The 57,671-nt window shown below is 39.2% G+C and carries 51 protein-coding genes (1 of these 51 running past the window's edge); 31 read left to right on the top strand and 20 right to left on the bottom strand.

From position 1 onward, the window contains the following. The 7 genes from Q4D72_RS04675 to Q4D72_RS04645 form a co-directional block, all read left to right on the top strand. Positions 1-118, top strand: partial view of a type 1 glutamine amidotransferase domain-containing protein gene (locus Q4D72_RS04675; protein ID WP_303076375.1) — the 3' end only. It extends 575 nt beyond the left edge of the window; 118 of the gene's 693 nt are visible here — the last part of the coding sequence; its start codon lies beyond the left edge, outside the window; it ends in the stop codon at positions 116-118. 118 nt (positions 119-236) lie between these two features. Further along, positions 237-866 (top strand): DNA cytosine methyltransferase, encoded by a 630-nt coding sequence (locus tag Q4D72_RS04670; protein WP_303076374.1) that lies wholly within the window; start codon positions 237-239, stop codon positions 864-866. A gap of 4 nt (positions 867-870) precedes the next feature. Further along, positions 871-1,629: a DUF3883 domain-containing protein gene (locus tag Q4D72_RS04665; RefSeq protein ID WP_303076372.1), complete on the top strand. Its 759-nt coding sequence runs from the start codon at positions 871-873 to the stop codon at positions 1,627-1,629. Between the two features lie 331 nt (positions 1,630-1,960). Next, positions 1,961-2,341, top strand: coding sequence for a hypothetical protein (locus tag Q4D72_RS04660; protein WP_303076371.1), 381 nt, complete (start codon positions 1,961-1,963; stop codon positions 2,339-2,341). Between the two features lie 376 nt (positions 2,342-2,717). After that, complete coding sequence (locus Q4D72_RS04655; protein ID WP_303076370.1) at positions 2,718-3,086, top strand: VOC family protein; 369 nt, start codon at positions 2,718-2,720, stop codon at positions 3,084-3,086. Positions 3,087-3,089: 3 nt separating this feature from the next. Continuing rightward, positions 3,090-3,686, top strand: a complete 597-nt coding sequence (locus Q4D72_RS04650) for a DUF2461 domain-containing protein (protein ID WP_303076369.1) — start codon at positions 3,090-3,092, stop codon at positions 3,684-3,686. Positions 3,687-3,857: 171 nt separating this feature from the next. Next, positions 3,858-4,670, top strand: coding sequence for a helix-turn-helix transcriptional regulator (locus Q4D72_RS04645; protein ID WP_303076367.1), 813 nt, complete (start codon positions 3,858-3,860; stop codon positions 4,668-4,670). A 14-nt stretch (positions 4,671-4,684) separates the two neighbouring features. Here the strand turns inward: Q4D72_RS04645 and Q4D72_RS04640 are convergent, their stop codons facing one another. The 3 genes from Q4D72_RS04640 to Q4D72_RS04630 form a co-directional block, all read right to left on the bottom strand. Then, the gene (locus Q4D72_RS04640) at positions 4,685-5,251 is read right to left on the bottom strand and encodes a Crp/Fnr family transcriptional regulator (RefSeq protein WP_303076366.1); all 567 of its coding nucleotides are present in this window, start codon (positions 5,249-5,251) and stop codon (positions 4,685-4,687) included. A 13-nt stretch (positions 5,252-5,264) separates the two neighbouring features. Then, the gene (locus tag Q4D72_RS04635) at positions 5,265-5,618 is read right to left on the bottom strand and encodes a helix-turn-helix domain-containing protein (protein ID WP_303076364.1); all 354 of its coding nucleotides are present in this window, start codon (positions 5,616-5,618) and stop codon (positions 5,265-5,267) included. Between the two features lie 140 nt (positions 5,619-5,758). Beyond that, a complete protein-coding gene (locus tag Q4D72_RS04630; protein WP_303076363.1) occupies positions 5,759-5,956 on the bottom strand; it encodes a hypothetical protein in 198 nt (65 codons plus the stop codon). Positions 5,957-6,271: 315 nt separating this feature from the next. Here Q4D72_RS04630 and abc-f point away from each other — a divergent pair, with 315 nt between their 5' ends. The 3 genes from abc-f to Q4D72_RS04615 all read left to right on the top strand — a co-directional run bounded on the left by abc-f (position 6,272) and on the right by Q4D72_RS04615 (position 9,510). Then, on the top strand, positions 6,272-7,858 hold the full coding sequence (gene abc-f / locus Q4D72_RS04625) for a ribosomal protection-like ABC-F family protein (RefSeq protein ID WP_303076362.1): 1,587 nt from the start codon (positions 6,272-6,274) through the stop codon (positions 7,856-7,858). A 291-nt stretch (positions 7,859-8,149) separates the two neighbouring features. Further along, positions 8,150-8,554, top strand: a complete 405-nt coding sequence (locus tag Q4D72_RS04620) for a hypothetical protein (RefSeq protein WP_303076361.1) — start codon at positions 8,150-8,152, stop codon at positions 8,552-8,554. Positions 8,555-8,640: 86 nt separating this feature from the next. After that, entirely contained in the window at positions 8,641-9,510 is an 870-nt protein-coding gene (locus tag Q4D72_RS04615) for a pirin family protein (RefSeq protein WP_303076405.1), read from the top strand. A 69-nt stretch (positions 9,511-9,579) separates the two neighbouring features. Here Q4D72_RS04615 and hemC read toward each other — a convergent pair whose 3' ends face one another. Together hemC and hemA are read right to left on the bottom strand one after the other, a co-directional pair. Continuing rightward, positions 9,580-10,488 carry a hydroxymethylbilane synthase gene (gene hemC / locus Q4D72_RS04610; protein ID WP_303076403.1) on the bottom strand — a complete coding sequence of 303 codons (909 nt, stop codon included), beginning with the start codon at positions 10,486-10,488 and terminating at the stop codon, positions 9,580-9,582. A gap of 21 nt (positions 10,489-10,509) precedes the next feature. Further along, on the bottom strand, positions 10,510-11,763 hold the full coding sequence (gene hemA / locus Q4D72_RS04605; protein ID WP_303076360.1) for a glutamyl-tRNA reductase: 1,254 nt from the start codon (positions 11,761-11,763) through the stop codon (positions 10,510-10,512). 251 nt (positions 11,764-12,014) lie between these two features. Between hemA and Q4D72_RS04600 the strand changes: the two genes are divergently transcribed. Continuing rightward, a complete protein-coding gene (locus tag Q4D72_RS04600) occupies positions 12,015-12,914 on the top strand; it encodes an AraC family transcriptional regulator (protein WP_303076359.1) in 900 nt (299 codons plus the stop codon). A gap of 32 nt (positions 12,915-12,946) precedes the next feature. Here the strand turns inward: Q4D72_RS04600 and Q4D72_RS04595 are convergent, their stop codons facing one another. The 5 genes from Q4D72_RS04595 to hutH all read right to left on the bottom strand — a co-directional run bounded on the left by Q4D72_RS04595 (position 12,947) and on the right by hutH (position 20,270). Continuing rightward, a complete protein-coding gene (locus Q4D72_RS04595) occupies positions 12,947-14,134 on the bottom strand; it encodes an aspartate aminotransferase family protein (RefSeq protein ID WP_303076357.1) in 1,188 nt (395 codons plus the stop codon). 180 nt (positions 14,135-14,314) lie between these two features. Continuing rightward, on the bottom strand, positions 14,315-15,679 hold the full coding sequence (gene hemN, locus Q4D72_RS04590; protein ID WP_303076356.1) for an oxygen-independent coproporphyrinogen III oxidase: 1,365 nt from the start codon (positions 15,677-15,679) through the stop codon (positions 14,315-14,317). 319 nt (positions 15,680-15,998) lie between these two features. Then, positions 15,999-17,804, bottom strand: coding sequence for a hypothetical protein (locus Q4D72_RS04585; protein ID WP_303076355.1), 1,806 nt, complete (start codon positions 17,802-17,804; stop codon positions 15,999-16,001). A 197-nt stretch (positions 17,805-18,001) separates the two neighbouring features. After that, a complete protein-coding gene (fabG, locus tag Q4D72_RS04580; protein WP_303076354.1) occupies positions 18,002-18,739 on the bottom strand; it encodes a 3-oxoacyl-ACP reductase FabG in 738 nt (245 codons plus the stop codon). A gap of 4 nt (positions 18,740-18,743) precedes the next feature. After that, positions 18,744-20,270 carry a histidine ammonia-lyase gene (hutH, locus tag Q4D72_RS04575; protein WP_303076353.1) on the bottom strand — a complete coding sequence of 509 codons (1,527 nt, stop codon included), beginning with the start codon at positions 20,268-20,270 and terminating at the stop codon, positions 18,744-18,746. Positions 20,271-20,383: 113 nt separating this feature from the next. On the opposite strand from hutH, the gene Q4D72_RS04570 reads away from it, so the two are divergent. Further along, positions 20,384-21,625 carry an NAD(P)/FAD-dependent oxidoreductase gene (locus Q4D72_RS04570; RefSeq protein ID WP_303076352.1) on the top strand — a complete coding sequence of 414 codons (1,242 nt, stop codon included), beginning with the start codon at positions 20,384-20,386 and terminating at the stop codon, positions 21,623-21,625. Between the two features lie 284 nt (positions 21,626-21,909). Here Q4D72_RS04570 and Q4D72_RS04565 read toward each other — a convergent pair whose 3' ends face one another. Further along, a complete protein-coding gene (locus tag Q4D72_RS04565) occupies positions 21,910-22,095 on the bottom strand; it encodes a hypothetical protein (RefSeq protein ID WP_303076350.1) in 186 nt (61 codons plus the stop codon). A 101-nt stretch (positions 22,096-22,196) separates the two neighbouring features. Here Q4D72_RS04565 and rsfS point away from each other — a divergent pair, with 101 nt between their 5' ends. The 8 genes from rsfS (at position 22,197) to Q4D72_RS04525 (ending at position 31,108) form a co-directional block, all read left to right on the top strand. Continuing rightward, positions 22,197-22,574: a ribosome silencing factor gene (gene rsfS, locus Q4D72_RS04560; RefSeq protein ID WP_303076349.1), complete on the top strand. Its 378-nt coding sequence runs from the start codon at positions 22,197-22,199 to the stop codon at positions 22,572-22,574. Between the two features lies 1 nt (position 22,575). Then, the gene (ftsH, locus tag Q4D72_RS04555; protein WP_303076347.1) at positions 22,576-24,510 is read left to right on the top strand and encodes an ATP-dependent zinc metalloprotease FtsH; all 1,935 of its coding nucleotides are present in this window, start codon (positions 22,576-22,578) and stop codon (positions 24,508-24,510) included. Between the two features lie 145 nt (positions 24,511-24,655). Beyond that, the gene (locus Q4D72_RS04550) at positions 24,656-25,258 is read left to right on the top strand and encodes an LUD domain-containing protein (RefSeq protein ID WP_303076346.1); all 603 of its coding nucleotides are present in this window, start codon (positions 24,656-24,658) and stop codon (positions 25,256-25,258) included. Positions 25,259-25,277: 19 nt separating this feature from the next. Then, the gene (locus Q4D72_RS04545) at positions 25,278-26,102 is read left to right on the top strand and encodes a phosphatidate cytidylyltransferase (RefSeq protein ID WP_303076345.1); all 825 of its coding nucleotides are present in this window, start codon (positions 25,278-25,280) and stop codon (positions 26,100-26,102) included. A 42-nt stretch (positions 26,103-26,144) separates the two neighbouring features. Beyond that, entirely contained in the window at positions 26,145-26,936 is a 792-nt protein-coding gene (dapF, locus tag Q4D72_RS04540) for a diaminopimelate epimerase (protein WP_303076344.1), read from the top strand. Positions 26,937-26,968: 32 nt separating this feature from the next. Next, complete coding sequence (locus tag Q4D72_RS04535; protein WP_303076343.1) at positions 26,969-27,478, top strand: GNAT family N-acetyltransferase; 510 nt, start codon at positions 26,969-26,971, stop codon at positions 27,476-27,478. Between the two features lie 366 nt (positions 27,479-27,844). Next, positions 27,845-28,564 carry a PAS domain-containing protein gene (locus Q4D72_RS04530; RefSeq protein ID WP_303076342.1) on the top strand — a complete coding sequence of 240 codons (720 nt, stop codon included), beginning with the start codon at positions 27,845-27,847 and terminating at the stop codon, positions 28,562-28,564. A gap of 138 nt (positions 28,565-28,702) precedes the next feature. Further along, positions 28,703-31,108: a 3-hydroxyacyl-CoA dehydrogenase NAD-binding domain-containing protein gene (locus Q4D72_RS04525; RefSeq protein ID WP_303076341.1), complete on the top strand. Its 2,406-nt coding sequence runs from the start codon at positions 28,703-28,705 to the stop codon at positions 31,106-31,108. A 52-nt stretch (positions 31,109-31,160) separates the two neighbouring features. On the opposite strand, the gene cdd is transcribed toward Q4D72_RS04525, so the two are convergent. Continuing rightward, positions 31,161-31,652, bottom strand: coding sequence for a cytidine deaminase (gene cdd, locus Q4D72_RS04520; RefSeq protein ID WP_303076402.1), 492 nt, complete (start codon positions 31,650-31,652; stop codon positions 31,161-31,163). Positions 31,653-31,785: 133 nt separating this feature from the next. Here cdd and Q4D72_RS04515 point away from each other — a divergent pair, with 133 nt between their 5' ends. From Q4D72_RS04515 to Q4D72_RS04505, 3 genes are all read left to right on the top strand, one after another. Beyond that, positions 31,786-32,508 (top strand): copper homeostasis protein CutC, encoded by a 723-nt coding sequence (locus tag Q4D72_RS04515; protein WP_303076340.1) that lies wholly within the window; start codon positions 31,786-31,788, stop codon positions 32,506-32,508. A gap of 84 nt (positions 32,509-32,592) precedes the next feature. After that, positions 32,593-33,372: a glycoside hydrolase family 16 protein gene (locus Q4D72_RS04510; protein ID WP_303076339.1), complete on the top strand. Its 780-nt coding sequence runs from the start codon at positions 32,593-32,595 to the stop codon at positions 33,370-33,372. Positions 33,373-33,400: 28 nt separating this feature from the next. Then, positions 33,401-34,618, top strand: coding sequence for a metallophosphoesterase (locus Q4D72_RS04505; protein ID WP_303076338.1), 1,218 nt, complete (start codon positions 33,401-33,403; stop codon positions 34,616-34,618). Positions 34,619-34,668: 50 nt separating this feature from the next. Here the strand turns inward: Q4D72_RS04505 and dapA are convergent, their stop codons facing one another. Further along, the gene (gene dapA / locus Q4D72_RS04500; RefSeq protein ID WP_303076337.1) at positions 34,669-35,553 is read right to left on the bottom strand and encodes a 4-hydroxy-tetrahydrodipicolinate synthase; all 885 of its coding nucleotides are present in this window, start codon (positions 35,551-35,553) and stop codon (positions 34,669-34,671) included. A 17-nt stretch (positions 35,554-35,570) separates the two neighbouring features. After that, on the bottom strand, positions 35,571-36,116 hold the full coding sequence (locus Q4D72_RS04495) for a hypothetical protein (RefSeq protein ID WP_303076336.1): 546 nt from the start codon (positions 36,114-36,116) through the stop codon (positions 35,571-35,573). A 34-nt stretch (positions 36,117-36,150) separates the two neighbouring features. On the opposite strand from Q4D72_RS04495, the gene Q4D72_RS04490 reads away from it, so the two are divergent. Together Q4D72_RS04490 and Q4D72_RS04485 are read left to right on the top strand one after the other, a co-directional pair. Next, positions 36,151-36,933 (top strand): 5'-nucleotidase C-terminal domain-containing protein, encoded by a 783-nt coding sequence (locus Q4D72_RS04490; protein WP_303076335.1) that lies wholly within the window; start codon positions 36,151-36,153, stop codon positions 36,931-36,933. A gap of 26 nt (positions 36,934-36,959) precedes the next feature. Continuing rightward, positions 36,960-37,868: a bifunctional UDP-sugar hydrolase/5'-nucleotidase gene (locus Q4D72_RS04485; protein WP_303076334.1), complete on the top strand. Its 909-nt coding sequence runs from the start codon at positions 36,960-36,962 to the stop codon at positions 37,866-37,868. A gap of 3 nt (positions 37,869-37,871) precedes the next feature. Here Q4D72_RS04485 and tsaD read toward each other — a convergent pair whose 3' ends face one another. Beyond that, positions 37,872-38,897: a tRNA (adenosine(37)-N6)-threonylcarbamoyltransferase complex transferase subunit TsaD gene (tsaD, locus tag Q4D72_RS04480; protein ID WP_303076332.1), complete on the bottom strand. Its 1,026-nt coding sequence runs from the start codon at positions 38,895-38,897 to the stop codon at positions 37,872-37,874. 238 nt (positions 38,898-39,135) lie between these two features. On the opposite strand from tsaD, the gene Q4D72_RS04475 reads away from it, so the two are divergent. Next, positions 39,136-43,482, top strand: coding sequence for a translocation/assembly module TamB domain-containing protein (locus Q4D72_RS04475; protein ID WP_303076401.1), 4,347 nt, complete (start codon positions 39,136-39,138; stop codon positions 43,480-43,482). Between the two features lie 694 nt (positions 43,483-44,176). Here Q4D72_RS04475 and Q4D72_RS04470 read toward each other — a convergent pair. Beyond that, positions 44,177-46,423, bottom strand: a complete 2,247-nt coding sequence (locus Q4D72_RS04470; RefSeq protein ID WP_303076331.1) for an SUMF1/EgtB/PvdO family nonheme iron enzyme — start codon at positions 46,421-46,423, stop codon at positions 44,177-44,179. A 391-nt stretch (positions 46,424-46,814) separates the two neighbouring features. Between Q4D72_RS04470 and Q4D72_RS04465 the strand changes: the two genes are divergently transcribed. The 3 genes from Q4D72_RS04465 (at position 46,815) to Q4D72_RS04455 (ending at position 51,584) form a co-directional block, all read left to right on the top strand. Continuing rightward, complete coding sequence (locus Q4D72_RS04465; protein ID WP_303076330.1) at positions 46,815-49,142, top strand: family 20 glycosylhydrolase; 2,328 nt, start codon at positions 46,815-46,817, stop codon at positions 49,140-49,142. A gap of 66 nt (positions 49,143-49,208) precedes the next feature. Beyond that, the gene (pncA, locus tag Q4D72_RS04460) at positions 49,209-49,793 is read left to right on the top strand and encodes a bifunctional nicotinamidase/pyrazinamidase (protein ID WP_303076328.1); all 585 of its coding nucleotides are present in this window, start codon (positions 49,209-49,211) and stop codon (positions 49,791-49,793) included. Between the two features lie 12 nt (positions 49,794-49,805). Next, on the top strand, positions 49,806-51,584 hold the full coding sequence (locus Q4D72_RS04455; protein WP_303076327.1) for a M14 family metallopeptidase: 1,779 nt from the start codon (positions 49,806-49,808) through the stop codon (positions 51,582-51,584). Between the two features lie 117 nt (positions 51,585-51,701). On the opposite strand, the gene Q4D72_RS04450 is transcribed toward Q4D72_RS04455, so the two are convergent. Beyond that, positions 51,702-53,702, bottom strand: coding sequence for a hypothetical protein (locus tag Q4D72_RS04450; protein WP_303076326.1), 2,001 nt, complete (start codon positions 53,700-53,702; stop codon positions 51,702-51,704). Positions 53,703-53,891: 189 nt separating this feature from the next. Between Q4D72_RS04450 and Q4D72_RS04445 the strand changes: the two genes are divergently transcribed. Further along, positions 53,892-54,497, top strand: coding sequence for a SprT-like domain-containing protein (locus Q4D72_RS04445; protein WP_303076325.1), 606 nt, complete (start codon positions 53,892-53,894; stop codon positions 54,495-54,497). A gap of 5 nt (positions 54,498-54,502) precedes the next feature. Here the strand turns inward: Q4D72_RS04445 and Q4D72_RS04440 are convergent, their stop codons facing one another. Together Q4D72_RS04440 and Q4D72_RS04435 are read right to left on the bottom strand one after the other, a co-directional pair. Beyond that, a complete protein-coding gene (locus Q4D72_RS04440; protein WP_303076324.1) occupies positions 54,503-55,222 on the bottom strand; it encodes a phosphatidylcholine/phosphatidylserine synthase in 720 nt (239 codons plus the stop codon). A 94-nt stretch (positions 55,223-55,316) separates the two neighbouring features. Next, a complete protein-coding gene (locus tag Q4D72_RS04435) occupies positions 55,317-56,135 on the bottom strand; it encodes an FKBP-type peptidyl-prolyl cis-trans isomerase (protein ID WP_303076322.1) in 819 nt (272 codons plus the stop codon). Between the two features lie 84 nt (positions 56,136-56,219). Between Q4D72_RS04435 and Q4D72_RS04430 the strand changes: the two genes are divergently transcribed. After that, positions 56,220-56,612 (top strand): RNA-binding S4 domain-containing protein, encoded by a 393-nt coding sequence (locus Q4D72_RS04430; RefSeq protein ID WP_303076321.1) that lies wholly within the window; start codon positions 56,220-56,222, stop codon positions 56,610-56,612. A gap of 53 nt (positions 56,613-56,665) precedes the next feature. Here Q4D72_RS04430 and Q4D72_RS04425 read toward each other — a convergent pair whose 3' ends face one another. Then, positions 56,666-57,376, bottom strand: a complete 711-nt coding sequence (locus Q4D72_RS04425; RefSeq protein WP_303076319.1) for a DUF6261 family protein — start codon at positions 57,374-57,376, stop codon at positions 56,666-56,668. Positions 57,377-57,671: the final 295 nt, after the last annotated feature.

Here is a 57,671-nt window from a genome sequence, read left to right as displayed (position 1 = left end):
CAAAGCCTTTATTCCGATGACTTCCAAAGTGGTGGTTGATGGCAATTTGATTACGGGGCAAAATCCGTTTTCATCGAAAAAAATGGCAAAAGTAGTGGTTGAGGAAATGAAGAAATAAATTGTTTTTAGAACACAAAAATACTATTTTTTATGTTCCGTAGATTTATGTATGATACAAAAAACAGGAAATAAATTGTACTTTTGCATTTTGTAATTAAACACCAAGAAGAAAATCAGTGAGCAAAAAACTAACATTCATCGACCTATTTGCAGGGATTGGAGGGTTTCATTCGGCATTCCGAAATTTGGGAGCTGATTGTGTATTTTCCTCCGAATGGGATGCGAATGCCCAAAAAACTTATCAGGCAAATTATGGTGAAATTCCTTTTGGGGATATTACTTTGCAGGAAACGAAATCCTCTATTCCTCAGGGGTTTGAGGTGCTTTGTGCAGGTTTTCCGTGTCAGGCGTTTTCCATTGCAGGATACCAAAAAGGGGTTGACGACATCAGAGGTACTTTGTTTTTTGATATTGAACAAATAGCCGAGAAACATCGTCCGAAAGTTCTTTTTTTGGAAAATGTAAAAAATTTGGTAAGCCACGACAAAGGGAGAACTTTTAAGGTAATTACTTCCGTTTTGGAGGAAAAATTAGGTTATAAACTCTTTTATAAGGTTTTAAATACGATGGAATATGCCAATATTCCGCAAAATAGAGAGCGTATTTTTATCGTAGCTTTTGACCCAAAACAGGTAAAAAACTATGCTGATTTTCAGTTTCCAGAGAAAATAAACCTTACCAAAACCATTCACGATTTTTTGGAAGCAGGCAAACAAGATGATTATTTTTATTATCAAGTAGCGTAAAAATATGGCAAAGCACGAAAATTATGAAATATTGAATTTATTGGGCTACGGCTTGGCTAAATTTGATAATGAATTTATTGAGCAATTTGGTTTTAAAACCAAAAACGCTTTTTTTGAGTATTTTGTAACGCTTGGCGTTGTGGAAACAGGAAGTGTTGTCAAAAACAGAATGGATTTATTCGACCCTTTTTTCCCAAATAAAAGAAAGGGCTGGTGGCAAAAAGGCGATGCTTATATTCATAGAAAATTACTGATAGACAGTTTATTTGGAAATGAAAATGTGATTGAGTATGCAAATATTGTCAAGTTATTTCTAAAAGATAATTTTAATGCAAAAGAGATTTTTGTAGAGGTAAAACCCATCGTGAAATCAAGGTTTAAAAGGTTGCAAGAAACAGGATTGGAAGCAGAATTATATTTTATGAATAATTACAATTCCATTGATATTTTCAAAGGCGGGAACATTGAAGACGCACGGTTATATGGTGATGGCTATGATTTTCAAGTTAATGTAAATGAGAAATCTTTTTTAACTGAAATCAAGGGGATTAGAGCTAAAAAAGGAAAATTCCGATTAACGGAAAACGAATATCTAAAAGCCAAAGAATATGGAAAAGATTACATCATAACTTTGGTTTTGAACTTAGATGATTTACCCACTTTTTTACCGATAGATAATCCTTTAAAAAACTTAAAGTTTGAAGAAAAAATAATCCAATCAAAAGAGATTAAAGAATATCATTTAGTTTCTGCAATTTCTTAATTTTATTTCAATGAATGAATTTGAATTAGAGATAATTAGCGTTTTAAAACCTCCTATTCGTTTGGGATTTATGACTTCTTTGGAATGCCCGTGTTGTGAATTTCCGCTTGATGAAACTCTTGATTTAGACGCATTTGAGGTGGATAATGGAACAAAAATACATTGTGAAAATTGCAATACGATTATTAAATTTAAAATTGTGTTGAATGAGTAGTGAAACAAAGGAAGCAACACACCACGCCCTTTAAACGAGGTTTATATTCCCATTCCGAGAGAATTTCATCAAAAGCACCCAGATTTTTTCACTAAAAATATTTTTGAGTTTGAAAAAGTGCGTGAAAGCTACCAAGGAAGCAAAGAATACAAACCCGAAGTGCGTTTTCATCTGCAACTTCCTAACGGAAAACGCATTCCAGCATTGGTTACGCAAAGCAATATGAAAGGTTTGCAATCGGGAAGTAACACCGAAATTGACCCACAAACAGGCAAACGCTACGGACAATCGGCGTTGGGGCAATGGCTTTTGGTAGATGTTTTAGGCTTGAAAGACAGAAACTTAGTAACTCGCGAATGGCTGATGAAAAAAGGCACAGACTCTGTCCGTTTATGGCGAAACAAAGGCGATTATTCTACTATTTATATTGATTTTGCACCAGTTGGCTCGTTTGAAGCCTTTATGAATGATGAAGTAACCGAAATTTCGGAGGAGTAACGCAATAAAGCCTATGTCTCTATGCGGTTTATTTTTCTTCAACTTCTGAAAAAATTTTAACTTATTATCAAAAGTAGTGGTTGAGGAGATGAAGAAATAAATTGTTTCGGATATGTATTAAATCAAGATGATTTTCGGTACTAATTCCCCTTTTTAAGCAGTAAGATGATGTAAGTTTTAGGGAAAATTTTGCATATTTCCTTATATTTTAGCAGGCTTCCTTCTTCAAAGGAGAATTGTGGAAAGCTATAATTTAAAGTGAGTTAGTCATATTTACGATTTACATAACATTAAAAAACGCGTTTTGTCGTTTTTTTACAATTTTCGGATTTTGAGGAGCTTTACCTTTGCATTTTCAAAATTAAATCGTCAAAATATGCAAAATTTAGTGAATTTTATCGACATTCCTGCGGTGGATTTCCATCGTGCCGTAGCATTTTACCAAACCATTTTGGATTTGCCCATTCACGCCACCGAGGTTTTTGGTTCGCCAATGGGATTTTTCCCCAGCGATGGCAAAAACGCATCGGGGGCAATTGTACAAGGTGCTGATTACAAGCCTTCTACCGAAGGAGTTTTGGTTTATCTCAACGGCGGAAACGACCTGCAAACCGCTCTGAGCAAGGTAGAACCCAACGGCGGAAAAATCCTCGTTCCCAAGACTTTCATCAGCGAAGAAGTGGGATACATCGCCATTTTTATTGACACCGAAGGCAACAAAATGGCTTTACACTCAATGAATTAGCCAATGGAACAGGTTTTTGATTTTTTGAGAAAACTCCGCGAAAACAACCGTAGGGACTGGTTTCTATCGCACAAAAGCGATTATGAAAAAGCCCGTGAAACGGTTGTTTTCTTTACGGAGCAATTACTTGTGCAAATGGCTGATTTTGAGCCGAAAATGTTGCAAGTAGATGCCGAAAAATCGCTGTACCGCATTTATCGCGATACGCGTTTTTCAGCCGACAAATCGCCTTATAAAACGCATTTTGGTGTGCGGTTGGGCAACGGGAAAAAGCATTTTGAAGCAAGGTATTACCTTCATATTCAGCCGAATGAATGTTTTTTGGCGGGCGGAATTTATATGCCTGAAAAAGAGCGGTTGGAGTCCATTCGAAAGAAAATTTCTCGTCAATGTACTGATTTTCGTCAGGACAACAAACTCAAACGCCTGCCCTCAGGATTTGACAAAAACGACCCAATGGCGGACTATCTGAAACTCAAAAACTTCGTAGCGATTTGTCCCATTTCGGAAGCTGATTTTCTAACCGCTGATGCCCCCAGAAAATTCGCCCAAATTTACCAATCACTCAAACCTATCAACGATTTTTTGGAGGGAGACTGAAAGGAGCGGAAATATTTCGTTCCTTTTTTTATTTTCCTAATTTTGAACTACATAGCTCTTAATTTTTTTTCATTACGATTTACAAAAAATTTATATCTATATGGTTTTGAAATCCTTTTTTTGTATTTTCTCCCCAAAAAGCACCAAATTTTGTATTTTTGCAAAAAAACAATGAATTCCCAGATAATCACACCACATATTGATTTACAGGATTTTGTGAAGAGTTTTTGGGTTTTGGAAAGTGCCAAAAACCATACGCCCAAACGAAATACCATCGTTCCTGACGGCTGTATGAAAATGATTTTTCACTATGGGGACGCGTATCGACATCATTCGGCTGAGAGAAGTTTTTTGTTGCCTAAGTCATTCATTGTAGGGCAATTAACCAAACCTTTTGAGGTAAAACCTACTGGCGAAACAGGTACGCTGCTCGTCTGTTTTTACCCCAACGGACTTTTTCCTTTCGCGGATTTCGATTTTAAAAAAATTGAAAATTCCACCGTTGAATTGAGTCAAGTATTTGGAAATGAAGGAGAAACACTCGCCCTAAAAGTGTTGAACGCAATCACCAACACCGAACGGATTAAAATCATAGAAATTTTTCTGCGGAATCGTTTAACGGATTTTAACACTCAAAATGCCATTGTAAAATCCACGATACATTCCATCTTAAAAGCTGATAAACAGCAATCTATCGCCGAAATTTCGCAAGGAAACAACATCAATCAGCGGTGGCTGGAACGCAAATTTTTGTCGGCAGTGGGATTACGCCCCAAGCAATTAACAAAAATCGTTCGGTTGCAAAAAACGCTTAAAACCTTGTTAAACAGCAGGGTAACCTCGCTCACGGCTTTGGCTCACGAAAACGATTATTACGACCAATCGCATTTTATCAAAGATTTTAAGGAGTTTACTGGCTTCACGCCCAAAGAGTTCGACAAAGAGCCCCTAAAAATGTCGCTGATTTTTGATAAAAATAATTGAAAATCAGCGTTTTGTTACTTTTTCCGAATGCGACTTAAAGTGGCATCGGCAATTCCCAGAAAACTGGCGATGTATTTCAGCGGAATATCATAAACGGATTTGGGTTTTTCAGCAATGAGTTTCCGGTAGCGTTGTTCGGCACTAAGAGTCTTAAAATCAAGCATTCGGGTTTCCGAAAGGAAGAGTTCGCGCGTCATCCAGTAGCGTCCCCATTCGCGAAAGGCGGGCATCGAGTGGTATAGTTCCTGCACCGTATCCCAATGGAAACTCCATATTTTACAGTCGGTTACGGTCTCCAAGAACTCGGGTGAGGGCATTCGTCCGAAGAAAGAAAGCGTTTCGATGGCAAGTTCGTTTTCAAAGAAAAGTCGTGTGGTGATTTCGTTATTGTCCGAATCAAAAGTGTAGGCACGCACCACACCCGCCTCAATGATGTAATTTTCGTTGGAAACATCGCCTCGTTTGAGTAAAATAGTGCCTTTGGGCAACTCTTGATAACGGTGTTTTTGGGCGAGTATGTCCATTTCTTCATCAGAAAGCTCCGACGGCTGATAAAATGTTGAAAATAGGTTTTTGTTCATAATTTATTGGTTTTCAGGTTTTTATTTTGCACGACTCCACGAGTTTTTCGCGGTGTTTTTTGCCCCATTCTTGCAGGGCGGTGAGCATCGGTTTGAGGTCTTTTCCGTAAGGGGTGAGGCTGTATTCCACCGTAACGGGAACGGTAGGGAATACCTCTCGATGTATTAGTCCGTTCATTTCCAAATCTTTAAGGGCATTGGAAAGGGCTTTTGGCGAAATGCCTTTCAACTCGTTTTCAAGCTCTTTAAAACGTTTTTTGGTGTTGCAAAGGCTGTAAATTATCGGAAATTTCCACTTTCCGCCGATGACCTCAATCGCGTCCAAAACCGATTGTACTTCCGAATATTGATTTTTTGTTTGTTCCATCGTTCTAAAAATTAGGGCAAAAATACGGATTTTTTGCAGGTAAATGGAATGGTCAAACTTAATAATTTGTCTTTTTATTTCTGTAAAATTTTCATCGGAACTGAAATACAGCTATGAAAGGAAAAAGTATGCGTATTCATTTACAACCGATTCGAGCGGTTGATTAGCTGTCTCCATTCCTGTCCGTACCAATCGGTGATGGGAAGTCCGTTGATGGTGAGGAGCGGTCGTTTCTTCTCATCCTTGATGTTACGAATTTCGCTGTCCTCTTCCGTAAACTCTTTCTTGCACAACCCCGAATAGGCTTTAACCGTTCCTCGCTGGGGAGCGGACGGCAAGCGTGGGCGTGTATTTGCGAGGTTTGCCGTCCTTGTAACTGTTTTTGTTGATAAAATGAACTGGATTTTTTGTAACTTTGCAGAAAAATAAATTGAATAATTAATTGCCTGATATTAACGATAAATGTAGCTTTATTGCGTTTATTGGGGGGGGCGGCTATATTACGAACGACCGTACTAAAAGAAAAAAATCATATATTTGCAGGCACAAAACTTAAACAATACGAAATGTAAAATATAATTTTTTTTCAGACAAATCAGAACAACAACCGCAAATCGGTTGCTGTATTGTTTCATCTTTTAACGAAAGGAATTATGCTTACTTTACAAAACATTTCATATACACACCAAAACAAAGATTTACTGTTTAGCGACATCAATCTTGCAGTAAATAATCACGAAAAAACAGCGTTAATCGGCAACAACGGAGTAGGAAAATCTACTTTGCTCAAAATTATTGCAGGCGAACTTCAACCAACATACGGACAAATAATCGTTGAAACCGAGCCGTATTATGTTCCGCAAATTTTCGGACAATTCAATCATTTGAACATCGCACAGGTGTTACTAATTGAAGACAAATTGAACGCTTTGAAAGAAATTTTGAACGGAAACACAAGCGAAGAAAATTTCAATTTATTGAATGACGATTGGACAATAGAAGACCGTTGCAAAGAAGCATTGAACTATTGGCAATTAAACAATTTGGACTTATCGCAAAAAATGGAAACATTGAGTGGCGGACAAAAAACAAAAGTTTTTTTAGCGGGAATTTCCATTCATCAACCCGAATTGGTTTTATTGGACGAGCCAAGCAACCATTTGGACGTTTCGGGCAGACAACTTTTATACGATTTCATTCAAGCAACAAAAGGTTCCTTAATTGTTGTCAGTCACGACAGAAAATTGCTCAACCTTTTAGACACAGTTTGCGAATTGAGTAAACAAGGAATTAAAGTTTATGGCGGTAATTACGACTTTTACAAAGAGCAAAAGCAAATTGAAAATAACGCCTTAAGTCAAGACATTCAAAGCAAAGAAAAAGCATTGCGAAAAGCCAAAGAAAAAGAACGTGAAACAATAGAACGACAACAAAAATTAGATACAAGAGCACAAAAGGGATTAGGAAAAGCAGGACTTCCAAAGATTGTTTCTAATACTTTGAAAAATAGTGCAGAAAGAAGTACAGCTAAAATTGCAAGCGTTCACTCTGAAAAAATCGGTGGTATTTCACAAGACTTACAAGAACTTCGTTCTGCTCTGCCCGACATTGATAAAATGAAATTTGGTTTTGGCACTTCAGCATTACACAAAGGGAAAATTTTGTTTACGGCAAAAGACATCAATTTTGCTTACAACACGCAACCGCTTTGGAAAGACAATTTGAATTTTCAAATTACAAGTGGCGAACGAATTGCTTTAAAAGGACAAAATGGTTCGGGTAAAACAACTTTGATAAAACTCATCTTAGGCGACATTAAACCACAAACAGGAACAATTTACCGAGCAGACAACAAAGCTGTTTACATTGACCAAGACTATTCTTTGCTTGATAACAAACTGAAAGTTTACGAACAAGCCCAACAATTCAATGGTTCTTCATTACAAGAACACGAAATCAAAATCCGACTAAATCGCTTTTTGTTTACAAAAGACGATTGGGACAAATCTTGTAGTGCGTTGAGCGGTGGCGAGAGAATGCGTTTGTTACTTTGTTGCTTGACAATAAACAGTAAATCCCCTGATATTATTATCTTTGACGAACCGACAAACAATCTGGATATTCAGAATGTAGAGATTCTAAGGACAGCAATAAATGAATATCAAGGAACGCTGATTGTTGTTTCTCACGATGAAACATTTTTGGAACAGATAAACATTGAACGGACAATTGAACTCTGACAAAAATACAGCCGCTAACAAGGGTTTTGGCGTAATGGGGCTGACGTTCAAGCGGGAAAGTCCGCAGGAACTTTCCCGCCCGAACGCCAAGCTGTGAACCGTTAATGAATGAACTTATCTTTACAATCCCCCTTGGGCGCTCGGAGCGTTGTTTGCGTACATCATTAGTATTTGCTAAAAACCCATTGAACCTCAATAACTATATCAAAATATAGCAAGTTTAAAAAATACAATTGCTGAAAAAGGTATTGTTTATTGTCGTACCTTTGCATCAGAAAAAAAGGAGATAAAATGATGAAACGAAATGTTATTTTAGTGGTATCAAAAAACGATACACTGGTGCGAAAATTGATGAAAATTTACACTTCTGTAACTTTTGAATTTACAAACGACACCGAAGAAGCCATCGAAAAATTGAACCTCGTGGCGGTGGGAGCGGTTCTGGCTGATGCCTCACTCGAAACCGAAGAAATCGGAAAATTGCAAAAAATAGCTCAGATTTTGCATCAAGAAATGCTTTTTGAAACCGCTAACTTTGCCGATGAAACCGATTTGGAAACCAAAATCCAAACAATGCGAACCGAATTGTTCCGCCGAAGAATGGGAGCATACAATTTTGAGGACAATCCCAACTTGAACAATCCGTTTTTGAATTTGGACAAAACCAATGTTTTCAATCAAAAAAAAGAAAATTAATGAATTGGAAACACGGAATTTTAGCAAGTTTGGTGTTGCTTGTAACATCTTGTAAAACAGCGAATAACAAATTAAAAGAAAATAATATGAACACAAAAACAGTAGAAAAAATCGTTCGTCCGGGTACGCCTCATTTTGTGGGCGACGGATTTAGAGTACATAATTTCATTCCCGGAACTTCGTCAATGGAGCGTATGGATCCGTTTATTATGATGGACTACAATTCGCCTTACGTGTTTCCGCCGAGCGAAATTCCCAAAGGCGTTGATGTTCACCCACATAAGGGCTTTGAAACCGTAACCATCGCCTACAAAGGTAAGGTGGAACACGCCGACAGTTCGGGCGGAGGTGGTGTTATCGGCGAGGGCGATGTGCAGTGGATGACCGCAGGAAATGGCGTTTTGCACAAAGAATTTCACGAAACCGAATGGAGCAAAACAGGGGGCGAATTTCAAATGGTGCAGTTGTGGGTGAATCTTCCTGCCAAATACAAATCAACTCCTGCCAAATATCAAGCCTTGAAAAATGCTGATATTCCGAAAGTTAGCATAGCCAATGGCAAAGGAGAAATCTGTGTAATCGCCGGGGATTTCCAAGGACAAAAAGGAGCGGCTTCGACCTTTTCGCCTATCAATATGTACAATGTAACTTTGCAGAAAGATGCTGAAATTGAGCTTTCTTTCCCAAAAAATTATACCACCAATTTGATAACCATCAAAGGAAGCATCAAAATAAATGATGAAAATGATGTTCCGACCGACCATTTTGTGTTGTTCCGAAACGATGGCGAAAACTTTACGCTTAAAGCCCTGACCGATACTAAAATATTGGTTTTGAGTGGTGAACCGATTGGCGAGCCCATAGCGGCACACGGACCTTTCGTGATGAACACTCGCGAGGAACTAATCCAAGCCTTTAAGGATTTCCAAGACGGAAAATTCGGACAGTTAGAATAAAAAAGAAAACGAAAAAACTATTCTCATTTTGAGAATAGTTTTTTCTTATATAAATATGACTGAAAAATTTTACGATACGATTTTCTGCATTATTTCCTTCCCGCCATTGTTGAGTATCTTTTCGGCGCATTCTTTTCCAAAATTTTGAAAATCAGATTTTTTAATTGATTTTGCGATACTTACTTTTTCTTTTCCGTCTAACGAAAATAAAGCGCCTTCAAAATAAATTTCATCATTTTGGAATTGCGCCAATGCCCCAATCGGAGCGGTACAACCACCTTCCAGCACTTTTAGAAATTGCCGCTCGACGTGCGTACAAATCTCAGTTTCAGCGTGATTTAGTTTTTCAACGGCTTCACACGAAAAAGCATCTTTTTCATTAACCACCACAACCACAGCACCTTGTGCGGGTGCGGGAATCATCCAGTCCAGAACGATGTGATTATCAGGCTTTTTATTGATGCGTTCCAAGCCGGCAGCTGCAAAAATAGCTCCATTCCAGTTGTTGTCGCGTAGTTTTTGCAGACGCGAATTTACGTTTCCGCGTAGATTTTCAACCGTATGTGTGGGATATTTATGTAACCATTGTGCTTTGCGTCGTAAACTTCCGGTGGCGATGGTGGCAGCGTTTTGTAAAAAATCCAGATTTTCTTTGTATACAAGAATGTCTTGATAATCAGCACGTTGTAAAACGGCTTTTTGTACAATTCCTCTCGGGAGCGAGGTAGGCACATCTTTCATACTGTGAACGGCGATGTCTATTTTGCCCTCAATCATCGCAATATCAAGGGTTTTGGTGAAAATTCCGGTAATACCCATTTCATAAAGAGGTTGAGTCAGAATAAGGTCTCCTTCTGATTTAATCTTCACAATTTCAGTTTGATAGCCCAATGCTTCCAACTTATTTTTAACAGTATGAGCCTGCCATAGGGCAAGCTCACTATCACGAGTTCCGATACGAATTGATTTCATTGTCAATGGTTTCATTTAGGTTTTGAGTTAATTTTCAACAACTTCTAACTGAAAAACTTGTTGCATCCAATTGATACTCTCTTCCGAGGCTTGGGTTTCTTTCAGATGATTAACAAATTGCGTTGTGATTTTTTGGATGATGCGATTGCTGATAATTTCGGCTTGTTGCTCGTTAAAATTATCAATTTTTTTACGCTGAAAATCCAGTTCGGCAATTTTAAGGTGTTCCAATTTGGTTTTTAAGGCTTTAATGGTTGGTGCAAACTTGCGATTATCAAGCCATTGAAAAAAATCGGTTTTTGTTTCATCAATGATTTTTAAGGCTTCGGGGATAGCTTCTTTGCGGCGTTCAAGTGTTTCATCGGTAAGTTTTGAAAGCACGTCCATATGAATGAGATTTACCCCTGCCAGCTGATTTACGTTTTCATCTACGTTCTTAGGGACGGATAAATCCAAAATCAGTAAATTTTTATTTTCAGGTATAAGTGATTTGTTTACAGTGGGTTGTGGTGCTCCTGTTGCAACAACAAGCACATCGGCTTGGGCAATTTCCGTTTGTAAATCTTCGTAATTTTTTACCACCAAATTGAACTTACCGCCAATTTTTTCGGCTTTTTCCCGAGTGCGGTTTATGAGTGTAATGTGTTTATTTTCAGTATGTTTTATTAGGTTTTCACAGGTGTTTCGCCCTATTTTTCCTAAACCGAAAAGTAAGATGTTTTTTGCTGAAATATCAGCAACGTTTTGCAAAATGTATTGAACGGCAGCAAACGAAACTGAAGCGGCGCCAGCCGAAAGGTTGGTTTCGTTTTTGATGTGTTTGCTGGCATTTATAACGCTGTTAATCAGGCGTTCCATAAAGGCATTCGCCAACCCTTTTTTTCTTGAAAGCGAAAAACTTTGTTTTATTTGTCCGATAATTTCAAAATCGCCTAAAATTTGGCTGTCCAGCCCCGTGCCAACCTCAAAAAGATGGTTTACGGCATCTCGGTTCTTAAAAACATAGCCAATACGCTGAAAATCATCAACTGAACCGTTTGAAAATTCACACAATAGTTGAATAAGCTGAAAGGGATGCTCGGCATAACCGTACAATTCGGTGCGATTGCAGGTTGAAATTACCAGCAGTTCGTCGATGCTTTCAGCTTTTGCTCTATCCAATAGAAAATCTTTATTTTCAGCCGATAAACTAAACAGCCCGCGCATTGCGGCATCAGCTTTTTTGTAGCTCAGCCCAATGCAGTAAAAACTTCTATTTTTTGATAAATGGTATTGATTCATAGTGTTTTATAAGAAAAACGTATGATGCTAATTTTAAATAAGTTTCGTTGTTAGTAAAATCAGGTGATTGTCAAATCACTGTGCAAAAGTAAGCACTTCGGAAAATAAAAAATAACGCTGGAAGTACTTTTTTTGTCGCCCTGTATTGGGGATTCAATTTTTTATTTTATATTTGCAGTCAAATAATTAATTATCAGATATATATGTTATACTGTTGTATTGAAATATAGAATAAATCTAAATAAAATTATATGGAAAAATTAAAGCAATTATTTTTGAAAAATACCGCAGAAGGTACTTCGCACGTGCATATCATAAGTAGCGATATGATTTTTATCAGAACGGAAAATAATTCGGCTTTTGAGGAAGAATTTAAAAAAGAAATTAATCAGAATTTTATTCAAATTCACTTCACAATCAAAGGAATAGCACATTTTTTGTTCAACGAAGGGAGTTATAAAGTATCGCTTGCCAACCAGCGGATGTTGTTGCTTTACAATCCGCAAAAGGCATTGCCTTTGCATCAACTTACCACACCCAAATCGCAAGTGGTTTCACTGTTGATTTCCATTCAAAAATTTCACTCTCTTTTTTCAAGTGAAGCAGGGTATATTGATTTTTTGAGTTTGGAAAATAAAGACAAAAAATACTACAATGAAGATGGTATTTTATCAACAATGATGGTGGTCTTACATCAGATGTTAAATGCTGATTTTCAAGGTAATTTGCAATCACTTTACCTGAAATCCAAGGTTTATGAATTGTTGGTTTTGTATTTCAATCGTTCAAGTGGCGTAGATGCGGAACAATGTCCTTTTTTGGCTGATGAAGAAAGTGTTTCAAAAATTCATCAAGCCAAAGAAATCGTAATTAAACGAATGGCTGACCCACCCGGATTGCAAGAGCTTTCTAATGAAATAGGCTTGAATATCAAAAAGTTAAAAGAAGGTTTTAAGCAAATTTACGGTGATTCAGTCTATGCTTTTTTGTTTGATTATAAAATGGAAGTGGCTCGCAAAATGCTTGAAGGTAAAGAATTGAATATTAACGAAGTAAGTATGAGGGTTGGATACAGCACCCCGAGTCACTTCATTGCTGCTTTTAAGAAAAAATACGGCGTAACACCTAAAAAATACCTGATGAGTTTGTAAAAAATAAAGGGCAATGAAACTCGCCCTCTGTTTTATTTGAAATGGTTTAATGCCTCAATGATGATTTCGCATCCTGCTTTTATTTCCGCTTCGGTTATCGTTAGCGGAGGCGAAAGGCGTACGGCTCGGCTTTCAAAAAGTAACCAATAGACAATCAGTCCGTTATTTTGACAATAATGCACAACAAAATCAGCAATTTCAGCCGATTTTACAATGACAGCCAGCATCAATCCCTTTCCGTTAATGCTTTCAATAAGCGGGTGTTGTAGGAGTTTTCGGAATAATTTTTCTTTCTCCAAGGTTTGTTGCATCAAATCGGTAGTGAGTAGCGTTTTCAGTGTTGCCAGTGAAGCCGCTGCAATGACGGGATTTCCGCCAAAGGTAGTGATATGCCCCAGTTTTGGCGAATGTGAAAGCAATTTCATCAATTTATGTGACGAAACGAAAGCTCCCACGGGCATTCCGCTTGCCATTCCTTTTCCGATGGCGATGATGTCCGGAACAATACCATAATTCTGAAAACCAAATAGTTTTCCGGTTCTTCCAAAGCCCGGCTGAATTTCGTCGATGATGAGCAAAGCGCCTACTTCTTCACAGCGTTTTTTTACTTTTATGAGATAGTCGTTTTGTGGTTCAATAAAGCCCGCCCCTCCTTGAATACTTTCCAAAACTACGCCTGCGGTTCGTTCCGTAATTTTTTGAATATCAGCTTCATTGTTAAATTCGATAAAGTCCACATCGGGGATAAGCGGTCGGAAAGGTTGTTTGCGTTCCTCATAGCCCATCAAACTCATTGAGCCTTGTGTGTTACCGTGATAGGCATTTTTGGCGGCAATGAGTTGGGTACGTCCGGTGGCTCGTTTGACGAGTTTTACTGACCCTTCAATAGCTTCGGTTCCGGAATTTACCAAATAGGTAGTGTTCAGATTTTCAGGTAAATGCTCTGCCAAAAGTTTACAAAAATCCACGGCGGGTTTCTGTACATATTCGCCGTAAACCATCACGTGCATATAGGTTTTAGCTTGATTTTGAATAGCGTCAACTATACTTGGGTGACAATGACCTAAGGTACAAGCAGATACGCCCGCAACAAAATCAAGATATTTTTTACCGTTGGTGGTGTAAATGTAACTGCCTTGGGCGTGAGAGACTTCCAACAACATCGGGTAGGGCGAGGTTTGCGCCTGATATTTTAAAAAATCATTTTTTTGAGTGTTCATTTTTTTGTCTTTGAATTAGGTTATAAAAATTTTTGTATAAAATTCAGGGCAAAGATATGATTTTTTTACTCATTATTTAAAACAAAAAAGGGAACGTTTCACAACGTATCCCTTTTCTAATCACTAACTAAAAAACTCAATCACTATGATTTTATTTATAAACCATTTCTTTTGCGTAATTTATACGGTCATACTAAAAATTTTTGTATCCGGAATGTTGCGTTGCAATCGTAAATCGAATGCCATACACACGTTGCGCACGAACGTTTTTCCTGCTTCGGTAACGTGTATTTGGCGGTCGTTAATCGTAATCAGTCCGTCGTTTACCATTTCGCTAAGTTGTTTCTTTATGTTTTCTATTTCACCAAAATAGCTTGCCGAGTTGTCCCACGAGGTGGTGAAATGGCACATCAAATTCAAAATATGCCTACGGATTATTAAATCTTCCTCGTTTAAAATATGTCCCCGAAATACGGGAATTTCGTTTCTGGCAATTCGTTCATAATATGCATCTAAATCCTTTTCGTTTTGTGCAAATCCGTACCAACTATCACTGATGGCTGACATTCCTAAACCTATCATTACCTGTGTTTTAGAAGCTGTATAGCCCATAAAGTTGCGATGTAAATCATTGTTCTTAAAGGCTTGATACATCGTATCGGTAGGCAAAGCAAAATGGTCCATCCCGATTTCAACGTAACCGGCTTGCAACAAATGTTGCTTCCCGATTTCGTAAAGCTTGCGCTTTTCATCCCCTGACGGCAGGTTGCTTTCATCAAACCCGCGTTGTCCGTTGCCTTTAATCCACGGCACGTGAGCATAGCTGTAAAAAGCGATACGGTCGGGGCGCAATTGATTGCTTCGGTCAATGGTAAAAAGAACATCATCAACGGTTTGGAACGGAAGCCCGAAAACCAAATCGTGGCTGACGGAAGTGTATCCTATCGTCCGCGCTAATTCGGTAACTTTTTGCACGTTTTCAAATGGCTGAATCCGATTGATGGCTTGCTGTACTTTAAGCGAATAATCCTGAACGCCATAACTTACTCGCCTGAATCCCAAATCGAATAACACTTGCAAATGTTGCTCGGTGGTGTTGTTTGGGTGTCCTTCAAAACTGAATTCGTGTTGCGTGGCAATCTCAGCACCGTGAAAAATCCCCTCAATGAGCCGTTTCAATTCGGAAGGGGCAAAGAACGTTGGTGTGCCGCCTCCTAGATGAATTTCTTTAATAACGGGCTTCTGTTTCAGTGCATTAAGGTATAACTCCCATTCTTTCAGTACGGCATCAACATAAGGCACTTCCACTTGATGTCGTTTGGTAATGCGTTTATGACAACCGCAAAACGTACATAAACTTTCACAAAAAGGAAGGTGAATGTACAGGCTGATGCCTTCACTTTCATTACTTTCATTGAACGATTTTTGCAAGGTTTCCAGCCATTTATCGGTTGAAAACGATTGGGCGTCCCAGTACGGAACCGTTGGGTAACTTGTGTAACGCGGACCCGCAACGTTGTATTTTTGTATGAGCGATACTGCCATTGTTTTGCTTTAAAAAAGCCCCGCAAAGGTACGAAGGCTGTGGTTTATAAAAAATGATATTTGTCAGTCTGCCGTATTTAATTTGTAATTTGAGAAAACATCACTTGAAAAATAGGCGGTTGCAAAGATAAGTAATTCGTTTTAGATGGAAAAATATTTGTTTTTTGCGGTTGGATAAAGCCGTGCCATAAAAACAAAAAGAGGCAATTAGCCTCTTTTCGTGTTCGATTCACAAAAATTGCTTACTCAACGTCTGTTGCGTAAAAAACTCAACGGTGTGTAAGTCAAGATTGTGCGGAATTAAAGTAGTAGTATTGTTTTATTTTGAATAGGCTTTAAGTACAGTTAATCTGATAACACGCTTGTATTGTACTCCATTGGTACCAGCAATTTTTTCACCGAGATTTACGTAATTATTTTCTGCTTCCAGTTTGATTTTGTGTAATTTATAAACTTTGTCATCAGAGTTGGTTATATAGATATAATCAGCTATGCCATTTTTTAAATCCACACCCCAAACCGAAACTTCGTGACCACCAACGGTTAAAGTGACGGCTCCTTCATTTAAAAGCTCTACAATAAGTTTTGTAAATGACTTAATCCCATCTTTCGAATGCCAATAACTGTAACTGCTGTATTGCTGTATGTATGAATTATCTTTCCCGTAGGTAGAAAAGAAATCTTTTACTTCATTCCATTGTGAACTCTTCTTGAAAAAACCAACGTAATTAAGGTATTCAGGTTTTTTAAGATATTTCCTTATGTGGCTTGATAGGTCGGTTCCTACAAAGAAAAATTGCATACCGGGGGCGGCTACAGCCAAACTGTTTTGCCAGTATTTTTTGTATTCCTCGAAAATTGCCAATTCATACACCTTACCTTTCCCGAAAGGTGTCCCCGCCGGAATGGTATTTCCTTTGGCTTGGTAATCTTCCAACCACCACTGAATGGCATTGGAAGCCGCTGCTGCCCAGCAAAGTACGTCATCACCACCTCTGCCTTCGCTGTCGGGTTTTCCGAAGAACTTATTCACGTCGTGCCAACCCGATTCAATCGTTACGTTCGGAACAAAAATTCGTGCGTTGGGGTCAGTAACGGTCGCAGAACGTTCGGCTTTTACCGTAATTTGTTCCGTTTGTTGCTTTTCTTGTGAGGCAGAAGCCGTTTTTTCTCGGGCAAAAAATGTGTAACTACCTTCTCGACTTGTTTTAAACGTATATTTTGACATTTTTGTTTCGGAATTGAGCATTCCTAAACGGAAAATATCATAATTTGCCGTTACATCAACCCCGTTTTGAGTTACGAAGAACGCAATTTCATCAATATCATTAGCCGTAAAGGTCATTTTGCTTGTTGAAAGCACGGGTTTTGCACTTGCCGTGGGTGGTTTAGGCAGAGCAACTGCTTCAATCTGAATTTCAGTACTTGTGAATCCGTCTTTTTCTGCCATAAAAACGTACATTCCCGCATTGTTAGTCTTGAAAGTTGTACCGGAAAAGGTTACAAACGAAGCCGATGCAGGTTCTTTCACTTTAATTTTGTATCCGTTGCTTTGCTGTTCATCATCTTGGATAACAAAAAACGAAACGGTTTCAGAATTATCAGCCATAACCGAAATTTTATCGGTTCGTAACGTAAGTACGCTTGGGGTTACGTTCACTTGCAACGACTTGCTTTTTACACTGTTACCAAATTGAGCAAAAAACGTGTACGTTCCGGCATTTTTGGTAGAAAAACTTCGCTCTGAAAGTTCCACGACTTCCTTCGCTTGGTTAAAAGTGTAGAAAATTTTGGACTTTTCAACCGCTTCTTTGTTTTCCGACTTTACGGTGAAACTGACTTTGTCCGTTCCGTTGGAGCGTATTTGCTCTTTGTCGGCGGTGAGTTCTATTTTGGTTTCGACAGTTGGTTCTTCCTCTTTTTTGCTACACGAAAATAAGAAGAAAGAGGCCAGTAAAAACGCATATCCCGTTGCGGAAAAATTTTGAGTGATTTTGTAGTTATAAAGCATTGTTTTATTTAGTTTGTTTGTTTTTTGCTGAATTTCAACGATGTATCTGTTGTTTTTCTGTGAGAAGTTAATTGTACATCGGTAATCGGGGGCAAAGGTAGTAGTTTTTACCATACCCAAGTGCTAAAATTTTGTGAAAAATTCAGGTCGTAACTGCATAAAACAACTGCGGACAAACAACGCAACCTCCATTCCGCTTGTGAAAAAAGGGAACGAAACTCAGGAAAGGGTAGGGGATAACCAAAACGGAAGGAATTGCACACACCTTATAATATATGTGTACTAAACCTTCCGTTGGTTGTTTGGTGAGTTTATGAATAAATTCCTCCGTTGATGTTGATAACTTCGCCCGTGATGTAGCTTGCTTTTTTGGAAGCGAGGAAGTTTACCAGCTCGGCAACTTCTTCCGCCTCTCCGAAGCGCCCCATCGGAATGAGTGCGGAGGCTTCTTCCTCTTTAATGTCGGCGGTCATATCGGTGCGAATAAAGCCCGGCGCTACGGCATTAACGGTAATGTTGCGCTTGGCAATCTCTTGGGCAAGTGCTTTGGTGGCTGCTACCAAAGCGCCTTTGGCTGCCGAATAGTTCGCCTGCCCGGCTGTTCCTTTCACGCCCGAAACCGATGCAATGTTTACGATGCGTCCGTAGCGGTTGCGTAACATTTTCTGGATGAAGAAGTTTGTTACGTTGTAAAATCCGTTTAACGAGGTGTTGATAACGCCCGTCCAGTCCTCATAAGGCATCCACATAAAAAGCCCGTCGCGGGTAATGCCCGCATTGTTAATGATGACTTCGACCACCGCGTCGGGGTTTTGTCTCTCCCACGTTTGCAGGGCTTTAAGGGCTTGGTCATTATCTGCCACGTTAAACCGAATAAGTTCGGCGGTTTTGCCCAGCGTCTGCACCATTTCAAGGGTTTGCAAAGCGGCTTGCTCGTTTGATTGGTAGTTGATAAGCAGATGATAATCGGTTTCTTGGGCTAATTTTTGGCAGATGGCACGCCCGATTCCGCGTGAACCGCCTGTTATGATGGCACATTTCTTTTTCATAAAATTATTTGGTGTGTGATTGGGTCAAAAATTCTTTTACTTTTTGCTGATAGCCGTACGGCGTGATGTCGTCTTTAAAGAAAGGAACGATTTGGCGTACGGCTTTGTACCACGCTCGAGTAACGGACGAGAGTTTGTCTTCCACCGCGAGAATGTCAATGGCTTGGGTAATGGCAATGGCGTGAATGCTCATCACCTCAAAGGTGTTTTCAATTACTTTTCGGGTGATGGTGGCGGCGTTAGTACCCATACTGACAATGTCTTGATTGTCATTGTTGTTTGGGATTGAATGCACGTACATCGAGGTGGAAAGCGTTTGATTTTCAGCCGTTGTTGAGGTAGCAGTAAACTGAATGCCCTGCACCCCGAAGTTAAAGCCCAGTTTGCCGGCATTGACAAAAGGCGGTAACAATTCGTTGATTTTTGGGTTCAGCAAATAGTTCAGTTGGCGTTCAACGAGCATTGAGGTACGGGTGATGGCGAGTTTGAGTTTGTCCATCTCCAACGAAATGTAATCTCCGTGAAAGTTGCCCCCGTGATATACCATTTGTTTTTCTACATCAACAATCGGGTTGTCACTTGCCGAGTTAAACTCATTTTCAACCACTTCTTTGGTGTTTTCGATGGTGTCAAGCACAGCACCCAAAATTTGCGGTACGCACCGAAGGGAATAATATTCTTGTACCTTCTCTTTAAAAACGGACTCATTGCGCCCGCCGGCGTACAAATGTTCGTGTCGTTTTTTGGTAAGAAGGCTATCGGCAAGGTAAGCGCGCATTCTTTGGGCTATGGCTCGCTGCCCGTGATGCAGTTTCGCTCCGTTAAGTTCTTCTGAAAAATGGTCATCATACGTTTGCACGATTTCATTGATGGCAGTGGAGAATTTCACTGCCCAATCCAAAATAATTTCGGCATAATGCACATTTACAGCGCCCAATCCGGTCATTACCGATGTGCCGTTAATAAGCGAAAGCCCCTCGCGCAGGTGTATTTGTAGCGGCTCAATGCCTTCTTCTTTAAAAACCTCGGTGGTGGCTCGGCGCTTGCCGTTGTGGAAGACCTCGCCTTCGCCGATAAGCACCAAGGCAAGGTGTGCCAGTTGCACCAAATCACCGCTGGCTCCCACGCCTCCGTGTTTAAATATCAGCGGAGTGATGTTGCGGTTGATGAGCTCTTTCATTAGTTCCACTACCGAAAGATGCACGCCCGACTTACCCAACGAAAGCGTGTTGAGCCGGCTGAGAATGACCGCCTTGCAGGTTTCTTCATCGAAAGGCTCGCCCATACCGGAAGCGTGGCTTCGAATCAGGTTGTATTGCAGTTGCAACCGGTCAGCATCGTCAATGCGGTATTGCGCCATCGGTCCGAAGCCGGTATTTACGCCGTAAATTACCTTATTATCGGCAAAATTCTTTAAGAAATTATAACTTGCATTAATGGTTTGTTGTGTTTGCGGGTCTATTTCCACCTGTTTTCCTTCAAAAACGATGCGTGTAAAGTCATTGAAAGATAGTTTTTTATTACGAATCATTGTTTTGTTGATTAAATTCCGTACTTAATTATCTTCTGTTTAAAAAAGAATACTTACTTTTGTGTGCAAATATACTATATTTTTTGAGGGTGGAAAATAATAATATAAAACCTATGAAAAAACAACAAACAGATGTACTGATTATCGGTGCCGGACCTTCGGGATGCGTTTCGGCGGCGTATCTGCATACTAATGGTGTGCAGGTGAAAGTGGTTGAGAAAACAAAATTTCCGCGTTTGGTTATCGGGGAAAGCCTTATCCCGCGGGTGATGGATCACTTCGATGAAGCGGGGTTGCTACCCGCTTTAATGGCGATGAATTTCGAGAAAAAGCCCGGAGCGCGCTTTATCAGAGGAGAACAGGTGTGCCATTTTGATTTCAGCAAGAAGTTCACCAAAGGCTGGGACTGGACTTGGCAAGTGCCGCGAGCCGATTTTGACAATACCCTTGCCCAAGAGATTATCCGTAAAGGGGTTTCGTTGGATTTTGAAACCGAAGTGCTTGACGTGCAATTCGCTCCGCAGGGGCAAGTTGCCCAAGTGCGCAATAAAAACGGTGAGCAGTATGAAATTCACGCCAAGTATGTTATCGACGCCAGTGGTTACGGACGTGTATTGCCCCGTTTGCTTAACTTAAACAGCCCTTCAAAATTAGATGACCATTCCTCTATCTTCACGCATATCTATGAGGGGCAACGTCCTGAGGGGGTGGAAGGTACGCTAATCTCTTTTGATGTGCTGCAACGTGAGGTTTGGCTGTGGGTTATTCCTTTTTCAAACGGAAACACCAGCGTGGGCGTGGTAGGACCTACGAGTTATATCAATGGTTTGTCCCCGACGGGAAACACCGAAGAGGCGCTTCGTAAGGTTATCAGCTCGTCTGATTTTTACCGAAACCGATTTGAAAAAGCCGATTTTTTGTTCACGCCGCATAAAATCGAAAGTTATTCCTGTTCTGTGAAGCAATTGTACGGCGAGGGCTATGTACTGACGGGCAACAGCACCGAGTTTTTAGACCCCGTCTTTTCATCGGGCGTTGCTTTTGCCACCGAGTCGGGTATGCTGGCCGCCAAGTTGGTCAAACGCTACCTTGCCGGTGAGCCGGTGGATTGGGAGAAGGATTATGCCGCGTATATGATGAAAGGTATCAGCGTTTTTAAGTCGTATGTTAAGGAATGGTATACAGGTAATTTGCAAACGCTTTTTTTTCACCGCCCCGAAAACGAGCAGGTTAAGGAAAAGATTTGTTCCGTTTTGGCAGGCTATGTGTGGGACGATGAGAATCCGTTTGTCAGAAAACACAAAACCATTATTGCCGATATGGCGTATGCTATTGATAACAAGTTAGGAATGTAGTAAACGGATACGGTTTGTTCTGTTTTTAATACAAAATGATGTAAATGCCGAAGTTTTTTCATTATTTTGATGTCATATTTTTGTAAATCCGTATGTTTTTATGCTGTTTTGACCCCAAAACTGTATGAACTCTTACGGATTTACGCTTTTTTGGGGTCAAGAAAGTATCAATCCTTTGGTGTTTGCACTTTTTTGGGGTTACAAAAGAATAAATCGTTTGGGATTGGTGCTGTTGTAAGGGCGTGTGCAATACGCCTCTACGTAGATACGCAATAGATTGCTTATCAATGATGTAAATCCATTGGTTTTTGTGTTTTTTGTGTGCAGATAATTCGTAAGGACAAAAAATGGTTTACCCTACGTTGATGTTTGTATGCTATGGATTGTGGTGAGGTGTTTTGTTGTAAGGACGGATGCAATGCATCGTTGCGTAACCACGTATAACTGTGTATCTTCAACCAAAATTGCATTTTTTTTTCTTTTTTTCATCAAAATATATTTTTTAGTACTATCTTTGCCGTTCGTTGTGTAAAAAAGAAACTGGTTTAATAAAAAATATTTAATACAGAGGATGATATCAGATAAGGAAATTACTTCAAATCAATTAATTACCAATATTATATCAGGGATTGAAAAAGTAAAAGGAGATGACATAACCATAATGGATTTGCGTGGCATTGAAAATACGGTGTGTGATTATTTCATATTGTGTAACGGCTCGTCAAACACCCAAGTGAGTGCCATTGCCGGAGCGGTTCAAAAAACAGTGAGCCAGGCAGATGGCAACGTAAAACCTTGGCACGTTGAAGGTGAAAGTAATGCCGAATGGATTTTGATGGATTACGTGGATGTGGTGGTGCATATTTTTCAAAAAAGAATACGTGAACACTACGACATTGAAGGGTTGTGGGGAGACGCAAAAACAATAAATATAGAAACGAACTATTAATATGTCAGATAATAAAACAAATAAACCCCGATTTTCAGCATATTGGATTTACGCCATTTTAATCGCTGTAATTTTAGGATTTAATCTTTTCTCAGACGGAACTCTGTGGAACCAGCCTAAGGAAATTCCGCAGTCAAAATTTATGGAATATTTGCGTAATGGTGATATCAGTAAAACGGTGATTGTCAATCGAAAAGAAGCAAATGTTTACCTAACGCCTGATGCCCTAAATAAAGAAGAACACAAGGCAGTAAAACCCGGTGGCGGTATGTTGCAAAACGCCACTGCACAAACCGAAGTACCTCAATATCGTTTTGAATTGGGTGATTTGAGCAATTTTGAGAATAAATTTGACCAAATCGTACAAGAAAATAACCTGACTACTGAGCGCGAAAACAAAACGCAACAGAACTTTTTAGGCGATATTTTGACAACCTTTGCGCCGTTTATTTTGGTAATTGCCCTTTGGATTTTCATTATGCGCCGAATGGCGGGAGGTGCCGGTGGCGGGCAGTTGTTCAGCATCGGCAAGTCAAAAGCGCGTCTTTTTGATGAAAAGAAGGAAGTGCGCGTAACGTTTCAAGATGTTGCCGGTTTGGAAGGCGCTAAGGAAGAGGTGCAAGAGATTGTTGATTTCTTAAAAAATCCGGATAAATATACCTCATTAGGAGGGAAAATTCCGCGTGGGGCGCTGCTAGTTGGTCCACCCGGAACCGGAAAAACCTTGCTGGCAAAAGCCGTGGCGGGTGAGGCGCAAGTGCCTTTCTTCTCGCTTTCGGGTTCTGATTTTGTTGAAATGTTTGTTGGGGTAGGGGCTTCGCGCGTGCGTGATTTGTTCAAGCAAGCCAAAGAAAAATCGCCGGCAATTATTTTTATTGACGAAATTGATGCCATTGGACGTGCCAGAGGTAAAAATAATTTCACGGGCGCTAATGATGAAAGAGAAAATACATTAAATCAGTTGCTTACCGAAATGGATGGTTTTGGTACGCACACCAATGTTATTGTGTTGGCTGCCACAAACCGCGCCGATATTTTGGATAAAGCCTTGATGCGTGCCGGGCGTTTTGACCGTCAGATTTATGTGGAATTGCCTAATTTGAACGAGCGAAAGCAAATTTTTGAGGTGCATTTACGTCCCATTAAAACGGCTGAAACACTTGATATTGACTTTTTAGCCAAGCAAACTCCCGGATTTTCGGGTGCCGATATAGCCAATGTGTGTAACGAAGCAGCGCTTATTGCAGCCCGAAAAGGAAAAACATCGGTAAACAAACAAGATTTTTTAGATGCCGTTGACCGAATTATCGGCGGATTGGAAAAGAAAACCAAAATAATCACTGCCGAAGAACGTAAAGCCATTGCCTATCACGAAGCCGGACACGCAACGGTTAGTTGGCTTTTGGAGCACGCTGCCCCACTGGTAAAGGTAACCATTGTGCCACGTGGTCAGTCTCTTGGGGCGGCTTGGTATTTGCCCGAAGAGCGGCAAATTGTTCGAACCGAACAAATTCTTGATGAAATGTGTGCAGCCTTAGGAGGGCGTGCCGCCGAGAAAGTTATTTTCGATAAAATTTCAACCGGAGCTCTCAGTGACCTTGAAAAAGTTACCAAACAAGCCCGTGCGATGGTAACGGTTTATGGTTTGAATGACAAGGTCGGTAACCTGACTTATTATGATTCATCGGGGCAATCTGATTACGGATTTACCAAACCGTATAGTGAAATAACGGCTAATTTGATTGACCAAGAAATTTCAAAAATCATTGAAGGGCAATACCAACGCGCCATTCAAATTCTTATTGAAAATAAAGAAAAACTAATCGCTTTGGCAAATCTTTTATTGGAACGGGAAGTGATTTTTAAAGAGGATTTAGAAAATATTTTTGGCGAACGTAAGTTTAAAACAATTGAAGAGCAACTTGTTGAAAGTTAGTGTTTTAACGTTATTTTTGTTGAGCTGAAACGAATAAAACTAAAATAAAAATCATAAAAACTTGATTGTTTTTCAAAATTCAATCAAGTTTTTTTGTATCTTTACCCGTTGTTTGCATATAACTACTTAAAAATGTAGTAAATTAATGAATTTATTTAGAAAAATATTTAATAGCCGAAATACAGAAACAAAAAAAGAAAATTCTCCGCAAAATGTGGTTTCGTATGAGAATTTGCCCGCCGATGAGCAGTTTGCCATCCGGTTTAATGAAAACGGAGGGAAATTCATTTATTGCACTTCCGATGTTGAGGTACAGGCTGTTTTTCGCAATATTTTGAAAGAAATTGGGATTTATGTGAAAATGAATGTTTCAAACGACGCATTGCGAACGATGTTTGAAGAACACGAGTCGCTTTTTACGTCTGATTATGAAATATCAAATGTGTATTTAACTGATTGTGAGTATTTAATAACGTCACTTGGGGGTATAATGCTTTCATCGAATCAGTTGCGACAAAAAAGAACTGATGAACTTCCCGAAACTTTTATTGTTTTTGCCAAAACCAGTCAAATGGTAAAAGATATAACCGAAGGGATGCAGGGGATTAATTCCAAATATCCGCCCAGACGCAAACCAACGGGCTTGGTAACGCTTCGTAGTTTTAAAGAGAATCGCAGTAAAAACGATATTATGAACTACGGCGGAACCTACAAAAAAACCTATTTGATTTTGTTGGAAGATTTATAAATCTGAAAATTAATAAGCTGTGAATGAATTGTTTAAGCGAGCCTTAACGGGTTTTATTTATATTTTTCTGTTGCTCTCGGCAATTATGTTAGATGCGGGGGCGTTTGATTTCTTATTCTTAACCTTCGGAATTATCTGTTTGTTTGAGTTTAAGAGACTTATAAGGCTTAGAGGCTTGCACGTATTCATCATTTTTTTATTTTTATGGTGGCTGTTTATCCATTTACGTGTAAGTATTTTTTCGGTTTATATTTTCCTTTTATTTACCATACTCACCAATGTTTATCTGCTGTTACTGCTTTTTTATGAAAGAACACCGTTAAAACTTCGTGACAACAATTATAAGCTGATAATCAGTTTGTTATATATAGGAGGGGGCTGTGTTTTTATTCCGTTGATTTACAAAAATGAATATTTACTTTCGTATTCGTTATTTGATGCACAACTTACGATGATTGGCATTTTATGTGTCATTTGGGCAAGTGACAGTTTTGCGTATTTAGCCGGAAAATCGTTCGGAAAGCATAAATTATTTGAACGCATTTCACCTAAAAAGACGATTGAAGGTTTTATCGGCGGATTGGTAGGAGCCATCATTACGGCAGTTGTTATCTCGCTGTATAGCAGTAAAGAAGCGTGGGAATGGATTGTTTTGGCAGCAGTTTTGGTCTTTACCGGAACTGTTGGCGACTTGGTTGAATCGGGCTTTAAGCGTGCTGCCAAAGTGAAAGATAGTGGTACTATTTTGCCCGGACACGGTGGCTTGCTTGATCGTTTGGATAGTCTTCTATTTGCGTCGCCTTTTGCCTTTTTGGTATTACAGCTTTTAGAATATTTAAAATAATTTTAACTTTTATATTCTTGAAAAAGAATATTATTTTCAAAAATGAATATCCACTTTTATAAATATCAAGGAACCGGAAATGATTTTGTGATGATTGATAATCGTACCGGTTTTTTTCCAAAAAATGATAAAAAGTTAGTTGAATTTTTGTGTCATCGGAGGTTTGGGATTGGTGCTGACGGACTTATTTTGTTAGAAAATGCTGAAAATTACGATTTTAAGATGGTGTATTACAATTCCGATGGCAATGAAAGTTCAATGTGCGGCAATGGGGGGCGATGCACGGTAGCTTTTGCCAAACAGTTGAAAATCATCACCGATAAGGCTTTTTTTATAGCGACTGATGGGAAGCATTCTGCTCAAATTGATGGTAATGAGCAAGTTAAGTTGCAAATGAAAGACGTGACTGATATTCGTGTAGAAGATGGTTATTCCTTTTTGGATACGGGGTCACCCCATCACGTTCAAATGGTTGAAAATGTTGATACTGTTGATGTTAAATCCGAAGGAGCTAAAATCAGATACGGAGTGCTTTACAGCAATCAAGGAGGAAGCAACGTCAATTTTGTAACGCAATTTGATGAAAAAACGTTTCGGGTTCGCACCTATGAACGCGGTGTGGAAGATGAAACTTATTCTTGCGGAACGGGAGTTACGGCAGTGGCTATTTCAATGTTTCATCAAAATAAAACGCTTGATAATGAGGTTTTTATCAAGACGCTTGGCGGAGATTTAAAAGTTCTTTTTGAAAAAGAAGCGAATCATTATAAAAATGTGTACCTTTGCGGAAGTGCAACTTTTGTTTTTGAAGGAAATATTTCTGTAAATATTTAAAAAAATAAATAGTTACACTTTTTAGTTGGGTTATGGAAATTAAAAATTGCAAACTTAGGGCATTGGAGCCTGAGGATATTGATTTTTTGTATGTGCTTGAAAATGATGAAGATTTATGGGAAGTAAGCCAAACTCAGATTCCTTTTTCAAAGCATTTGTTACGAAATTATATAGAAAACGCATCTCAGGATATTTATCAGGCAAAACAATTTCGGTATGTGATTTATTTAGATGATAATCAGTTGGTTGGTTGCATTGATTTGTATGATTTTGACCCTAAAAATAAACGGGCTTGTGTGGGCATTGCCATTTTGCATCCGTATCGAAAGCAGGGATATGCCCAAAAAGCGTTAGAAAATTTGATAAGCCACAGCAAAAAAAACTTGGATTTATATCAATTAATTGCCTACATTTCAGAAGATAATTTGGCAAGTAAACGTTTATTTAATAAATTGAATTTCAGAACATACGGACTTAAAAAAGATTGGATATTTTCACAAGGAACCTTTAAAGATGTTTATATTTATCAAAAGATACTTTGATTTTTTAGAATGGCAATTGTTTTTATAGTTTTTTTTTGTGATTTATTTCTAAAATTATGTTAAATAAATTGAGAATTTTAGCAAAAAAATAAGATATAAAACTTAGTATAAACTTCTTTTTTTTCTAACTTTGCAGGGTGGATGCTGATAACTGAATTAAAGTAAATAAATACTTCTAAATCAGTGAAAAAGCTTTTTTTAAGAAAGCTGTTGCCTTATTGTGCAACAGTAGGTTTACGCTTTCTGGAAAAAGTAGGTTTTTACGCTTGCTTTATTTTATTGAAAGTGAGTTGTTTAGAAAAGTATTTTCGTTTGAAAAACTTTTTGTCAAGTAAGGTTTATTTTTAATGAGTAAGAGAATTTAAGATGACAAAACCTAATCCCATTAACAAAGAAGTACTTTGGGACAAAACAAAGATAATAATCAGTGAAACAGATAGTTTTGGCACAATAACAAGCGTGAATAGCGTGTTTTCGGACGTTTCCGGATATACGATTGATGAGCTTGTTGGGCAGCCTCATAGTATAATTCGTCATCCCGATATGCCGAAAATTATTTTCAAAATGTTGTGGGAGAACCTCAAACAGGGAAATAATTTCATCGGAATTGTCAAAAACTTGGCAAAATCAGGTAGATATTATTGGGTTGTTACTGATTTTGAAATACATAGAGATGAAACGGGGAATATTTTCGGTTATGTAGGCAAACGGAAAGCGGTTCCGCAGAGTGTGGTGGACAATTACGTGGCACCTTTTTATGAAACCTTGTTGAAACTTGAAAAAATAGGAGGCATTGAGTTGAGTCATCGTTTCTTTAAAAATTATTTAGTAAAGCAAGGAAAAGATTATATTGACTTCATTATCAGTATTCTATCAGAAGCAGAAAGTGATTTGCTTGCAGCCGGATTAGCAGTTTCTCCGTCATTGTCAAACGGACACGAGCAGCACGAAGTGCCTGATTCCATTTATCACGTGAATAATGCGATGAACGAAAAACGCAAAAGTTTCTTTGAAAAATTATTCGCCACTGAAACCAACAATTCATCAGATGAAATTCGGAAAAATTTCTTTGAACGATTGTTTTAAGGAAAATTAAAAATAGTAAAAGATACATCAAAAGATGTATCTTTTTTGTTTTCTTTCTCGCATAACATACTTTTATAAGTTTTTTTTGTTCAGACCGGTACAATAGTTTAAAGCTATGTGATTAAAAATAAATGAATTATGAAACGAAGAATTAAAAAAGTTGCGGTTATCGGCTCGGGGATTATGGGAGGCGCTATCGCTTGTCATTTTGCTAATATTGGCGTGAAGGTCATTTTGTTGGACATCCTTCCGAAAGAGCTTACCGAAAATGAACTCAAAAAAGGCTGGTCGCTCGCCGATAAACAAGTGAGAAACAGAATTGTAAATGACAATTTGGCAAAAATCTTAAAATCAAAACCTTCGCCTATTTATCATCAAAATTTTGCCAATCACATCAAAACCGGAAATTTAAAAGATGATATTGCACAAATCAAAGACGCCGATTGGATAATCGAAGCCGTTATAGAGCGGTTGGAGGTTAAAAAAGCCATATTTGAAAAAATCGACCAATACAGAACGTCAGGAACGCTCGTAACTTCCAATACCTCAGGGATTCCCGTTGCGTTTATGAGCGAAGGACGAAGCGATGATTTTAAAAAACACTTCGCCATCACGCATTTTTTTAATCCACCGCGTTACTTGCAACTTTTTGAGGTGATTCCAAATGTGGATTGCAAACCTGAAGTGATTGATTTTCTTATATCTTACGGAGAAAAATTTTTAGGAAAAACTCCCGTTTTAGCCAAAGATACGCCGGCTTTCATCGGAAACCGAATCGGAATTTTTGGAATAATGCATATTTTTCACACAATGAAATCCTTAGGATTGAGCGTTTCGCAAGTGGATAAACTAACGGGCATTGTGATTGGTCGCCCAAAATCGGCAACTTTCCGCACGGCTGATTTAGTAGGTTTGGATACTTTGGTACACGTAGCTAACGGATTGGCTCAAAATTGCCCGAATGATGAGGCGAAAAATACATTCATTCTCCCTGATTTTATCCAAAAGATGATGGAAAATCAGTATTTAGGCGAGAAAACCAAGCAGGGATTTTACAAAAAAACGGCTTCCGATGACGGAAAAAGTGAAATTTTGGAGCTAAATCTGGATACAATGGAGTATGAAACGCCGAAAAAAGTGTCATTTCCTACTTTGGAAATCACAAAATCCATTGAAAATGTACTTGAACGCTTGCCGATTTTGATAAAAGGCACAGATAAAGCAGGTGAATTTTACAGAAAAACGTTTGCCGCTTTGTTTGCTTACGTTCAAAATCGCATTCCTGAAATTTCCGATGAGCTTTATCGGATTGACGATGCGATGAAAGCAGGTTTCGGCTGGCAGAACGGTCCGTTTGAAATTTGGGAGGCTATTGGCGTGCAAGAAGGTGTTGCGTTGATGCAATCCGAAGGGTATCAGCCTGCCTTGTGGGTTACTGAAATGCTAGCTTCGGGTAATGAATCTTTTCATAAGTTAAAAGACGGATTATCATATTATTATGATGTTTCAGCAAAAAAATATGTAAAAAAATCAGAACAAGAAGGATTTATTATTTTGGAGAATATTCGTCCGTCAAAAACGATTTGGCAAAATGCCGAATCCCGAATTTTAGATTTGGGTGACGGGATTTTAAATCTGGAATTTCATTCAAAAATGAACACCATCGGGGGCGGTGTACTTCAAGGAATCAATAAAACCATTGATTTGGCAGAAAAATATTATGAAGGCTTAGTTGTTGGTAATCAGGGAGCTAACTTTTCAGTAGGAGCCAATATCGAAACCATTTTGATGATGGCAACTGAACAAAAGTATGACGAATTGTATATGACAATCAAGTACTTTCAAGACACGATGATGCGTATGCGATATTCGTCCGTGCCAACCGTCGCCGCACCACACGGAATGACGTTGGGCGGCGGTTGTGAACTTTGTCTGCACGCCGATAAAGTGGTGGCAGCAGCCGAAACGTATATCGGTTTGGTGGAATTGGGCGTAGGTGTAATTCCCGGAGGCGGTGGAACTAAGGAACTGACAATGAGGGCTTCTGATTCTTTACGGAAGAATGATGTAGCACTGAATCGTTTGCAGGAATATTTCTTGACAATCGCGATGGCAAAAGTTTCAACTTCGGCGTATGAAGCCTTCGATTGGGATATTTTGCAAAAAGGGAAAGATGTGGTGATTATGAGCAAGATACGACAAATTGCCGAAGCCAAAAAACAAGCCTTGCTCCTTGCCGAAGCCGGTTACACACAACCTTTACAACGTTCTGATATTAAGGTTTTTGGAAGGCAGTTACTTGCAACGCTTTTGGTTGGAACGGATTCAATGCGAGAAGGAAATTACATTTCGGAATACGACAAAAAAATAGCCGACAAACTGGCTTATGTAATGGCGGGTGGCGACCTTTCCGAGCCTACTTTCGTTTCGGAACAATATTTGTTGGAACTGGAAAGAGAAGCCTTTTTGTCACTCTGTACCGAACGTAAAACCTTGGAACGTATTGAATATATGTTACAAAACGGGAAACCGCTCCGCAATTAATAAAAAGTTGATAATAAACGAATAGTTTTAAATTATCTCGTTTTTTTATTCATCACAAAAGACTTCCGTCAAACAGAAAAGGAAGTAAATCTTTGATGGAATACACCTGAATTATTTTTCCGCAAGCTCCCATAAAATAGATGCTAATAGGTTGGTTCTGACGTATTTCATATTCCGAAAGTGACTGCCGACAAGCTCCGCAGGGCGAAACGGGTTGTTCTGTGGGTTCGGTGGCAGTTCCTGTTAGGGCAATGGCTTCGATAATTTCGTTTGGGAAGCGGGCTGAGGCTTGGTAAATCGCCACACGTTCAGCACATAAGCCCGACGGATAAGCCGCATTTTCCTGATTGGAACCAATGCAAATTTCTCCGTTTTGCAACCGAACGGCGGCTCCCACCTTAAATCCCGAATAAGGGGCGTAGGCATTCTCCCGAGCTTTGATTGCTTCACTCATTAATTTTTGCATCGCATTGGGCAGTTCATCAATGCTGTTGAAAATGGTGTATTTTACGGTTAATTGACGTTCCATTTTTGTTAAAAGAATATTAAGTTTTACGCTTACAGCAACAAATATAAGAAAATAATCATTTATTAATCGTATTTTTGCGTTCAAAATTGAAAAAAGATAATTTTTTCATCATTTTTTTATTCATTCATTTAATAAAATACGATTGATTATGATTTTTGAAATTTGTGCAAGTTCTTTTGAATCAGCTAAAAACGCACAATTGGCTGGGGCAAGCCGCATTGAATTATGTAGCGAATTGGGTGTTGGCGGTATCACGCCAAGTTACGGACTTATAAAAAAAGTAATGGACGAACTTTCTATTGAAAATTGCGTGCTAATTCGTCCGCGAAGTGGAAATTTTACATATACCGATGCCGAATTTGACGTGATGCTTCGCGATATTGCTTTTTGCAGAGAATTGGGTTGTAAAGGCGTGGTTACAGGCGTTTTAAATGCAGATAATACGATTGATGAAGAGCGAACTAAGCGGCTTATTGAGGCGGCGGGCGAGATTGATTTTATTTATCACCGAGCGTTTGATTGCGTTCCCGATTCGTTGGAAGCTCTTGAAATTTTGAAAAAATTGGGCGTAAAACGCATTTTAACTTCCGGTGGAAAAAAATCGGCGGTGGAAGGATTGGATTTACTAAAATGCTTAAATTCAGTTGCTGACGGAAAAATTACGATTATGCCCGGCGGTGGAATCAATCCGCAAACGATTGTGAAAATCAAAGAAGCCGGATTTAGCGAGGTTCATTTTTCCGGAACGATTTTTGAGAAATCTGCAAGCGAGATGCCTTTTTCGTTCAATACGGCTGCTTTTCTGGACGAGTCGGTTCGCCCAATTTCAAGTGTGGAGCAAATTAAGTTGATTATGAATGCTTTAAGGTAAAATGATTTTTATTTATTAAAGTTTGAACGGTATCAACTTAATTCAAAATTCCGAATCCAAAAATCAAATTTTTCCCTGTTTATTATGAAGAACATAGTAATTGCTTTTTGTGTTTTTATTGTTGTAATTTCTTGTAAGTCAGTTGTTAATTCTGAAACTAAAAAAGAGAAATGGCGATTGGTTTGGGAAGATGATTTCAATCGAGATGATATTTTTAGTACGGGGATTTGGTCAAAAATTTCGCGGGGAAAATCTGATTGGAATAATACGATGAGTCAACACGAATCTCTTTTTGAGATAAAAGACGGAAATTTGATTCTGATTGGCAAGACAAATGACATTGATCCGAAAGATAGCTCGGCTTTTGTAACGGGAGGTGTTTTTACCAAAGGCGGAAAATATTTTGATTACGGAAAAATTGAGATTTGTTGTAAACTTGAAGTTGCACAAGGTGCGTGGCCTGCTATTTGGATGCTTCCAAAAGAAGAAAAATGGCCTGATGGAGGAGAAATTGACATTATGGAACGGCTTAATTTTGATGATTTTGTGTATCAAACAGTGCATAGCCGATACACACAGACTCATAAGGAATTTCCTAAACATTATACTACATTTCCGATAAAATCAGATGATTATAATGCATATGCTGTGGAAATTCAGCCTGATGAATTGCGTTTTTACGTCAATAATCAATTTACGTTTTCATATCCTCGCATTGAAGGAAAGCCGGAACAATTTCCGTTCGGGAAGCCATTTTACTTGCTGATTGATATGCAGTTAGGGGGTTCGTGGGTTGGTGAAGTTACTGATTTTCAAGAGCCTGTTCGTATGTATGTTGATTGGGTCAGATATTACCAAAAATAATAATTTTTAACTATATTTCACTGAAAATATGTATGTTTTTTTAATTTTATTTATAATTGTTTATTTTTTGCTGACGTTTTACGCCGTTCAAGTGCTCAAAACGCTAAAAGTTTCTAAAATAGGCTGTTATGTTTTTGGAGGAATTTCAGTATTGCTTGTCGCAAATGTATTTTTGCAATGGCTTTTTCGCACCAAAGCGGTTTGGACGGTTTTTCAACAATATTCAATGGGCGCTTTGCTGGTGTGGAGCGTGATTTTACTAATAATGTCCATCGGGTTGTTTTTGGAAGATATTGTAAGAATTTTTTCGGTTTTATTTCGTGGTAAAAGTGTTGAAAATAAAGGGTTTATAAGCAGAAAAAAAACGGTGAGTTTATTGACGCTCATTGTAGCTTTTGTTCCGCTGGCATTGGCTGCTTATGGTGCAACCAAAGGAAAATTCCATTACAAAGTTTGGAAATATACGCTTTACTATGAAGATTTACCCGAAGCCTTTGATGGTTACACGATTACGCAATTGTCTGATATTCATAGCGGAAGTCTGGATAATAAAGAAAAAGTCCGGCGGGGGATTGACTTGGTAAATCAGCAAGGGAGCGATGCCATTATGATTACGGGCGACATTGTTAATAATCTGGCAGAGGAATTGCTTCCGTGGAAGGACGTTTTCAAACAATTGAAAGCCAAAGACGGCGTATTTTCCGTTTTAGGAAATCACGATTACGGAGATTATTCTACTTGGGAAACACCCGAGGCAAAAATGCAAAACCTTGAAAAACTGAAAGATATACAACGAGAAATGGGTTTTGATTTGATTTTGAATGACCATCGTTATATTGAAAAAAACGGAGAACGAATTGCCATTATCGGAGTTGAAAACTGGGGCTATGGGCGATTTTCAAAATACGGCGATTTGAAAAAAGCAATGCAGAATGTTGCCAATGAGGATTTTAAAATTTTACTAAGCCACGACCCGACACATTGGGAATACGAAGTGTTGCCTCAAAATAAAAATATACAATTAACACTTAGCGGGCATACGCACGGAATGCAGTTAGGTATTGAAATAGAGGGACTTATAAAATGGAGTCCATCAGAGTGGAAGTATAAATATTGGGGTGGAATGTACAACGAAAAAGGTAAAAACTTGAATGTCAATCGCGGATTTGGCTATCACGCTTTTCCGGGAAGAATCGGGATTTGGCCTGAAATTACGGTGATTCAATTGAAAAAGAAGCGGAACTAACTAAAAAAAGTAGCGATTTTGAAATCTCAAAATCGCTACTTTTTAATTTATTATAATTTGCTAATTGTTTGTAATTCAGCTTTTATTTCGGTTTTTAAGGAATTGGAGGCTTCAACCAAAGGCAAACGAACGTGAGGTTGGCATAATCCTTTTTCTGCCAGTATAGCCTTGATTCCCATCGGATTACCTTCTTTGAAAGCCAAATGTGTTTGTTTTATTAATTGATAATGAATGCTACGGGCTTTTTCAACTTCGCCTCTAAGTCCGAGTCGTACCATTTCGGAAAATTCTTCCGGAAAGGCAATCCCGATTACGGAAATCACGCCCGAACTACCCATCAAAACGGAAGGCAATGTGGTGAAATCATCACCTGAAATAAGGAGAAATTCCTCTGGTTTGTCTTTTATTATGCTCATATTCAGCATCAAATCGCCCGATGCTTCTTTGATAGCCACGATGTTATCAAACTTCTTTGCCAATTGGTTTGTAGTTTCGGCTGTCATTGAAATTCCGGTACGTCCCGGAACGTTGTACAAAATCACGGGAAGCGGAGCGTTTTTGGCAATTTCCGAAAAGTGAGCATACAATCCGTTTTGTGAGGGCTTATTATAATAAGGTGTAACCGATAAAATTGCCGAAAATTCGGATAAGTCAGTGGTATTTATTTCATCTATAATATTTTGCGTGTTGTTCCCACCAATTCCGATAACGAGCGGAACCCGTTTTTTATTCGCTTCGATGATGGTTTCGCAAACCAATTTTTTTTCATCTTTGGTTAGAGTAGGAGCTTCGCTGGTTGTTCCCAAAACAACGATGTACTCCACACCGCCGTCAATTACATAATTCACCAAACGGCTCAATGATTTTGTATCTACTTTATTATCAGCTGTAAATGGCGTAATCATTGCCACGCCTGTTCCTTTTAGTTGTTTCATACGTTTTATTTTTTAGTTTATTTTACGATGGTTGCCAAAACCTTTTTTACCTCGGTGGTGAAAACCGATTTGTCATCCAGTTTGCAATTGATAATTACGTCATTAAACTGATTTTCAATGCCTTCGAAACCAATACGCAATTTGGCTTTAACTGAGGATGAAAGCAAAAGTAAAGGCAATTTCGGTTGGTTGAAGTAATTTATCAAAATGTCATATTCCTGTTCTGAAAGTCTGTCGGCGTGATAGTTACGCACTTTTCCCCGCCAGTTAATTTCCTTGTCAATCAAAAAAGGAACGCCATTGGTGTGAGTTTCTTCCGATTGACGTTTGTACCCTAAAAAAATGTAATTTTCGGGGCGAATGTTGTAAAATTTGACCAAATCAAGCAACGGGTCAATATCTTTAACCTCGTTCATATCAACAAGGCAAGCCACTTTTGTAATGCCTGCACAAAGCCTTGAAGAATAGGATTCTAAGGTTTTTAAATTCTTTTGAATTTGATTTTTTAGGAAATAATTTTTTAGAAATTCCAAAATTGTTTTACTTTTACGGTCTGTTTGCAAAGGTACAGATAAATTTTAAAAAAGATTACTTATTATGAAGAATTTTAATTTGCGATTAGCTCATTTTTTTGTTTTAATTGTAACAATTTGTTTGATTTTTTCGTGTAAATCATCGGTTCGTAAACTTGCTTCAATTGAAGGGAAAAATATTGAAGTTTCGCCTGAAATGAATGAAGTTGTTGATATTGATGCGTTTATAAGTCCTTACAGAAAGCACGTACAGCAAGAAATGGCGTTGGTTTTGGCGCAGAATCCCGTGCTTTTGCAAAAAGACGGAAACCAAGCCAATACGGCACTTGGAAATTTATTTGCCGAAGCGTCGTTTGAAATTGTAAATCCTATTTTTTTGAAAAAAACAGGGAAACAAATTGATTTTGTGCTACTTAATTCAGGAGGAATACGCTCGGATTTGTTAGCCGGAGACGTAACCGTCGGGACGGCTTACAACTTGATGCCTTTTGAGAATAAAATGGTGGTTTTGGAAATGAAAGGCAATAAAATCAATGAGTTAGCTGATTATTTGGCAAAAGCGAAAAAACCGCATCCGCTTTCACATCAAATTGAATTACAAATAACTGAAAATGCTGAAATTAAAAAGTTTTTACTTCATAATCAGCCTATTAATCCGGAAGCGACTTATTTCGTAGCCACTTCTGATTATTTGATGAATGGCGGTGACGGAATGGTCTTTTTCCAAAATCCTGTTCAAATTCACGAAACAGATTATTTGATTCGCAATATTTTAATTGATTATTTCAAAAAAATAAAAGTTGTGCAAACAAAACAAGACAATCGTTTTATTATACTGAAAGATTAACGTATTTCCGCTTAAAAAAGAAAATTATGCAACGAAGAACATTTATAAAACGCGTAGGTGCCACGTCATTATTTTTAGGTTTTGGAGGACTATCATTGTCAATGAAGCCTGATAATATGAAGAAAATCACTATTTTACATACTAATGACACTCACAGTCACATTGACCCGATGCCTCAAAATGATGCCCGAAACCCGAACCGTGGGGGTGTAGCTCGGCGTGCTTATTTGATACAGCAAATTCGCAATGAAAATCCCAATACGCTTTTGTTTGATGCTGGCGATATTTTTCAAGGAACACCTTATTTTAATTTTTACGGAGGCGAACTGGAATTCAAACTAATGTCAATGCTCAAATACGATGCCGCAACGCTTGGTAATCACGATTTTGACAACGGTCTTGAAGGGCTTTACGCGCAACTTCCGCACGCAAAATTTGATTTTTTGGTGTCCAATTACGATTTTAAAAATACGCTATTAGACGGACATACAAAACCTTACAAAATTTACGAACTTGACGGCGTCCGCATTGGGGTTTTTGGCTTGGGTATCGAACTCGAAGGTTTGGTGAATAAGAAAAACTACAAGGAGACGGTTTATTTAAATCCGCTTGAAATTGCCCAAGATATGGAACGCAAATTGCGCCACGACGAAAAGTGTGATTTGGTAATTTGCCTGTCGCATTTGGGATATGAATACCGTAGCGATAAACTTATTTCGGATTTGATAATTGCACGGCAAACAGCTGATATTGATTTGATTATAGGCGGACATACGCACACATTTCTGCCTAAACCAACCTTGGTTACCAATCAAAAAGGAAACACGACTTTGGTGAATCAGGTGGGGTGTTTTGGTATAAATTTAGGTCGGATTGACTTTTATTTTGAAGCAGGAAAAAACAAAGAAAATAAATCTGTTACTATCGAGGTATAGTGCTTATTCTCCGATTTTTAGCCGTGCTTTTGCCGTAGTTTGTTGGTTGGCAAAGTGATTTTCACGATATTTGTGATATCCCACGATGCCAATCATTGCGGCATTGTCGGTACAGTATTCAAAATTAGGTATATAGGTGTGCCAGCCGTGTTTTTTGCCCAGTGCGAGCAATGCGTTTCGTATGCCCGAATTGGCTGAAACACCACCGCCGATGGCAATGTGTTTGATATTAGTCTGATTGACAGCTTTTTGAATGCGTTGCATTAATATTTCAACAATGGTATGTTGTACCGAAGCACAAATGTCGGCAAGGTTTTCGTTGATAAAATTTGGATTTTGTGCCGTATTTTTTTGAACAAAATACAAAATTGCGGTTTTCAATCCGGAAAAACTGAAATTGAGTCCGTCGGTTTTGGGTTTGCTGAATTTGAATGCTTTTGGGTTGCCTTCTTGGGCATATTTGTCAATCAAAGGTCCGCCGGGGTAAGGTAATCCCAAAATTTTGGCAGTTTTGTCAAAAGCCTCACCCACAGCGTCGTCGAGGGTTTCTCCGAGAACTTCCATCGAGAAAAAATCATTTACTTTTACAATTTGCGTATGCCCGCCGCTGATGGTCATTGCCAAAAACGGAAACTCGGGTTTTGCGTTATTTTCATCGATAAAATGCGCCAAAATATGCGCTTGCATATGATTTACTTCAATGAGCGGAATGTTCAGCCCCATAGCCAGTGATTTGGCAAAGGAAGTCCCAACGAGCAATGACCCCATAAGTCCCGGCCCTTGCGTAAAAGCAATAGCCGACAGTTCGTTTTTGCAGATGTTGGCTTTTTTTAATGCGCTATCAACCACAGGTACAATGTTTTGCAAATGCGCTCGTGATGCCAATTCAGGTACAACGCCTCCGTATTGTTTGTGAACTTCCTGATTGGCAACCTCGTTTGAGAGCACTTTATCGTTACACAACACGGCTGCCGAGGTGTCATCACACGATGATTCAATTGCTAAAATGTAAATGTTGGGTTGGGTCATTTTTCAAAAAAATAAACTGATTTTGCCTGCAAAAATAACAATTTTTTTGCAATAATACGCTTAATTGTGGTCAGTCAAGCTGATTTTGATAATCAAAAATATAAAAAAACTTGCAACAATTCAATAATAATTTTTTAACTTTGCGCTCCACTATTAATTAGGTTCGAATTAATTTAATATTTAGTTTAAAATCAGACGGTTATTTAAAATACTATTTCGTTTTTTATGGATTACCCTGCTGTTGTTGGGGGTTATTGCCATACTTCTTGCGTTGCCTGTTACTCAGACGTTTATCGCCAAAAAAGCGATGAATTGGCTCAATAGCGATTATGACGTAAACATACAAATTGAAAAAGTGCATCTTAAAATCAATGGTGATGTGGCGCTTAAACGTGTCTTAATCAAAGATTTTCAGCAAGATACGCTTATTTCGGCAAAAGAAATTGAAACCTCGGTTTTAAAATTCGGGCAGTTGCTGGAAGGCAATTTGTATTTCGGGACTATTGATGCTGATAGCTTGATTTTCAATATGAAAACCTATAAAGGCGATACACTTTCAAACTTAGACGTGTTTATATCTAAGTTTGATTCGGGCGAACCAAGCACCGGAACTTTCATAATGAAATCAAAGGCTATTAACCTGAAAAACAGTAGTTGTTATATTTCCGATTTTAATAGTAAAAATCCTTCGTTGCTTCAAATTGAAAACTTGAACGTTCGTTTAAACGATTTCAATATTATTGATTCGGAAGTGTTTTTTGAAGCCCAAAACGGAAAACTTACGTATGACAAAAAAATTGACGTAACACATCTCGATACAAAATTTGCCTATACCGACTCGTTGTTAAGTGTTGATAATCTGAATTTTAAAACAAAAGATTCGGATTTGGAAGGCAATATTCGGTTTTATCTTGATTCCATAGGTTTTGGTGATTTTTCAAACCACGTAACGCTTGATGTGAAAATCGCAAAGGCGAATTTAGCCACCAACGACCTCAATGTTTTTTATGACGGGTTCACAAAAGGAAAAACGTTGTCAGTTAATAACTTACTGATTAAAGGGATTTTAAACGATTTTGAAACTTCCGAAGGCGAGATAACTTATCAAAATACGATTCTAGAAGGTACTTTTACTTTTAAGAATTTACTTTCTGATGATAAAAAGCTTATAATCAGTGGAAAAGATATTTATTTGGAAACGATTTATAATGATTTGGCAACGCTACTGCCCGTACAGTTGGGGCAAAATTTGCCTGCCGAATTGCAACGTTTGGAAATGTTTTCACTTCACGGCGACCTACTTTACACAACCACGGCATTGCAAACCAATTTGGAATTGCGCTCCTATAAAGGAAATGCAACCCTCGATGGCGTTCTTGAAAATTTGGAAAACGTTGAAAATATGTTTTACAAAGGGCGTTTATCAACCCAAAATTTAGATGTAGGTGCTTTGATTGATGACCAAAGCGTTGGTGCGCTAACTGCACAATTGGAGGTTGAAGGTAGAGGTTATGACTTGAAAACGATTAAGTTACACGCGAGCGGAAACGTTAATTCATTTTCGTATAACGATTACAATTATAACAATATATCAGTTAATGGTGAATTTAAAAATCAGGTTTTTAACGGAAAGGTAACTGCCGATGACACCAATTTGAAAATGAATTTTAGCGGGCTTGCCGATTTTTCAAAAAATAACTCAAAGTTTGATTTTCAGGCAAATATAGACATCGCTGACTTGCACGCTTTGAAGTTCGTTCAATCCGATTCTATTTCCAAATTTAAAGGAAATATTGTTTTTAATATTCAAGGTAACGATTTGGACGCCATCGTGGGGGAAATTAGGTTTAAAAATACGCAGTACACCAACTCGACGGATGTCTTTCTGTTTGATGATTTTGAGGTAACATCTTCATTATCAAATGACGGAATTAAAGAAATAACCATCAATTCACCCGATATTATCAGTGGTAATGTTAAAGGCAAGTTCAAAATGATTGAAGCCAAGAAAGTGTTGCAAAATGCTTTCGGAAGTATTTACGCTCATTATAAACCTTATAAAATAGCTCAAAATCAGTATATTGAATTTAGTTTCAATATTTATAATAAAATTATTGAGGTGTTTGTTCCGAAAGTGAAAATCGGGAAAAATACCATTTTGAAAGGAAAAATTGTTGCCGATGACGGAAGTTTTAAAATGCAGTTTAAATCGCCGGAAATCAATGCTTATGATTATCAAATTGACGGGATTGATTTGAAAATCGACAATAAAAATCCGCTTTACAATGCCTTCTTTGAGGTAGGGAAAGCCGATTTGGGAGCTTACAGCATCAGTGATTTCAATTTGATTAACGCCACCATTAAAGATACGCTCTTTTTCCGAACCGAATTCAAAGGAGGTGATACTCAGAAAGATTTCTACGAACTCAATTTTTATCACACGCTTAACAAAAAGCAGGAATCCATCATCGGGCTGAAAAGATCACTGTTCAATTTTAAAGAAAATGCGTGGTTTATCAATCGCGAAAATTCGGATAAACAAAATAAAATCATTATTAACCGAACCGCCGACAGCATCAAAATTGATAATTTCAGAATGGCGCACCACAATCAGCATATCAATTTGAGTGGGTTGATAACCAAAGATGATTACAAAAATTTGCATATTGTTGCCAATAACGTGTCTCTGGCAAAAATTACCCCTGAGATGAAAGGGTTAGATTTGCGCGGAACCCTCAACGGGCATTTATCACTCACACAAAAAGGCAATTTGTACTACCCTTCATCCGATTTATTCATACGCTACTTCCGCCTAAACGGATATGATTACGGTGATTTGGAAGCGAGTGTTTTCGGTAACAGTGATTTGTCATCGTTTAGCGTATCGGCGCGTTTTGTCAATGGAAAAACACTGGGTTTCAGAACCGATGGCAAAATACATCTGGATAAAAAACGCGGAACGTTACTTGATTTGAACGCTCGTTTTCAAGATTTTAATTTGGCGCCGTTTAATCCGTTTGTTGAAGGACTTCTTTTTGATTTAAGGGGATGGGTTTCAGGTAATATTGCTATTCAAGGCTCAATTGAAAATCCGGCGATGGACGGTGAGCTTTCAATCCGAAAAGGAGGCGTTGGGATCACTTATTTGAACTTAAATGCTGACATTGAGGAAGATGCCAAACTGAAAGTAAATCACCAAACTTTTGAACTTCCTAATTGGACGCTTACCGATACGGCTTTCAAAACACAGGCTATTCTTAACGGAAATATACGCCATAACAAACTCTCCGATTGGTTTTTTGATTTGAATCTCAAATCGAAAGATAAGCGTTTTTTGGTACTGAACACCGAATATGCCGAAGGTGCGTTGTTTTACGGAACAGGCTTTATTCAAGGCGAAGCTTCAATTAAAGGGGCTATTGATGAATTAGTTATCTCGGTGAAAGCCAAAACCGAAGACGGGACCCAGTTCAAAATTCCGTTAAGTGAAGGTGAGGGAATCGGCGATGATTCGTTCATCACCTTCGTTGAAAAAGGAAATCAAGAAATCAAAGTGGAACGAACTTTGGAATCCGTTAAGGGCTTGGAGCTTAAATTTGAGTTAGACGTATTGCCTTCTGCCGAAATAGAAATCGTAATGGACAGAAAAACAGGTAGTAACCTTGTTGGGCGGGGCGACGGAACTTTGCTCATAGAAATCAATACCAACGGAAAGTTTAATATGTGGGGCGACTTCATCACCTATTCCGGATATTATAATTTTAAGTTTGAAAATATTATAGATAAGCGTTTTACGGTACTTCCCGGTGGGTCAATTTCGTGGAGTGGCGACCCGCTCAAAGCCACCCTACGCGATTTGAAAGCCGCATACACCCTGAATGCCAATCCATCCGTGTTATTGGAGTCATCACAATACAACCGAAAAATTCCTACTCAGGTGTTAATCAAGCTCGAAGGGGAATTGATGCAACCCGAAACACTGTTTGATGTTACCTTTCCGGACAGCAACCCAAGTTTGGTGTCAGAGCTTAACTATCGTATGGCAGACCAAGACCGCAAGCAGTTACAGGCTTTCTCGCTCTTGGCACAGGGTTCGTTTATGAGTGATAAAAATACGGATAACCGACTGGTAGCCTATAACTTATTTGAAACGGCAGCCGGGCTTTTTAATAATTTGCTTTCTGATGAGGATAATAAACTAAATTTAGGGGTTTCGTATGAAGCCGGCGTGGTTGATAGCTCATCAGAAATTGCCAGCAGCGACCGTTTGGGCTTCACGGTTTCCACGCAAATTACCGAATGGGCTTCAGTGAATGCCAAAGTCGGGATTCCGGTAGGGGGGGTAACCCGCACCGCCGTAGCCGGAAATGTGGAGGTGCAATTTCGCTTGACTGAAACGGGTAGCCTTTCAGCCAAATTGTTCTTCCGTGAAAACGAATGGCAACAGTATCAGCTTGATAGAATCGGTTACACGCAAGGGGCGGGGATTACGTACTCGGTAGATTTCAATACGTTTAAGGAACTTATCAATAAAATATTTGCCAAAGGCGGAAAAATCATTGAGCCCATAAATAAAGAATACTGACATACGGAAAGTTATTGTAAATCATTTTTTAAAGAAATAAAGAAGAATTTGAAATTGAGCCAGTGTTTTATATGATAAGGATAAGAATGATGAATACATTTTTTATCTTAAATATAACTCATCTAAAATAGATGTTGTAATAGTTTTCTTTTCAACCTTTGTCAAAGTTTCAAAACTTTGACAAAGGTTTTTTAGTACGTTTTTGGAAACCTAATGGTCGTATGGAATATGCCCGTGCGTATGTTTCAAAATTTCCTGACGTCTCCGTGAAAATTTCTTGACGTCAGGAAATTTTTTTCTTGACGTCAAGAAATTTATTTTTTGACGTGTGTTTTTATTAGTATTGATGTTCAGATAGTTACAAACGTGATTTTGTATGTGTTTTTGTCTAGGTTTTCTGTTTATAAATGCACGTCAATCTTTGTCAAAGTTTCAAAACTTTGACAAAGATTTATTAGTACGTTTTTGAATAGATAGTGGGCGTATTGCATACGCCTGTACGTATGTTTGAAAATTTCCTGACGTCTCCGTGAAAATTTCTTGATGTGTGTTACATATCTGCTTGTATAAATTTTCTCTTCTCCAAAAAGGAAGATTATAGAATTTTACAATTAAAAGTGAATCGCTATATTTTGACAACAAAAAAAATCCTTTCACAAACGCGAAAGGATTTTTTGTTACATTATTTTTTATGTTATTGTCTGAATACCACTCGAATTCCGAGATTGTGACGAACACCGGTAGGGGCTCGGTTGCTTCGGTTGGTAGCTCGGTTGGTGTTAGGCACGCAGAAAGCACTTGCTCCCCGTCTAACACGTGCTGAACCGGTTGCGGCACCCGTAGGGTTCGTTTGATGTGCGGTGGAATAGGCTCCATACCAATCGGCTGTCCATTCCCAAATGTTTCCGCTCATATCGTGAATACCTAATTCATTGGGCTTTTTCTCGCCCACAGCGTGTAATCTTCCGCCCGAATTGCTAAGATACCAGCCCACTTCGTCTAAGTTGTTACTTCCGGAGTAAAGATACCCTTTGCTTTTGTTTCCGCCTCGTGCGGCATACTCCCACTCAGCTTCGGTTGGTAAATCACCGCCAACCCATTTTGCAAAGGCTTTGGCTCCTTGCCAAGTTATGAAAACGGCAGGGAATTTCTCTCGTCCGGGGTTTACCACAAACGTATTTCCTTGTTGTTTGATGTCTTTTCCTTGATACCATTTTGCACCGCCTTCAATTTGGTTCCCTTTGGCGTTCAAAAATTTAACAAACTGCTCGTTAGTGATTTCATATTTTGTAATGCTGAAACTGCTTAACGTTACGGTGTGCAGTAATTCATCACCATCACCTCGTGAAGGAGTTCCCATTTTGAAAGTGCCACCTTCAACGAACACCAAATCACCGGCTAATTCCTTTGAACCGTTACCGCCGTTCGGTGTAGTGGCTGCCGGAATAACTTTTACAACCAATGTTACGGGATTGTCAATTGAGTTTGAAACGGTAATGTTAGCCGTCCCGGCTGCTATTCCCTTAACTACGATAACATTACCCGAAATGCTTGCCGTTGCTACGTTTGAATTACTTGACGTAAGAGCGTAAGACCCGCTTCCGGAAGAGATGCTTACGTTTTTGGTAGTGCCTGTGTTTACTTCCAAATTTGTTTGGGAAAGCACAATATTTCTTTTATAGGTAACGGTAACGCTTACAACTTTTTCTTTTCCGCTTACTTTATCTTTTACGGTGATTTTTGTTGAACCGACTATTTTCCCGTTGATAACTATGTTATTACCATTAACTGATACGGTGGCAACGGTCGGATTGCTTGATGTAGCCTGATAATTTCCGCTACCCGACAAAGCGGTTAATGTCGCGTTTTCAGTAGCTTTTACGTTTACTGAGCCGGTCGATAAGGTGATGTCAGCAACGGTTACTGTAACTTGAATTTCAGCTGTTTTTTCGGTTTTGCTGTCTTTTACAACGATTTTGGCAGTTCCGTGTGCAATACCTTTGATAGTCAATTTTCCTTGTGCAAGCGAAACCGTGGCGATGTTTTGGTTGTTTGAAGTTGCCGTGTACTGCCCGCTTCCGGAAGTGATGCTGATTTCCGTATTTATTTTTCCGCTTTCAAGTTGAATTTGATTTTTTGAAACGGAAATATCGGCATAAACAATCACTTTTACGTCCGAAACATTTTTGGTTTTTGTATCGGTGATGGTGATGATAGCTTCTCCTGATTTTAACGTAGTTAAACTGACTTTATTTGCTGAAAGAGTAGGTTTTACAATCGCCTCGTCGCTACTTTTTACGATGTACTGCCCGCTGCCGGCAAGAATTGTAACCACTTCGGTGGCGTTTAACTTGGTGGCTATCTCCTTTTTATCAACGGCAAGTTTACCAATAACTGAAATTTGAACTTCAACGGCTTTTCCTGATTCCTTATCCTTTACGGAAAGTGTTGTTGTGCCTAAGGCAGTTCCTTCAACAACGATTTTCTCGCCTTGTAGGGTTGCTTTTGCTATTTTTGTATCGGCTACTGACAGTTCATAACTTCCGTTTCCTGACTTAATGGCAAGGGTTACAGCTTCTTTCGGTGCTAAATTAACTTCCGTCCTATCAACAACAATGGCTTGAAGCGCCTTTTTTACGGTTACTTTTACCACCGCTTTCTGTTCGTTGCCTCTGTCATACACCGTTACTGTGGTTTCTCCTGCGGCAACGCCTGTTACAGTTGCTGTTGATTTTGAAGTTGTTACCGTAGCAATTTTGTCGTTGGCGCTAGTAACTTCGTACTCTCCACTTCCCGCTTTAATTTCAAAAGCAGTTTTTTCTCCCACCCTTTGTGTAAGGTCTTTAACACTTACCACAAGGTCATCATACATTACGTCCTCCGTACAACTTGTTACAGCAATCATTAAAAAAGCTGCCAAGTAAGTAAACATTTTTCTCATAAAAACTAAAATTGATAATTAAATAATTTTTTGTTTTAATTTTCTTCGGGGGCAAAATTAATCTATTATGTTGAATATGCAAGTAAAAAGTTAAATTTTAACATTTGGATTTAATTAATTTCTTTTGAAAAATGTTTTATAAATATGAAATGTATCTAAAATAATGATGAAAAAAAATGTTTTTTTTTGTTAAAAACCAAAAAGAATTGCAAAAAATAAAAGCTATTATTTTAACATTTTTCATTGTTTGCCGTGAAAGCCTTTGATATTCTCAATTCGATTTTGTATTATGTCATACATATTTCAAAATCCTTTTTAACGAATATTTCTATTGTTTACCCCAAAAAAAATCGTAACTTTGCTGGGTTAAAAACATAGTATTTTGAAAATTATGACTATAAAATCTGTACTGACTTGTTTGGTAGGCGTTTTGTCCTTAATTTCTTGCCAAACAACCACTAAAAGTTCAAAGGCTGATTATCAAATTGTTCCTTTGCCGTTGGAAATTTCTGAAAAAGCAACCGAAGCATTTTCGCTCACCGCTTCCACAAAAATTACGTATCCGAAAGGAAATGAAGTTTTGAAAAAAAATGCCGAATTCCTTTCGCAATATATTGAAAAACAATCAGGTATCAAGCTTTCTGTTACCGAACAAACCGAAGCTACCGAAAACATCATCGCCCTAAAAACCGATTTTGCTTCCGAAAATAAAGAAGCTTATCAACTTTCTGTAAATCAGAAAAATATAACCATAAACGGAGCTTCTGAAGCGGGTGTTTTCTACGGAATTCAAACCTTGCGTAAGTCAATCCCCGTTGAGCAGGTTAATGCGGTGGAACTCCATTCGGTAACCATCACCGATACGCCGCGTTTCGGTTATCGTGGGGCACATCTGGACGTGGCTCGCCATTTCTTTCCCATTGATTCCATCAAAATTTTCGTCGATATGCTTGCCCTTCACAATATGAATACCTTCCACTGGCATTTGACTGACGACCAAGGTTGGCGTATCGAAAGCAAAAAATATCCCGAGCTTACCCAAGTGGGGTCAAAGCGTAAAGAAACCGTTATCGGCAGAAATTCAGGTGAATACGACGGAAAACCTTACGGCGGATTTTATACCCAAGACCAGCTGAAAGAAATTGTTGCTTACGCCAAAGACCGCCATATCACCGTTATTCCGGAAGTGGATTTGCCCGGACATATGCAAGCCGCACTCGCCACTTATCCCGAATTGGGCTGTACCGGGGGGCCGTACGAAGTTTGGACGCAATGGGGCGTTTCTGACGACGTACTTTGTGCCGGAAACCAAAAAGTGTACGGCTTCATTGAAGATATTTTAAATGAAGTTGCCGATATTTTCCCTTCGGAATACATTCACATCGGAGGCGATGAAAGCCCGAAAGTGCGTTGGGAAAAATGTCCGAAATGTCAGTTAAAAATCAAAGAGTTAGGCTTTAAAAAAGATGCCCATCACACAGCGGAAGAATATTTGCAAAGCCACGTAATTTCGTTTGCTGAGCGTGTTCTTGCCAAGAGAGGACGAAGAATCATCGGGTGGGACGAAATTCTCGAAGGCGGCATCGCTCCGAATGCCACCGTGATGTCGTGGCGAGGTATCGAAGGTGGAACTTTCGCAGCTCAAACCGGTCACGATGCCATTATGACGCCGATGTCGTTCCTCTATTTTGATTATTACCAATCACAAGACACAGAAAATGAACCTCTTGCCATCGGTGGCTATGTTCCTGTTGAGCGGGCTTATAGCTTTGAGCCTGTTCCTGAGGTACTTACTCCCGAAAAACGAAAACACATTTTGGGCGTGCAAGCCAATATCTGGACCGAGTACATCAAAACGTTCAAACAAGTGCAGTATATGGCACTTCCGCGATTTGCCGCTTTGGCTGAGGTGCAATGGACTCAGCCCGAGAAGAAAAATTATCCAGACTTCTTAAAACGCGTTGTTCCGTTGATTAAAATTTACGAGCTATACGGATACAACTATGCTACGCATATCTTTGATTTAAAGTCAGATATAACCGCAACGAAAGGCAATATCGAAGTGAGTTTCGCTACGGTTGATAATGCTCCTATTTATTTTACGTTAGATGGAAGCGAGCCTACCGAAAAGTCGGAAAAATATTCGCAACCCATTAAAATCGCCCAAGATGTGCAATTGCGAGCCGTAGGGATTCGCGAGAGCGGAAAAACACGCATTTTTGCCGAAGATTTTAAATTCAACAAGGCAACTGCCCGACCTATCAAAATGCTTTCAACTATCTATCCGTCATATAAATACAACGGAGAAACAGTGCTTGTTGATGGCAGTACGGGGCGTGAGAATTTCAAAACCGGACGCTGGATTGCCTTTTCGGGCGATGATTTGGAAGCCGTAATCGACTTAGGTTCAGCCACCGAGGTTTCAAAAGTGGCGTTTAATGCCAACGTCATTACCGGCGATTGGATTTACGATGCCCGCAGTTTTTCGGTTGCCGTATCCGATGACGGGGAGAATTTCCGCGAGGTGGCTTCTGAGGCGTATCCATCGGAAAAAGAAGGACATAAAAGCGAAATCCGTACGCACGCCCTTTCGTTTGAAACTCTAAAAACGCGTTTTGTGAAAGTAAAAATCACTTCGGAACGCAGCATTCCTGATTGGCATACTCAAGCCAAAGGCAAATTAGGATTTTTATTTGTTGACGAAATTACGATTGAATAAATTTTAACCCAAAAACTTTGGCAAAGCCACAAACTTTGTCAAAGTTTAAACTAAAATCAAACTAAAATGAAAGCTCTGATAATCATAGATGTACAAAATGATTTTATGCCCGGCGGAACACTTCCGGTGGCAAAAGGCAATGAAATAATTCCTTTCATAAATAAAGAAATACATTCGGGATACGATTTGGTGGTTGCCACGCAAGATTGGCATCCGCAAAATCACCAAAGTTTCGCATCCAACCACGAAGGGAAAAATCCATTTGAAATTGTTGATTTACACGGAATTAAGCAAGTCCTTTGGACAGACCATTGCGTGCAAGGTTCGCGCGGAGCCGAGTTGCACAACGATTTGGACACTTCGTCCATTGCGGCCATCTTTCGGAAAGGAATGCAACCCGAAGTGGACAGTTACAGTGCTTTTTTTGACAATAACAAAGGCAACAGTACGGGGTTGCACGGTTTTTTGAAAGAAAAAAACATTACCGAGCTCACTTTCTGCGGATTAGCGGGTGATTTTTGTGTGGCATACAGCGTGAACGATGCCCTTTCGTTGGGTTATAAAGTACGTTTGCTCACCAATGGGATTCGTTCCATCGACCCGAAAACCTACGAGAAATATGTGGCTCAATGGGGAATTGAATCGATATAAAATACGTTTTTTATGAAAAAATGGCTGTTTTTTGGATTTTTGGCAAGTGTTTTGGCTTCTTGCGAGAATACGTTTTTTACTTCCAAAGAAGGTTTTGTTACCCGATTTGAAACTTCAAACGGAACAGAAAGTGCTGCCTATGAGGAAGTTATTGATTTTTACAAAGAACTCTCCCGCCAATATAGCACCATCAGCCTGAAAACAATGGGGCAGACCGATGCGGGCTTGCCTTTACACATCGTAACGTATAATGCCGATGCCGAATTTAATTTTTCAAAATTACAAAAAGAAAAGACAATTCTGTTGATTAACAACGGAATACACCCCGGCGAAACTGATGGAATTGATGCCACGATGTTGCTTTTCCGCAATTTGGTTCAAAATCAGATTAAAGTCCCTGATAATGTAGTAATTGTTGCCGTTCCCGTGTATAATATTGGCGGTGCGTTGAACCGAAATTCCACTTCGCGTGTCAATCAAAACGGCCCAAAAGAATACGGATTTAGAGGCAATGCCCAAAACTTGGATTTGAATCGTGATTTTATCAAAAATGATTCGGAAAATGCCCTTTCGTTTGCCAAAATTTTTCGGTTGGTACAGCCCGATGTTTTCATCGACAATCACGTAACCAACGGAGCCGATTACCAACATTCATTGACTTACGCAGTTTCTCAACCCGATAAAGCAGGTTCATTTATAGGGAATTATACCCGCGAGAGTTTACTGCCACGCCTGTCGGATTCACTTGTTAAGCGCCAAAACGAATTTAAAAGTGATTCGCTTCCGAAACCTTTTTGGAAATTGGTTCCGTACGTAAATGTTTGGAACAGACCGCCTGATGCGGGATACAACGCCACGATGGATTCGCCCCGTTATTCCACCGGATATGTGAATTTGTGGAACTGTATCGGTATTTTGATTGAGACACATATGTTAAAGCCTTACAAACAGCGTGTTGAGGCAAATTACGAAATGATGAAAAGCCTTGTTGAGATTTTAGATTCCGATTCAAAAAATATTAAAGAACTAAAAATCAAACAATTTGAAGAAGATTTGGCAAAAAGTGATTTTCCGATTCAGTGGCGGATAGACAGCACGCAGGTTTCGAGCATTACTTTTCACGGATACAAAGCCGACACGCTGATAAGTGAAGTTACGGGGCTCACGCGATTGCGATACGACCAAACGAAACCCTTTGTTAAAGAAATTCCGTTTTATGAGCGATTCTTGCCCCAAAAAAGCGTAAAAGTACCAACGACTTACATCGTTCCGAAAGTTTGGAAAAACGTTGTGGAGCGACTGAAAATCAACGGGGTGGAAATGTCGGAAATTGAAAAAGATACGCTAATGCTCGTAAGTTACTACCGCATAGAAGATTACAAAACCACCGAAAAACCTTTTGAAGGGCATTATTTGCATTTCGATACGCAAGTTTCAAAACATCAGGATTATGTGCAGTTGTACAAAGGCGATTTCATCGTTGCAGCAAACCAAACTGCGAAGCGCTATTTAATAGAAACGCTTGAACCGGAGGCAGTTGATTCATTTTTTAATTGGAACTTCTTCGATTCGGTTTTGCAACAGAAAGAACATTTTTCGCCCTACCTTTTTGAAGACATCGCATTGGAATTTCTTCATAAAAACCCGCATTTGAAAGATTCGCTTGACCTTATGAAAAAGAGAGACAAAGCCTTTGCCGATAGCAGTTATCAGCAACTCAACTGGATTTACCGCCAAACGCCTCATTACGAAAAATCGCATTTGCGATACCCGATTTACTTTATTGAATAATGGGAGTTTAATGCTTCGGACAATCACAAACCTTGTCAAATTTTTGAGAACAATCGTAACTAACTAAAAAAGAGATTTGAAAATCAATACTTTCAAATCTCTTTTTGTTTGTGGTGATTATTTAAACAATCGTTTTAATGAATTGACAAGACCGCCTTCGATGATGTCGATTCCTATTCCGAAGTTGCTGTCCGCTACTTTGTGATAATCTTCCCGAAGCGTTTCGAACTTATCCAGCGGAATCTCAACATTGGTAAGCGGATTGTAAGCCACCGTTACTTTTCCGGAGTTTTTCGTGATGAATTTCTCGGTTTTATGGGTGAAAAACTCGTTTTTAATATCGATTTCCTGAACGGTAAACTTCTCTTTGGTATCGATTTTTAAATCGGTTGAGAGTGCAATTTCATAATGCTCGCTATCAAAATTGTGCCAGAAGCTTGCATCGCTGTGTTGGTAATCTCTCACATTGTTTTTCAGCACGGTATGGTCAAAATACATCAAAAAACGCGCGCCTTTCGGGTCGGTAAAGTACGGGTCGTTTACTTCGGCTTCGTATCGTACCGTGAACACGTTTTCAACCTTATCGTCATTTATGATTTGCAATGACGCATTTTTGAAAATATCGCGATAATCTTTTCCTTTGCGGTCGTTGCAATAGTTTAGGTTGTAGAAAAGTGCGTTGTTCCAGCTGTCCAGAATTTCTTTTTTATTGCTCGATTTGAAATAGTTACGCATCGTATTGGCACGGTTGTAACGATAAGTGGTGTCAAGCACTAACTTTCCGGTGTTTTCCTTTACGTCAAACGAAACTTTCTCATCGATGCAATATTTTTCAAAACGAACGGGTTTGCGCACTTTAAGAGATTGATTGGGAGCTATTTCCATATAAAAACAGAAACTGATTACGGCTCTGTTTTGCAAACGCCCAAACTCGTTTCGTGAGGTGGCATCAACAAAATATTCTTCGCCTTTGTAATTGATTTTGACAATCACGTGATTGAATGACAAAAGCGACGGCAAATAATATTTCAGGTAAAAGTCTGAATTATAATTCACTAACACCACTGACGACTCCACGCCCAGATAATCCAAAACGGTTTTGAGCAAAACGCACTTCGCCTTGCAATCCCCTTGTTTGTTTTGGTAGGTAACCGCCGGCTCTTGGGGTTTGTGTCCGTTCATTTCATCGGCGTTGTACACATAATAGATGTTATTCTGCACGTACTCAATGGCGTACTGAATCTTCTCGTCCAGCGACGGCATTGCGTCTAATTTCTCGATAAGGTCAGGGGCGAACTGCTTCAAATCAGACGAGTCGAACACCTCTTTATATAGCGGATAGATGTAATTCGATAAGTCCGTCCAGTTGCTTTCGGTGGCGAAATCAATAAACGGGAAAATTTCACGACTCGGATCAACCGGATTTATGTAATTGTATTTCAAGATGTCAAACGACTCTCCTTTGTCCAAAAATTTTATTTCACTGGGCAAAACAGCTCCGTTTTCATCACGGAAGAACATATCTTTGTACGCCACACGCTTGTCGCGGTTGTTGATGAATTTGTAGTGATACTTGCCATACGCCCAGTAGGTATCGGGGGTGATGTACACGTTTTTAACAAAATCGCGACGCAGAAATTCTTTTTCGGTGAAGACCTTGATTTTGGTGTCTTCCAAAATAAGAATATCGTTCAAGTGCAAATCCTTGATGGAGATGTTGAGTTTTTTGGAACTGCTCAATATCCCGCGTCCGCTTTGGTTTTCGTTGTCCAAAACTTTAACGGTTGTATCGGGGGTTTTGTCAATAATTTGTCCATTTCTAAATACGCTAATGCGGTGAATGTCAAAAAATTCATTTTCTTCCAACACCATATCATACATTGAGGCACGCTCCAAGTTTTCGGGCTGTGTTAAAGTGTATGCCATAAAAGCATAATCCGAGGTTTTGTCGTTATCTGCTTTGCTATACTTGTGCAAGAAATAACAAAAATCACGCCCCTCATCGGTTTGTTCCCGTGCAAAGTCGGTATCTTTTAAAAGCTCAATTAGTTGATTGTCAGCAAGTGTTTCTGTCCAATCTTCGGCATTTACAAAACGATATAATTCTCTGTTTTCCATTGATTCTTTTTTTAATTGCGGGCTAATGTATGATTTTTTTCTGAAATCGGAAAATTTTTGAGGATAAAACTTTTTGATTTTTGTAAGCGCTTCACGCAAAAGGCAATATGTTGATAGTAATTTGCCGAATTATACAAATTATCGTATTTTTGCCCGACTTAAAACAGCAATTTTTTATTTGAAATCACGGTGGTAAATATCCTCGCAAAATACGTGCCCGAAAATGCGGTTATGCCTTGTTTTGAACTTATTAAGTTCCACAGTGTGCATTTAAAAATCGTAAATGAACGCAAAACGCGCCACGGTGATTACCAACAACTTCCCGGTGGGCAACACCTAATCACGGTCAATGCGGGCAGTAACAAATATCGTTTTTTAATCACCCTCATTCACGAAATAGCCCATTTGGTAGCTTTTAAAAAGTTCGGGAGGCTTATAAAGCCACACGGAAAAGAATGGAAATACACATTCAGCGGATTGATGCTCCCTTTCATTGCACCCGATATTTTCCCCGAGCCTTTGCTCAGAGTCGTAGCCAATCATTTTAAAAACCCGACCGCCAGCAGCGATATTGACCCCGTTTTGGCATTGGCATTAAAGGATTTTGATGAAGAAACAACTGCCGATTTCATTTTTGAATTGCCCATCGGAACAATTTTCCGCATTAAAGACGGGCGCGTTTTTAAAAAAGGGAAAAAACGCATCAAATGTTTTGAATGCACCGAACTTGCCAGCGGAAAAAAATACATCTTCCAGCCACACGCCGAGGTCGAGCCCCTAAAATACAATTTATAAGCCAGTTACGCCCCTTTTTTCTTCGTTTGAAAAAGTGAAAACAGCACGTACAGCACGATGATAACCGGAATTGCCGTTAATCGTAATGAAATCAGGCATAAAACGCTGATAAGTATAAAAATATATTTGATTTTATTGTTTCGGAAAGAAAAATCCTTGAACTTCAAGGCAAACAACGGAATTTCGGCGTTGAGCATATAGGCACTCAGCAAGGTGAGCAACATTAAAAAGAAGGTGTTTTGTAAAAAGGGTTCTAAAAACGGCGCGGATTCGTACTGCAAAATAAGCGGTAATGCCAGTATAAACAAAGCGTTGGCGGGTGTTGGCAAACCGATGAAACTCGTGCTTTGGCGGGTGTCGATATTAAAATTTGCCAATCGGTATGCCGAAGCCAGCGTGATTAAAAATCCGGCGTATGCAAGCCAAGTTACTGCCGGTTGCGCGCTGTTTTCAACAATAAAATCACTTTTGGCAAGCAATTGAAACATCGCAATGCCGGGCACAACCCCCGAAGTTACCATATCGGCAAGTGAATCGAGTTGCAAACCCAAATCGGACTTCACATTGAGCAGACGCGCAAAAAATCCGTCGAAAAAATCAAAAAAAATACCCAAAGCCACAAAAAACGCAGCCCAATCAAGCCTGCCCTGAACGGCTTGCACCACGGCAATGGTTCCGCAAAATAAGTTTAACAGGGTGATTATGTTCGGAATATGTTTTTTCATACGCAAAAGCAAGTAGTTTTATAACAAGCACCTTTGCCAAAGTGTTGTGGGCTTTGGCAAAGGTGGTGGTTGTATTGATTTTCAGATTGATTTGTTATTCTTTGCATTTATCGGCGTCCAAATAATCGGGGAAACCGTCATTGTCGCAATCGGGATAGGTTACGATGCCGTAGTCTTCCCGTTTAATTTCTTTGATGGAAGGAATGCCGTCGTGGTCGTGGTCGGCATTTTTGGTTTTTATCAAATTCACGGTAAAGATAAGGGGTGAATATGCCGGAATGCTGCCCGCAGCCGAGTTGAAATATGCCAATGCGGAAGGAATGAAAAACACGCCTACACCGCCGTCTTCCGGAACGCTTATCGTTCCGTCGTTGTTTATGGTAACGGGGCTTTGCGAGTCTTTCAGCAGGGCGATTCCTTCGCGGTAACCTCTGATGGTGCCGTTGTTACCCTGACTTCGGGAGCCGAGCAGGTCTGTCCAGTTTGAAAGCGTATGCCCGACCGACTGGTCAAAGGTTTTTCCATTGAGCAATTGCCCTTTGTATGAAACGAAAACCGAATCGGCAATGGAGGATTGCTTTCCCGAGCCTTCGCGTGCCGGAAGGTAATACAATTTATGGCGCACTTTGTTGTTGTTGGCATCAAAAACATCTAATTCAATAGTTTGCACCTTGTTGAAAAGCGGTTCGGCTTGTGCGTTTTCTTTTGCAATGGTGTCCAAAATCACTTGATTGTTTTCAAGTTTATAGAAATGCGTTTTGAGGTAGGCAGTGATGGCGGCATCATTCTCGTCGCGCACTTCGGTAACGTCACGCGGTGGTATAACTTGCGCGGAACTGCTGTTATCCTTCTTACAAGAAACGATTGTTAAAGCCAGCAATGAGCTGATACTGAATATTGTTTTACGAATCATATAAAATTATCTGTTTTTTGAGGGGTGCAAGATACGAAATAATATTATTTTTGCGATGAAATATTGGTATTAAATGTAAAAAATATGCGGATTGACAAACTTTTGTGGTGTTTGCGCTACTTCAAAACCCGAAACATTGCCACCGAAGCCTGCAAAAAAGGACATGTGCGCATCAACGGCGATGCTGCCAAGCCTTCGCGTGAGGTGTTTGCAGGCGACAAGCTCGTGGTGCGTAAAAATCAGATAAACTACGAGTTGCTCATTTTGGATATCCCCACATCACGGGTTGGTGCTAAGCTGGTGAGCCTGTATCGGCAAGACCTCACCCCGCCCGAAGCCTTTGAACAAGCCGAAATAAACAAACTGGCGCAAGAATATTACCGCCAAAAAGGGGAGGGGCGCCCCACCAAAAAAGACCGCCGTGCCATCGACAATTTGTTTAATGAAATTGACGATGATGACGATTTCTTCGATTAAAAAACAAACGCAGCTTGCTTTTTCGATTGACAAAAAACAAGCTGCGTTTTTGGTTATTTTTCTGTTTTTTTGCTCCGAACGGAGATATTACTGTTGATTGTATTGATGATTTGTGCCACCGTGTCGGCGAAGTGCGTAAACGCATCGGGACTTACGAAAGTCGCCGCGGTGAGGTACGGAATCAGTCCGGTGTTGATTTGCTTCAAGAGTTGCTTTTTAAGGTCGGCTGATTTGGGGCGTTTGCTCTTTTCGGCGAGGTTTTTGTCGTGTGATAACCGCCGTTCATTAAAGGCGGCTTGGGTGGTTTTGAGTGTTTCGATGGTGGGGGCGATGCCTTCGAGTGCGTCGATGTCTGCTGCGAGAGCCGGTTCGGCGAGGTCTTTCAGAAGGGATTCGATATGAGCCGATTCCACCGCGTAACTTTCACGAGTGATGCCCACGCCATACTTTGCAAACACGGCGTAGAGCTTCTCGCCCGACTTGCGAAGCGTTTCCACGGGGATGTTAGCATAACTTTTCAGGTATTTTTCGAGTTTGCGAATGGCGTCATCGCGTTGGTTGTCTAATTTATCGAGTTCCGAGAGTATTTTATCGCTTTTAATGGCTTGCGATAGCTGTTCGGAAAGTGCTTCTACCTGTGTAAATACAGGTTTTAAGATGGGGTCATTGGCAAGGGCTGTTTCGCCTTTGTAAAGCATTACTAACTGATGGGCGGTATCGGCCATTTCGGTAATACGAACGGAAGGTTTTAAAATTTTCAGCATACTATTTTTGTTTTTTGATTTATTAATTACGTTACAAAGCTATGTAATTTATTTTTAATAATCAATTATTTAGCGTTATTTTAACATTTTTGGAAAAATAAAATGATTTTGGGCGAAAAGCGTTTTGAGTAAAATATTTTTTTATTCGGCAAATCAATGTTTTGACCCGTGTACAATTATATTTTTACTGATTCATCAGTGAAATGTGCTATGTAACATTTTATTTTTGGTAAATCACCGGTGAAATGGGTATAATATAATTTTATTTTTAGTAAAACAGTAGTGAAATGGGTAT

The organism is Capnocytophaga sp. (assembly GCF_030532915.1).
GTDB lineage: Bacteria > Bacteroidota > Bacteroidia > Flavobacteriales > Flavobacteriaceae > Capnocytophaga.
Note: the sequence above shows the minus strand (reverse complement) of the source record. Positions and strands in the feature narration are given on the sequence as shown.

Bases quoted from the DNA above. Each gene is read 5' to 3' on its own strand.
- pncA (WP_303076328.1), top strand. From the start codon at position 49,209: ATGAAAGCTCTGATAATCATAGATGTACAAAATGATTTTATGCCCGGC.
- fabG (WP_303076354.1), bottom strand. From the start codon at position 18,739: ATGAAAAAGAAATGTGCCATCATAACAGGCGGTTCACGCGGAATCGGG.
- Q4D72_RS04455 (WP_303076327.1), top strand. From the start codon at position 49,806: ATGAAAAAATGGCTGTTTTTTGGATTTTTGGCAAGTGTTTTGGCTTCT.
- Q4D72_RS04515 (WP_303076340.1), top strand. From the start codon at position 31,786: ATGATTTTTGAAATTTGTGCAAGTTCTTTTGAATCAGCTAAAAACGCA.
- dapA (WP_303076337.1), bottom strand. From the start codon at position 35,553: ATGAAACAACTAAAAGGAACAGGCGTGGCAATGATTACGCCATTTACA.
- Q4D72_RS04650 (WP_303076369.1), top strand. From the start codon at position 3,090: ATGGAACAGGTTTTTGATTTTTTGAGAAAACTCCGCGAAAACAACCGT.
- Q4D72_RS04550 (WP_303076346.1), top strand. From the start codon at position 24,656: ATGAATTTATTTAGAAAAATATTTAATAGCCGAAATACAGAAACAAAA.
- Q4D72_RS04535 (WP_303076343.1), top strand. From the start codon at position 26,969: ATGGAAATTAAAAATTGCAAACTTAGGGCATTGGAGCCTGAGGATATT.
- Q4D72_RS04620 (WP_303076361.1), top strand. From the start codon at position 8,150: ATGATGAAACGAAATGTTATTTTAGTGGTATCAAAAAACGATACACTG.
- Q4D72_RS04435 (WP_303076322.1), bottom strand. From the start codon at position 56,135: ATGATTCGTAAAACAATATTCAGTATCAGCTCATTGCTGGCTTTAACA.
- Q4D72_RS04595 (WP_303076357.1), bottom strand. From the start codon at position 14,134: ATGAACACTCAAAAAAATGATTTTTTAAAATATCAGGCGCAAACCTCG.
- Q4D72_RS04510 (WP_303076339.1), top strand. From the start codon at position 32,593: ATGAAGAACATAGTAATTGCTTTTTGTGTTTTTATTGTTGTAATTTCT.
- hemA (WP_303076360.1), bottom strand. From the start codon at position 11,763: ATGAATCAATACCATTTATCAAAAAATAGAAGTTTTTACTGCATTGGG.
- Q4D72_RS04430 (WP_303076321.1), top strand. From the start codon at position 56,220: ATGCGGATTGACAAACTTTTGTGGTGTTTGCGCTACTTCAAAACCCGA.
- Q4D72_RS04635 (WP_303076364.1), bottom strand. From the start codon at position 5,618: ATGGAACAAACAAAAAATCAATATTCGGAAGTACAATCGGTTTTGGAC.
- Q4D72_RS04665 (WP_303076372.1), top strand. From the start codon at position 871: ATGGCAAAGCACGAAAATTATGAAATATTGAATTTATTGGGCTACGGC.
- Q4D72_RS04570 (WP_303076352.1), top strand. From the start codon at position 20,384: ATGAAAAAACAACAAACAGATGTACTGATTATCGGTGCCGGACCTTCG.
- Q4D72_RS04655 (WP_303076370.1), top strand. From the start codon at position 2,718: ATGCAAAATTTAGTGAATTTTATCGACATTCCTGCGGTGGATTTCCAT.
- dapF (WP_303076344.1), top strand. From the start codon at position 26,145: ATGAATATCCACTTTTATAAATATCAAGGAACCGGAAATGATTTTGTG.
- Q4D72_RS04465 (WP_303076330.1), top strand. From the start codon at position 46,815: ATGACTATAAAATCTGTACTGACTTGTTTGGTAGGCGTTTTGTCCTTA.
- Q4D72_RS04640 (WP_303076366.1), bottom strand. From the start codon at position 5,251: ATGAACAAAAACCTATTTTCAACATTTTATCAGCCGTCGGAGCTTTCT.
- Q4D72_RS04530 (WP_303076342.1), top strand. From the start codon at position 27,845: ATGACAAAACCTAATCCCATTAACAAAGAAGTACTTTGGGACAAAACA.
- Q4D72_RS04600 (WP_303076359.1), top strand. From the start codon at position 12,015: ATGGAAAAATTAAAGCAATTATTTTTGAAAAATACCGCAGAAGGTACT.
- Q4D72_RS04585 (WP_303076355.1), bottom strand. From the start codon at position 17,804: ATGGTAAAAACTACTACCTTTGCCCCCGATTACCGATGTACAATTAAC.
- rsfS (WP_303076349.1), top strand. From the start codon at position 22,197: ATGATATCAGATAAGGAAATTACTTCAAATCAATTAATTACCAATATT.
- Q4D72_RS04615 (WP_303076405.1), top strand. From the start codon at position 8,641: ATGAACACAAAAACAGTAGAAAAAATCGTTCGTCCGGGTACGCCTCAT.
- Q4D72_RS04425 (WP_303076319.1), bottom strand. From the start codon at position 57,376: ATGCTGAAAATTTTAAAACCTTCCGTTCGTATTACCGAAATGGCCGAT.
- Q4D72_RS04565 (WP_303076350.1), bottom strand. From the start codon at position 22,095: ATGCAATTTTGGTTGAAGATACACAGTTATACGTGGTTACGCAACGAT.
- abc-f (WP_303076362.1), top strand. From the start codon at position 6,272: ATGCTTACTTTACAAAACATTTCATATACACACCAAAACAAAGATTTA.
- hemN (WP_303076356.1), bottom strand. From the start codon at position 15,679: ATGGCAGTATCGCTCATACAAAAATACAACGTTGCGGGTCCGCGTTAC.
- ftsH (WP_303076347.1), top strand. From the start codon at position 22,576: ATGTCAGATAATAAAACAAATAAACCCCGATTTTCAGCATATTGGATT.
- Q4D72_RS04450 (WP_303076326.1), bottom strand. From the start codon at position 53,702: ATGGAAAACAGAGAATTATATCGTTTTGTAAATGCCGAAGATTGGACA.
- Q4D72_RS04470 (WP_303076331.1), bottom strand. From the start codon at position 46,423: ATGAGAAAAATGTTTACTTACTTGGCAGCTTTTTTAATGATTGCTGTA.
- Q4D72_RS04440 (WP_303076324.1), bottom strand. From the start codon at position 55,222: ATGAAAAAACATATTCCGAACATAATCACCCTGTTAAACTTATTTTGC.
- Q4D72_RS04525 (WP_303076341.1), top strand. From the start codon at position 28,703: ATGAAACGAAGAATTAAAAAAGTTGCGGTTATCGGCTCGGGGATTATG.
- hutH (WP_303076353.1), bottom strand. From the start codon at position 20,270: ATGATTCGTAATAAAAAACTATCTTTCAATGACTTTACACGCATCGTT.
- Q4D72_RS04485 (WP_303076334.1), top strand. From the start codon at position 36,960: ATGCAACGAAGAACATTTATAAAACGCGTAGGTGCCACGTCATTATTT.
- Q4D72_RS04505 (WP_303076338.1), top strand. From the start codon at position 33,401: ATGTATGTTTTTTTAATTTTATTTATAATTGTTTATTTTTTGCTGACG.
- Q4D72_RS04490 (WP_303076335.1), top strand. From the start codon at position 36,151: ATGAAGAATTTTAATTTGCGATTAGCTCATTTTTTTGTTTTAATTGTA.
- Q4D72_RS04645 (WP_303076367.1), top strand. From the start codon at position 3,858: ATGAATTCCCAGATAATCACACCACATATTGATTTACAGGATTTTGTG.
- tsaD (WP_303076332.1), bottom strand. From the start codon at position 38,897: ATGACCCAACCCAACATTTACATTTTAGCAATTGAATCATCGTGTGAT.